Raw genomic sequence first — 56,094 nt, 5'->3', positions numbered from 1 at the left:
GTGCTGATCGCCCACGACGACGTGGTGGTGGAATCGGGCGATCACCTGATCCTGTTCGTGATCGACAAGCGCCGCATTCGCGAGGTGGAACGCCTCTTCCAGGTCGGCCTGACCTTCTTCTGATGCCAACGGGGCGCCTCTTGATATCACGCTGCAGCTTCGCGTTTATCGTCCGCACGCCTGTCGCCAGGGGAGTCGCCGCATGAGCCTGCGCATCATCCTGCGCATCCTGGGCATGCTGCTGATGATGTTCAGCCTGACCATGGTGCCGCCCATTCTGATCTCGCTGCTGTTCGGCGATGCCCAGTGGGATGCCTTCGCCATTGCCATCATCATCACCGCGGCGACGGGACTGATGATGTACCTGCCCAATCGGCTGGCGCGCAAGGAGCTTCGCACCCGCGACGGCTTCCTGATCGCCGCCCTGTTCTGGAGCGTACTGGGGCTGTTCGGTTCGCTGCCGCTGATGTTGACCGGCGACGCCGCCCTGTCGCTCACCGATGCCGTATTCGAGTCCTTCTCGGGGCTGACCACCACCGGCGCCACGGTTATCACCGGTATCGACTTCCTGCCGGAGTCGATCCTCTACTATCGCCAGCAGCTGCAGTGGCTCGGCGGGATGGGGATCGTGGTGCTAGCGGTGGCGATCCTGCCGACCCTGGGGGTCGGGGGCATGGCTCTCTATCGCACCGAGATCCCCGGTCCGCTGAAGGACTCCAAGCTCACCCCGCGCATCACCGAGACCGCCAAGGCGCTGTGGTACATCTACGCCGCCCTGACCATCACCTGCTTCCTGGCCTATATGGCCGCCGGCATGAACTGGTTCGATGCCCTGGGCCACAGTTTCTCCACCGTGGCCATCGGCGGCTTCTCCACCTACGACGCCAGCATCGGGCACTTCGACAGCGCCACCATCGAGCTGATCTGCATGCTCTTCCTGATCATTTCGGCGATGAGTTTCAGCCTCCATTTCCTGGCCTGGCGCGGCCGGCGCATCCGTCACTATTTCCAGGATCCGGAAGCCCGCTTCCTGCTGATGTTCCTGGCTTTCCTGTCCGTCATCACCGTAATCTCGCTGTGGCTCACCGGCACCTACGATACCGAGCGTGGCCTGCGTCACGGTATCTTCCAGGTGGTGTCGGTCGCTACCACCGCCGGTTTCGGCGTGGCCGACTTCTCGGCCTGGCCCGGCGCACTGCCCTTCCTGCTGTTCGTAGCGGCCTTCGTCGGCGGTTGCTCCGGCTCCACCGGCGGTGGCATGAAGGTGATTCGCATCATCCTGATCCTCAAGCAGGGCATGCGCGAAGTCATGCGCCTGATCCACCCCAATGCCGTGATCGCGGTCAAGATCGGCAAGGTAAGCGTACCCGACGGCATCGCCCAGGCGGTGTGGGGCTTCTTCTCGGTCTACGTGATGCTGTTCTTCCTGATGCTGGTGGGCGTCATGGCCACCGGCGTCGATCAGGTCACTGCCTGGTCGACGGTGGCCTCGGCGCTCAATAACCTGGGCCCTGCACTCGGGGAAGCCTCAGCGAATTACGGCGAAATGCCTACGCTCAGCAAGTGGATCCTGGTGATTGCCATGCTGCTCGGCCGACTGGAGATCTTCACGGTGCTGGTGCTGTTTACCCCGGCCTTCTGGCGCCGTTAGGGAAACACTGCACAAATGCCTACACGAGCGAGTCACTGCGTTGCGCGGTGCGCGGAATCCTCACATATACCCCATATGCTCCGGTTCCTGTGCTCCGTGCGCCTTGCGCTTCATCTCGCTCGGCAATTTGTTCAGCGTTTCCTTGGATAAGCCTGATGCTACTTCCGACAGACCGGGTTTGGAGCGCGGGCCGGCTTCGTGGATAATCGGGCATTCACTCCCTTTCAAGCCCGAGCGTTCATGACCCACTCCCAGGACACCGTGACCGACCCCCGCCAGGAAGGCGACTTCAGCGGCCCGCGCCAAGTCATCGAGCTGGGCGTGACCCGCTATACCCTGCTGGGCACTGCCCATGTCTCGGCCCAGAGCGCCGATGACGTGCGCCGCCTGATCGGCTCCGGTGAATTCGATGCCGTGGCCATCGAGCTGTGCGACTCCCGCCACCAGAACCTCAGCGACCCGGACGCCCTGGGCAAGCAGGATCTCTTCGAAATCTTTCGCCAGGGCAAGGCCGGCATGGTCGCCGCCAGCCTGGCACTGGGCGCCTTCCAGCAGCGGGTCGCCGAGCAGTCGGGTATCGAGCCGGGCGCCGAGATGCGGGCCGCCCTGGAGGAGGCGCGCCGGCACGAGCTGCCCTTGCTGCTGATCGACCGCGACGTGGGCATCACTCTCAAGCGCATCTACCACAACGTGCCCTGGTGGCAGCGCATGTCGCTGTTCACCGGGCTGCTCGGCAGCGTGCTCTCGCGTCAGGAAATCAAGCCCGAAGAGATCGAACGGCTCAAGGAGGGCGACGTGCTGGAGTCGACCTTCAACGAATTCGCCGCCGAATCCGAGTCGCTGTACATTCCGCTGATCACCGAGCGCGACAGCTACATGGTGATGCGCCTTGCCGAACAGGCCCCACCCGGACGCTATCGCAATGTGCTGGTGGTGATCGGCGCGGGGCATATGAAGGGAATGGCCGAGCGCTTCAGCGAACCCTTGCCCGCCTCGCCCCGGGAAGAACGTGAGAAGCTGGAAGTCACACCGCCACCCTCGAAGCTCTGGCGCGCCCTTCCCTGGGTGATCACTGCCTTGGTACTGACCGGTTTCGCCATCGGCTTCTCGCGCAATACCGAACTGGGCTGGCAGCTGGTCGGCGAGTGGTTCCTGATCAACGGCGTACTCTCGGGGCTTGCCACCCTGGCTGCCCTGGCTCACCCGGTCACGGTACTGGCGACCATGGTTGCTGCCCCGCTCACCTCGCTGAACCCGACCATCGGCGCCGGCTTCGTCGCCGCCGGCGTGGAGTTGTGGATGCGCAAACCAAAGGTGCGCGACTTCTCGACCCTGCGCCACGACGTTACCGAGCTGAAGGGCTGGTGGCGCAATCGGGTCTCTCGAACACTGCTGGTGTTCCTGTTCGCCACGCTGGGCTCCGCCGCCGGCACCTGGATCGCCGGCTTCCGCATTGCCGGTGCGCTGTTCGGCAATTGACGGGGCGCGTTACCTCTCTTTCGAGGCTTCGTCGCTCTCATCCGGATGCGTGCCATAGGCATGAGAGAACGCCTCGATGACCTGGGCTACCACCTTGCGCTGCGCGACCGGCAGCGCAAGGTAGTGTTGCAGCACCTGGCGTTCCTCGCCACTGATCGACGCCTCCCATCGACCCCGAGCCTCACGAATTCGCAGCCCGGCGGCTTCCCCGTAGCGCAGTGCCTGGGGCTCGATGCCCAGCCACTCTGCCAGCACCTGAAGCTTCTCCTGCTTGGGAAGGGTCTCGCCACAGAGCCAGCGACGCACCCCCTGAAGGGTGACGGGCTTGCCCCAGTAGCGCAGGTTGAATTCACGCTCCAGCACGGCGGGCCGCGGCTCGTAGCCAGCCGAGCGCATTGCGGCTGCCAGGCGTTCTGCAAAGGCGGTTTTCTCATTCATGCGGCGAATGTGCCGCGCAAGTCATGCTCGCAGTTAAACTGGAGTTGATCTATTATAGCAACCAATGGTTAACTCCATCATGTCAGTTGATCGTCGATGCCAGCCGCGGCAAGACCCGGCCGTTGGCTCAAAACACAACAGGACCCCCCCATGCCGGACTCGCTTCAAAGGGATCTCGATGCGAGCTACTGTCCGAAGGTACTGGCGAAAACCGCCGGTGCCATCCAGCCTCATGGCTGCCTGATCGTCGTCGATCAGCGGTGGCGCAGAGTTATCCTCACCAGCACCAACCTGAACCGGTTCATCGGCCAGGGACCGGCCGATGTACTCGGCCGTTCTCCCTCGGCCGTACTGGGCTCGGCTCCCATCAGTCTGCTCGTATCCCGGTTCGGCAAGGGCGAAGAGGGACACCCCAATACCGCTACCTGCCGGCTCGAAACCACCCCGCAGCCGCTGCATGTCACCGCACACGGCGCGTCAACCAGCATCGTTCTGGAGCTGGAGCCATGCGGAGACCTGACAGACAACCTGACGGAACGGGTGGCTGGCTGGGTTTCATGCATCAGCAGGTCAGACAGTCCAACCAAGGTGCTTGCGTTGCTATTGACGGCGCTGCGTGAGCTGACCGGACTCGAGACCGCGGAGGCCTATCGCATCGGCGATGATGGCCACCTGCAGTGCCTAACGGCAGAGAACGCCTCCGGACAGGCCAACAATGGTTGCTGCGCCTTTCCCGCCGGCCTTTCGCTCCCGACGGAGTGCCTCCTTTCCGGGACCACCCCTTTGCGGATGATTGCCGATACCACGGCAAGGCCGATCTCTCTGACAGGTAAGGGCGCAGCTGCCCTGGATCTCTCCCAGGCCATACTTCGCGTGGTCCCGGCACATGACCGGTGCTGGCTACGTCAGCTGCAGGCGCATGCCGTCCTTGTCATCAACCTGTACGATGGACAGCGCCGCTGGGGGCTGATCGCCTGTCATGGTCGGCAGGCCCGCTATCTGGCACCCAGGCTTCGCCAACTGCTGCAGCTGCTGGCCCATACGGCACTCCAGCGCTACGCCCTGCTGCTGGAGCGGGAGGAATCCCTGCGTCGACGCCGGTTCCTGGCAACAGCCGGCCAGCTCGGCGTTCGCCGGCCGCAACGGGTCTCCAGCGCCTCGCTGCTGACAGCCGCCAGGGCCTGCAAGCACTATTTCCGAGCCTGCGGTGTCGCCCTAGTATATCAAGGAAAGGCCCTGGGACTTGGCAAGCGTCCGCATGCCCGAACCCTACAGCAGCTGGCCCATCATCTCGACCGCTGTTCATCCGATGACCTCTGGCACAGTCATCGACTGGGCGATACCACGCTCGGCAAGACCTTGCTGCCACAAGGGAATTTCCCCGGCCTGCTGGCCGCTCCCCTGACCAGCGAGGCACAGCCAGCGGGATGGCTGCTGCTGTTCCGACAGCCCGCTGAAAGGTATCCCGTTTCGCGACAGAATGGCGACGACCAGGCCGGAGGGACACACGAAAGCCCCCCCTGGACCACGGCTGACCAGCTTGCCGCTCTCGATCTGAGCAGAATGCTATCCAATGACATCACCGTCTGGCGGGCCAGGCATCGCTGCAGGCGCCTGCATGAGCGCAATGCCAGGCTCCGTCACCTGGCCCACACCGACCCTGTCTCAGGCATTGCCAACCGGCACCGGATCGAGGAGCTGCTCAAGGCGGAACTCGCCATAGCCCAGCATGGTGGCAAGCCCTGCTCACTGCTGCTGTTCGATATCGACCATTTCAAGCGGATCAATGACCGTCATGGTCATGACGCAGGCGACAGCGTGCTGCGGCAGGTGGCCCAGGCGGTGCAGGCTCGACTGCGAACCACGGATCACCTGGGCCGCTGGGGCGGCGAGGAGTTCTTGATCATCGCCCCGGACTGTACCCTGCGCCAGGCCGCCGAGCTGGCGACTCGCCTCTGCCAGGACCGGCTAGACACGCCCTTCCCTGCTGTCGGCCCAGTATCGATCAGCATCGGCGTCACTGACTGGCAGCCGGGCGACACACCGAACCAGCTGGTGAACCGAGCCGACATGGCCATGTACCAGGCCAAGGAGGCGGGGCGCGCTTGCGTTCGAGTGGCCGAGTCAGCAGGCTGAAGGCTCACCGGGTGCGTCGGGTCTGCAGCCGCTTCATGGCGGGCGTCGGCTCCAGGAGCTTTTCGAAGCGCCGGCTGGCGGCGTAGCTGTCGTTGAAGGCGTCGAAGTAGTCATCCAGCACGTCGCCAGCCAGGGTATCACCCGATTGGCGCAGCAGCTCGGCGGCCACCTCGGCCGTGCAGAGGTGTGCCGCCGACGCCGGCTTGCGCAACTGATAGCGAGTCAGCCGCTCGGAGACCAGCGGCAACACCGGCAGGCTATCCAGGTAGGGGCTCTTGCGAAAGATCCGCCGCGCCTGGCGCCAGGTACCGTCGAGCAGGATAAAGACGGGCGTCTTCCCGTCGCCCTTGACGCTCGCGACGGCATCCAGGCCCACCACGCGGTCGGCGTAATCGGGCTGATCGTCGGGAAAGATCACGAAGGGGGCAAAGCGGTCATCCTCGAGCAGCGCGAGAAGCCGCTCGTCCGGTGCCGTTCGATACCAGGTAAACACCTCGGTGGTGGGCAGCACGTCATGGATCAAGCGGCCGGTATTGGTCGGCTTGTGGTGCTCCAGCGGGTGCGTCAACAGCCAGACACGGGCCGTACTCTCCACCGTGAGCCGATAGGGGCAGAGACAGTTGAGGCGAGGCAGATTGCAGCCGGGGCAGCGCTCGACGAAGCTTCCACGCGCCTTGAACTCACGCCGCGGTGGACGGGGATGGCCCGTGGCGGGGTCGCGGGCGGTGAAATCGCCGGAAGTCTGCTTCGACATGAAAGTCTGGGTCGACATATGAGCCTGTCGGGGTGCTGAAAGGGGCCGCATTCTATCATGCCTTTTCACGCCGGAGAGGCATGCGCAGCCAGCCCAGTTGCGTTAGGCTTCGTACGAAAAGTCGGCGAGCGATAGCCAGACAAGGCAAAAACCGACGAAAAAACGGAGTTTACGGGGGGGTAAATGAGTACTTTGAGCCGGTTTTTAACGCCGTATGGCTGAGCGCAGGCACTTTACGTGCGTAGCCTAGTCTATCAGGGTCTCCGGCATCCACAGCCGCCCCTCTCGCGTCCAGTGGCGCACCAGCTGCGGCACCCCCCTGCCGGCCGGCTGACTGAGCCGAGCCACACCGGGTGGCGACAGGGATTCAGCGTCGGGGTCCACCAGCACGCAGGGGGCCTCCAGTGGAGCGTGATCCAGCAATGAAGCGGCGGGCATGACGGCAAGCGAGGTGCCGACCACCAGCAGCAGGTCCGCCTCGCCGACGATCTCGCAGGCCTCGGCAAAGTGCGACACGCTCTCGCCGAACCACACCACGTCCGGGCGCAGCTGGCTTCCCTTGTCGCAGATATCGCCCAGTTCGATGCCGCCGCGGGGCAGGCGATACTGCATGCGCGCGTCCACCGTGGAGCGTGCCTTGAGGATTTCGCCATGCAGGTGCAGTACGTTGCGTGAACCGGCGCGTTCGTGCAGGTCGTCGATGTTCTGGGTAATGATACTGACCCGGAATCCCCGCTTTTCCAGCTCGGCCAGGGCCTTGTGGGCGGCATTGGGCCGGGCCCGGCGTACCTGGGCCCGGCGCGTATTGTAGAATTCCAGCACACGCCGGGGATCGCGACGCCAGGCTTCGGGGGTGGCCACCGCCTCGATGGGGTGGTCGGCCCACAGGCCATCGTTGGCTCGGAAAGTCTGGATACCGCTCTCGGCGCTGATGCCCGAGCCGGTAAAGACCACCAGATGGGGGCGCCTCTGCTCCGCCATACCTTGCCTCGTCATTGCTGTTGCCTGTCGGGCTCGTTGAAACGGCAAGTCTGGAAGCGGCTCGCTTCAATAGACCAGGCCATTCTCCTCGCTGCCGGCGAATCGCTGCTTGTTGCGGTAGGGATAAACGTCAATGACTCGTCCATCGAGGATGGCCTGCTGCAATCCCTTCCAGTAATCCGCATCAAGCAACTCCGGGTGCAGCTCATAAAAGAGCTTGCGTAGCCGAATGTCGGCGAACAGGAAGGGGCCGAATTCCTCGGGAAAAATATCATTCGGCCCCACCGAGTACCAGGGTTCATCGGAGAGTTCCTGCTCGGGATACATCGGCTCCGGAATATGGCGAAAATTGCACTCGGTGAGATAGCAGACCTCGTCATAGTCGTAGAAGATCACCCGGCCGTGGCGAGTGACGCCGAAGTTCTTCAGCAGCATGTCACCGGGGAAGATGTTGGCAGCCGCCATCTGCTTGATGGCATTGCCGTAGTCCTTGAGAACGGCCCGTGTCTCGGCTTCATCGCACTGCTCGAGGTAGATGTTCAGCGGTGTCATCATCCGCTCCGTGTAGCAGTGCTTGATGATGACCTTGTCGCCCTTGAGCTGGACGTTGGAGGGCGCCACCTCAAGCAGTTCCTCGAGGCACTCGGGCGAGAAGTGATCCTTGCGAGCAATGAAGTTTGAGAACTCCTGGGTATCGGCCATGCGCCCGACCCTGTCGTGGCGCTTGACCAGGCTGTATTTCTCGCGCACGTTCTCCCGGCTCATCTGCTTGGAAGGGTCGAAACGGTCCTTGATGATCTTGAAGACCGTGCGAAACGACGGCAGCACGAACACCGCCATGACCATTCCCCGTACCCCGGGCGCGATGATGAACTTGTCCTCGCGCTTGGCCACCTGCCGATTGAGTGCGCGAAAGAACTCCGTCTTGCCATGCTTGAAGAAGCCGATCGTGGCATACAGCTCCCCTTCGGGCTTGTCGGGCATCAACTCCTGCAGATAATCGACGAACTCACCGGGCACCTGTACCTCGACCTGGAAGTAGGCGCGGGTAAAGGAAAAGATGATGGACACCTCGTCGGACTCGATGAGTACCGTATCCAGGTGCAGGCCCTTCCCTTCATCGTGGAGCACCGGCAACACCAGCGGAACCTGCTCGCCGCCCCCTCGAATGCGTCCTACCAGATAGGCGCCCTTGTTGCGGTAGAAGACACTCTTGAGCAGCTCGATCTCGGTATCCGGTGCGTCAAGAATGGCGGCCGGCAGGTGATCGCTCAGGAACTCGGCGGCCAGCCGAGAATCACGCTGCAGGTTATCGAAGGGTGTCTCGAAGGGTGTATCCACCAGTGCCCAGCGGATGGCTTCCTGCCATTTATCGTCCACCGGCAGGCGACGACAGCGCTCGATACCCGAGTGGTGCGCCGCCGCATCCCGGGAGCTGTAGACGAACATCCAGTCGTTACGGATATGGCGGTGATGGAAGATCGAGCAGAACATCGAATTGAAATAGGTTTCGGCCAGCTCGTAGTCGAGACGCTGGCTGATCAGTTCGGCGTAGTGATTCCTGCCCTCGCGCCAGCACTCGCAGTGGGTAAGATCCTCGTCGACGAAGGAACGTTTGAGCCTGTCCAGGGTTTCCTCGACCTTCTCGTCGTAGAGGTTGATGCGTTCCGCCGAGGCCTGCTGTGCCTCACGCCATGCAGCATCACGGAAGCGCCGACTGGCATCCGCGGTGATCTCCTTGAAGCGTGAACGGTACTCATCGAAGCCGTGCAGGATCGTGGCAGCAAGACGATAGGCGGGGGAATGCTTCATGGCGGACTCCGGGCAGCTTGAGAGACAAGCTTCGCGGATTTGGCCGCGTTACGCGAGCCGACCATGGTGGGGCTCGCTGTAGTCGAATGACAGGCGACCATGCCGGCCTCTTCATTTAACGGACATCAAGATGACGTCTGACTGTCACATCGACTTGGCAAGGTAGATCACGATTGACTGCAACCCTGCCTGGATCAGGCAGCGGGCCATTTAAGGGAGGCAACGCCCCATGTCCTCGACTGCGCTGCGTATCGATCGCCTGCACAAGCGCTTCGGTGACACCGTGGCCCTGGACGGCATCGACCTCGCGCTGCGCCGGGGCCAGGTGCTGGCCCTGCTGGGCCCTTCCGGCTGCGGCAAGACCACCCTGCTGCGCTGTATCGCCGGCCTTGCCGAGGTCGACGGCGGCGAGGTACACCTCGAAGGACAGTGTGTCGCCGCCCCGGGCCGCCACCTGAGCCCCGATGATCGCCATCTGGGCATGGTCTTCCAGGACTACGCCCTGTGGCCGCACATGAGCGTCTACCAGAACGTCGCCTTCCCGCTGGAAATGCAGGGCGTCAAGGCCAACGCGCGACGCCCCCAGGTGGAGTGGGCGCTCTCCCTGGTCGGGCTTGGCGATTTCGCCGAGCGCTCACCCGGCGCGCTGTCCGGCGGCCAGCAGCAGCGGGTTGCCCTGGCCCGGGCCATCGTCGCCAAGCCGCGGCTACTGCTGATGGACGAGCCCCTCTCCAACCTCGACAAGGGCCTGCGCGAGAATCTGGCGCTGGAGATTCGCAACCTGATCGAGGAGCTCAACCTGACGGCGGTGTTCGTCACCCATGACCAGCACGAAGCCTTCGCCCTGGCCGATCGGGTGGCCGTGCTCCAGCACGGTCGGTTGCAGCAGATCGACTCGCCGGAGGCGCTCTTTCATACCCCGGCCACGCCGGAGATCGCCGACTTCGTCGACGCTGGCACCCTGCTCGACGGCCGGCTCGACGCCGAGGGCCTGGCACTTGCCGATGTCTATCTGCCGCTCGGCGCCGCCTGCGGTCATCGCGGCGAGGTAAGCGTGCTGCTGCCACGCCGCGCCCTGCGACTCTGTGCACCCGAGGAAGGCCTGCTGCGCGGGCGCATCACCGGCCGCCTGTTCCAGGGCGAGCACCTGTCGCTTCAGCTCACCCTGGCCGATGGCCGCACGCTCAAGCTGCATGCGCCCCATGCACCGGAGCGCGGCTGTCAGGCGGGTGTCGACATCGACGTCAGCGCCCTGCGCGCCTGGAATGCCGAGGCGCGCCTGCTCGACCTGATGCCACGCGCCGGCGTGGCCGCCAACGCCAGCGCCTGATGCGGCCTGGCCCACTTCTTTTCCTTCTTGGGAGCCTGCCATGCACGCCTTGAAACCCCTTGCCCTCAGCGCCTGCCTCGTGGCCCTGCCAGGCCTGGCCTCCGCCAGCGCCTTGACCGTCTACTCAGCGGGCCCCGGCGCGTTGATCGAGAATCTCGCCGCCGACTTTACCGAAGAGACCGGCATCGAGGTCAATGTCTTCCAGAGCACCACCGGCCAGGTGATGGCCCGCCTGGAGTCCGAGCAGGCCAACCCGCTGGCCGACGTGGTGATCTCCGCCTCCTGGGACAGCGCCGAGTCGCTGCATGAGGAGGGCCTGCTGCATGAGTACCTCTCACCCAACGCCGAAACGGTGCCCGACTTCCTCAAGACCGACCACTATGTCGCCCAGGGGGTCTCGGCCCTGGCCCTGGTGTGGAACCGCAACAGCGATGTCCCCGAACCCGGCGATTGGAGCGATCTGACCGATGCGGCCTATCGCGACCAGGTGACCATGCCCGACCCGGCGCAGTCCGGCGCCGCCTTCGAACTGATCAGCGGCCTGCTCACCGCCACGGGCGAGGAGGCCACCTGGCAGCTGCTGGAAGACCTCGCCGACAACGGCATGCTGGTGCCGGGGCCCAACGCCCGGGCCCTGAACCCGGTGCTGCAGGGGGCCAAGTCGGTGGTGTTCGGCGCGGTGGACTACATCTCCCTGGGCCAGCAGGCCGAGGGTGAAGCCATCGAAGTAATCTTCCCCGAGAGCGGCACGGTGATCGCGCCGCGGCCGATGATGATTCTGGCCTCCACCGCCATGCCCGACGAGGCCGAGCAGTTCGTCGACTTCGTGCTCTCCGAACAGGGCCAGGCGCGGGTCGCCGAGCGCTACCTGATGCCGTCACGCACCGATATCGAGGCGCTGCGCCCGACCATCGAGGAGCTGACCCTGATCGAGGTCGACAGCAACGCAATGAACGCCCAGCGTGAGGCGATTCTCGACCGCTTCCGCGAGGCCACGGGTAGCTGATGGCGGCGCGCCTCACCGTAGGCCTTCCCCAGCGCCTGCCCCGGGTCACCGGGGCAGGCGTCGTCATGCTGCTGACGGCGGCGGCCCTGCTGCTGCTGGTCGGGCTGCCGCTGCTCTACGTGCTGCTGCAGGCGATCTTTCCTGGCTGGTCGCGGGGCGAGCTGAGCGGCGCCTTCGGCCTGTTCGTGCCGCTGCTCTCCGACCCGGCGCTGCTCGGGCTGCTGGGCAATACGCTGCGACTGGGTATCGCCGTGGTGGTGGTATGTGCCCTGCTGGCCATCCCGCTGGGGGCGCTGCGCGCCCTGACCCGGGTGCCCGGCGGCGCCGCCTGGGACCTGATCTTCCTGATCCCGTTCATGATCCCGCCCTATATCGCCGCGCTGTCGTGGATGCTGACCCTGCAGCCGCGGGGCTACGCCGAACAGCTGAGCGGGCTCTCGGCCAGCGCTTTCCTGTTCTCTTTCTCGGGCATCGTCTTCGTGATGGTGCTCAACGTCTTTCCGGTGGTCTATTTCGCAGTATCGCGCACCATGATGAGCGTCGGCGGCCGCTACGCCGCCGCCGCCCGGGTCAGCGGTGCCGGCGGCTGGCGCGCCTTCTGGCGCATCACCCTGCCGCTCTCCACGCCGGGCATTGCCGCCAGCCTGCTGCTGGTGTTCGCGCTGACCATCGAGGAGTTCGGCACCCCGGCCACCCTGGGCGCCCAGGCCGGCTACAAGGTGCTGGTGACCGGGATTCACGAGCGCTTCGCCGACTGGCCCATCGACATCCCCGGCGCGGCGGTGCTGTCGCTGTTGCTGGTGATGCTGGCCATGGCGGCCTTCTACCTGCAGCACTGGCTGGTGACCCGGCGCTCCTTCGTCAGCCAGACCGGCAAGCGGACGGCGCCGGAGCGCATCGAGCTGGGGCCCTGGTGCTGGCCGGTAGTGGGCCTGTTCAGCCTGGTGGCGCTGATTGCCGTGGCCGTGCCCATTCTTGCCGTGCTGGCCACCGCCTTCACCGGCACGCTGTCCGGCGGCATTGCCTGGGACAACCTCTCGCTGCGCCACTTCGAGGCGCTATTCGCCAATCGTGGGGGCGCGATGCAGGCGCTCTCCACCAGCCTCGGGCTGGCCATCGGCACGGCCCTGCTGACCGGCGTGCTGGGTGCCCTGGTGGGCTACCTGGTGGTGCGTGCCCAGCTGCGCGGCAAGGGGCTGCTGGACCTGCTGTCGCTGCTGCCCAATACCATGCCCGGCATCGTCGTCGCGGTGGGCTTGATCCTGGCCTGGAACCAGAGCTGGTGGCCGATCCAGATCTACAACACCGGCGCCATGCTGCTGCTCGCCTATGCCTGCCTGCTGCTGCCCTACCCGGTGCGCTACGCTTCGGCGGCCTTCCGCCAGATGGGCGAGAGCCTCGAGGCCGCCGCACGGGTCTGCGGCGCCGGTTTCTTCACCGCCTTCCGGCGCATCCTGTTGCCGGCCCTGGCGCCAAGCCTGATCGTCTCGATGCTGCTGGTGTTCGCCATCGCCTCGCGTGAGCTGGTGGCCTCGCTGATGGTGGCCCCGGCCGGCATGCGCACGGTCTCGACCTTCGTGTTCGGCCAGTTCGAACAGGGCTCCCCCGGGGTCGGCATGGCCATGAGCGCCGTGGCGATCCTCACCACCACGGCGCTGCTGGTGGCGCTGACGCTATTCAGCCGTAAGCGGCTACCCATTTCAGGATGAATAGCCGCTCCTCCGTCAGGATTTAAAAGGAGAACTCATATGATCGGCAACTCAGAATCTCTGAGCGACACCCTCCAACTCGCCGCCCGGGCGGCCGGCGCGATTCTACGCGAGGGCTACCACGCCGCCGGAGCCATCGACTTCGAAAGCAAGGGCGCCTCGGACTTCGTGACCCATTACGACCGGGCGGCCGAGAACGCCATTATCGACACTATTCGCCGTGCCCATCCCGACGTGGGCTTCCTTGGCGAAGAGACCGGCGCCACCCCAGCGCGGGATGGTGAAATTACGGTGATCATCGACCCACTGGACGGCACCAACAACTTCCTGCATCGGGTGCCCCACTTCTCCGTCTCCATCGCTGTGCGCGAGGGCGACGCACTCACCCACGGGGTGGTCTACCAGCCGCTGCTGGACGAAATGCTGTGGGCAGAACGCGACCAAGGCACCTACCGTGGCGAGCAGCGCATCACGGCACCTCCCGCGCGGGCCCTGCACGAGATGCTGGTCGCCACCTGCCTGCCCTACCACGCCAAGGGCGACTGCCCGACCAGCCTGTCCCAGATGGCCGACCTGATGCCGAGGGTGGCGGGCATTCGAGCCCCCGGCTCGGCAGCACTCGAAATCGCCTATGCCGGCATTGGCCGCTTCGACGCCTTCTGGTCCCAGGGAGCCCGGCTGGAGCTCTGGGATATCGCCGCCGGCATCGTCATCGCCCGGGAGGCGGGCTGCACGGTCACCGACCTCACCGGCAACCCGGCACCTACCGAGTGGACCAGTCTGCTGGTAGCCCACCCCGAACGGCACGACGAACTGAGGGAGGCGATACGTAGCGGTGAACCTGCCAGCCCAACAGGCCAGGCCTGATCAAAAACGGTGTCGCATTGGGCAGCCGGGAGCCATTCGGGCTTCCGGTCAGCTGGGCACGGATGACCCGAAAGACGCCCGAATGAGCCACCACCAGCGGCATCTCCGCACTTGCCAGCGTGCCGTTCAGCGCCGTCAATACGCGGGCCTGAAAGCTCGCCCAGCTCTCACCACCGGGCGGGGTCGCCTCGTAGGCAGGCTGATGCGTCAGACGCCATTGGTCCAAACGCCCCCAGTCGCGCTCGTCGAGCCCGCTCAGCCGCACTGCCTCCTGGCCTGGCACAGCCAGTTCGGCGGTACGCCAGGCGCGCTGTAGCGTGCTGGTGACGACCCGACTCCAGGGCCGGTCGAGCCACGCAGCGGCCTGCCGCGCCTGGGCCTCACCCTGTGCCGTCAGCGGCACGTCACAGCGCCCGCAAATGCGATCCTCGCGATTGAGCTGCGTCTCACCATGGCGGATAAAGACGAATGACCTAGCCAACAGCATCGCTGCCCTCCTCCGAAAAAGCTGGCTCGTCTGCCATCAGCGACTCGCTCACTTCGCGCACCTCGGTGGTAAAGAGGGGGATCACCTGCCCCACTCCCAGTTGCCGTGTCAGCGCCCGCATATGGGAAAGCCGCAGGTGGACGTTCCAGCGCTGCCAGTCGACCTCCCCGGTGGCCCTCTGGCGCTGACGCCGGGGCGTGAGATAGCCCGTATGCAGCAGCCGATGCGCCGGCCACTCCTGCGGGTCGTCGTCGCGGTCTTCCACCAGCCATAGCAGGGGCGAATCCTTACGGGCAGCGTCGAGCAGCCGGCGGATGGCAGCGTCGTGCCCTTGCCGGCGAAGCGTACGGGGTAGCCTCAGCAACGCCTCGAGCCCCGCGCGGCAGGCGTCGTCCAGATTCCAGACGACACCAAGCTCGTCGAGCCACAGCGCCATCTCCAGTGCTCGGCCCGAGACCGGCACCGGCAGCACTCGAGGCTCGCTCAGCCGCTGCGCGATGGCCTCGCGACACTGCGCCTGGGGCGTATCGTAGCTGCCATAGGAGGCGTCGAGCAGCGCAACGCGAGCCGGGGGCGGCTGGTCGAAAGGAAAGAGCAGCGACTCACGGCAGGCGTCGCCGCTGTAGAATACGCCGTCACCAATGCCGAGATGCAGCCACACGCCACCGAGCGAATGCCCCGCCTGGCCGGTGGTCACCGGGATGCCCGCGATTCGGCACTGGCCACGCTCGGGTAGCGCTCGCCACTCGCGGCCACTGGGCAGCGCCGCCGCCACCTCGCCGGTGCAATAGAGCGGCAGCTCGGCGGGCAGCGCCGATACACCGCCAATGTGGTCGATGTGGTCGTGGCTGATCAGCACAGCGTCGACGTCCAGTCCTTCTGCCCAGGCCATCGACTGGCCCGGGTGCAGGGCGCCACCGGCGTCGAGCAGCAGGCGCCTGCCCTCGGCCTCGACCAGGATGGCGGCGGGTGCCTTGTCGCCCAGTCCGCTGAGCACCTCGATGCGTAGGCTCATGTCTCGGGCTCCAGGCACCAGCCCTCGCGCAGGATCAGGGCCACCTGCTGCCCTTCGCCCAGCGCCGTCTGGTGGTAGGCCAGCAGCGCTTCACCGCTTTCGAGGCGCAGGTGCAGCTCATAGCGTTCGCCGCGGAAGGTCACGCGCTCCACTCGTCCACGCAAATCCTGCGGGGAAAGGGCATCGGATAGCACCGTCACGTGCTCCGGGCGCACCAGCACCGGCTGGATCCGCTCGGCAGGAGCGGCGGCAAGTCCACGCATCAGCGTGGCCTCCTCCAGGCGTTGGCCCGGCCGCCCGGCAGCCACGTTCAACAGGCTGCCCTGGCCGATGAAGCTGGCCACCCAGGCGGTTCGCGGCTGGCGATAGAGCGTTTCCGGCGTGCCCCACTGCGCCAGCCTGCCGTCGCACATGACCGCGATGCGGTCCGCCAACGCCATGGCCTCGCTCTGGTCATGGGTGACGTAGACCAGGGTGGCCTGGGTGCGGCGGTGAAAGTCACGAAAGCTCTGCTCCATGGCCGCACGCAGGTGGCGGTCGAGGTTGGCCAGCGGCTCATCCAGCAGCACGACGTCGGGATCGGTGACCAGGCAGCGCGCCAGCGCCACGCGCTGACGCTGGCCGCCGCTGAGTTCCTGCGGCGAGCGCTCGGCATACGGCGCGAGACCCACCAGCGCCAGCGCCTGGGCCACCCGGCGCCGGTACGTCTCGCCATCCAGGCGGCGCAGCTTGAGCGGGTAACCGACGTTATCGGCCACGCTCATGTGCGGCCACAGGGCGTAGGACTGGAACACCATCGCCATGTTGCGCCGTTCCGGCGGCACGTGATGCTCGTGGCTGGCCAGGGTCCGCCCGCCCAGGCGAATCTCCCCTTCACTGAGCGACTCGAAGCCGGCCAGCATGCGCAGCATGGTGGTCTTGCCGCAGCCGCTGGGGCCGAGCAGCGCGACGAACTCTCCCGGGGCGATGTCCAGGGAGAGCGCCTCGACGGCAGGGTGCTCACCGAAGCGCTTGGTGACACTATCGATCGTCAACCCTGCCATGGCACGACCCCCTTGGGCAGGCGCGGCGCCAGCAGGCTCAGGCAGAGCATCAACGTGGCGACCATCAACACCACCAGCACGGAAACCGCGGCGGCCAGCACGCTCTCGCCGCCTTCGTCGAGGTTGAAGATCAGCACGCCCAGGGTCTCGTTCCCCGCGCTCCACAGCAGCGCCGAGACGGTCAGCTCGTTCACCGCCAGCAGGAATACCAGCAGCCCACCGGCGAACAGCGCCGGGGCCACCAGCGGCAGTACGATGCCACCCAGGCGACGCCAGGGGCCGGCGCCTGCCAGCTGCGCGGCCTCTTCCAACGAGGGGTCGAGCTGGGCGAGCCCGGCGGCCACCGGCTTGAGGCACACCACCAGGAAGCGCGCCAGGTAGGCGACGAAGATCAGCCCCAGGGTGCCGTAGAGCGCCACGTTCACAACAGGGATGGGGCGCACGAAGAGCAGGATGCAGGCCACCGCCAGCACCACGCCGGGTAGCGCATAGGGCAGCTCGATGGCACTCAGCGCCAGGTTCTGCCAGCGCTGGGGCAGGCGCTGCAGCCGGTAGGCCAGCGGCAGGCTGCAGAGCATCAGTACCACGGCGGCGCAACCCGCCAGCCACAGGCTGTTGCGCACCGCGCGCCAGGTCGCCCCCTGGCGGCCGATCACCTCGTGATAGGCGCTCAGGGTGGCGGTTTCCCAGCTCAGCGGCACGCCCATGGCGGGTACCAGCGAGCTCGCCACCAACGCCGCCAAGGGTGCGACCAGAATCGTCAGCAATACCGCCACCAGCAGGGCGGTCACCCCGCCTCGCCAACGCCCCAGCGAGAAATCGTGGGCGCGGCCACCGTGCCCCACCAGGCCAAAGCGGCTGCGCTTCATCCACGCCTGCTGCAGTGCCACCCCGGCCAGCGCCAGCACGCCGATCAGCAACGACAGCGAGGCCATCTCCGCCAGCACGCCGGTGCCGAAACTGGCCATGCGCTGGTAGATCAGGGTCGGCAACACGTAGTAGCCGGCGGGAATACCCAGCATGGCGGGTATGCCGAAGTTGCCCAGGCTCGAGATGAAGGCCATGGCGGCGCCTGCGATCATGCCGCTGCGGGTCACCGGGAGGATGATCTGCCCCCACACCTGGGCCTGGCGGGCGCCGCTGATGCGGGCCGCCTCGACCAGCTCGCGGGGGAGAGAAAGCAGCGAAGTGCGCAGCGCCAGAAACACCAGCGGTGCGCTCTGGATGCCCAGCAGCAGGGCGATGCCCTCGGCCGAGTAGAGCGGCTGGGGGCTGCCCAGGGGCGGCGCCATGCCGATGCTTTTCAGCAGCGGGCTGGCGGGGCCGAACAGCTGCAGCCAGCTCAACGCGGTGACCTGGGGCGGGATCATCATCGGCAGCATGAAGCAGAACACCAGCCAGGCCTTGCCGCGAATGTCCGTGAGAGTGATCACGAAGGCAAACAGGCTGCCCAGCACCAGCGCAATCAGCATGCCCAGTCCCGAGGTATAGAGGCTGCGCCACAGCGCCCGCCATGTACTCTCGGCCTGCAGCACCCGCCACAGCGGCGACTCGCTGCCCTGGGCCAGGTCGCCCAGCGCCTCCATCAGCAGGCGCAGGCTGGGCACGAGGCTGAGCGCCACGATGACGAGCATGAGCAGGGTAAGCAGCCAGCGATGCTGGCTGCTATCGGCGAGACCCGGTGTCATGGTCAGCTTCCGAACAGGTCGCCGAAGCGCTGCTTGAGTTCGGCTTCCCTGGTCAGGGCGCTTTCGACGTCCAGCGGCATCAGCGCGATATCGTCACGGGCGGGGAAGCCTGCTGGCGGGGCGACCTCGGGATGTGCCGGAAGATAGCCCTGCTCGCTGACCAGCTCCTGGCCTTCACGCGAGAGAACGAAGTCGACGAACTTTTGCGCCGCCTCGACGTTCCTGGCGCCCTGCATGATCGCTACCGGCTCGGTCACGGCGCTCACGCCCTCCTCGGGGAACACGAACGCCACCGGCGAGCCCTTGGCCGCTTCGCGGATCGGCAGGAAGTCCACCACGATGCCGTAGGGTTTGGTGCCCGACGCCACGGCGTTGAACACGCCGCCGTTGCCGCCCTGGGCCTCGACACGATTGGCCTGGAGTGCCGCGTAGTACTCTTCGCCGAGTTCGGGGTTGGCCTCAAGCGTCGCCATGTGAATCAGCGCGGCACCGGAATAGAGCGGGCTCGGCATGGTCACCTGCCCTTCGTACTCGGGCTGGGTGAGCTCCCGCCAGCTCTGGGGCTGCCGTTCGGCCCCGGTATTGTAGACGATGCCGGTGGTGATCAGCTTGGTGCCGTAGTAGTAGCCTTCCGGCTCGTAGAGTTCGGCGGCATAGGCCTCGCGTTCCGGGCTCAGGTAGGGCTGCAGATGCCCTTCTTGCTTGAGCGACTCCAGGGTCATGCTGTCGGCGATCAACAGCACATCTGGGTTGCTGACGCCGGCGGAGAGTTCGGAGCGCAGCCGGGTCATCAGCTGCGTGGTGCCATCCCGCACCCACTCCACCTCGATCTCGGGGTAGGTCGCCTGGAAGGCATCGACGGTTTGCTGGGCATCGCTGTTGGGCTGGCTGGTGTAGAGCACCAGCTTCTCGTTACCGAGAGCCGGAAGGGCCAGGCCGGCAAGAACCACGGCGGCGGAGAGGGCCGCTGACAGGGGGCGCTTCGACATAAGGAAAACCTCCGATGAGTGAGCCCCATCGACATTACTGTCATTGGCTTACAGCGCGATGACAGTACGCTTTCGCTCGGATGTCACGTCTTCATCATGTCGCTGTCGCCGGACCGTCATCGCTCGGTGTCAGCCTTGTCGACAGGAGCCCTACAGGGCCGGCAAACGATGAGGAGCCCATGCGTATCTGTCTGGTCAGCGAAACCTGGTCGCCCGATATCAACGGCGTGGCCAACACGCTTCATCAGTTGAGCCGGGAACTCCTGGCAAGGGATGTGGCCCTGCAGCTCGTTCGCCCCGAGCCGCATGCACCCGGCAGGCGAAAGAGCCGCACGCCCGGCATGCAGGCCGAGCTCAAGGTGCGTGGTATCCCTCTGCCCGGCTACCGCGACGTGCGTGTCGGCATGCCCGCTACACGTCGCCTGCTGCAGCTGTGGCAGAAGCAGCGCCCCGAAGTCGTCTACCTCGCGACTCAAGGGCCGCTGGGCTGGTCGGCCAGGCGTGCCGCCCAGCGCCTGTCCATTCCGGTGGTAGCAGGCTGGCATACCAACTTCGACCACTACTGTCATGACTATGGTGTGCCGTGGCTGGCACCGATCCTGCTCGGGGCCTTGCGTCGCTTTCACAACGGCTGCACCACCACCCTGGTTCCCACGCACCGCCAGGCCGAGGCGCTGGCAGAACGGGGCTTTCTCAACCTGAACGTGATGGGAAGAGGTGTCGATGGCGAGCGCTTCTCTCCCATCCACCGCGACCCCGAGCTGAGACGCGCCTGGGGTATCGATGATCACGTACCGGTTGCTCTCCATGTCGGTCGGCTCGCCTCGGAGAAGAATCTCGACCTGCTGCAGGAGAGCTTTCACACCATGCGCCTGGCCAGACCGGATATGGGACTGGTCATCGTGGGTGATGGCCCCGCCCGTCGCTCCCTGGAACAGGCGCTTCCCGAGGCCCACTTCACCGGATTCCTGCCAGAGCTTGAGCTGGCTCGCCACTATGCCAGCGCCGACCTGTTCATCTTTCCCTCTCTGTCGGAAACCTGGGGCAACGTGGTGTCCGAGGCCATGGCCAGCGGCCTGGCCGTGCTGGCCTATGACCATGCCGCCGCTGCCGAACTGATCGACGACGGCATCAACGGCGTCGTAATCGCGCCTAATGACAGCAAGCGATTCTGCGATGCCGCCGCCGCTCTCTGCCGACAGCCCGCCCGCTATGCGCGACTGGGCCGAGCCGCTCGCCAGCGCGCGCTGAGCAGCCACTGGCCGGCCATTGCCGATACCTTCCTGTCACACCTCGAACAGGCACGGGAGACCGCCTATGCGCCCACGCGCCACTGCACTATTTGACCGTCTCGACCTGCTTGAATGGCAGCTTTGTCGCCGCATTGCGCGCCTCAGCCTGCACCGCCCCTGGCTTGCCACCCTGCGGCTTGCCAGCAAGCTGGGAGACTGGCCGGTCTGGGTCGCACTGATCGCCGCCCAACCGCTGCTGCATGAGAGCCTGGGCATCCAGCGCTTGCTCCAGTACAGCATCACCGCCCTGGTCGCCATTGCTGTCTACCGACTGGTCAAGACCCGCCTGTGCCGCGAGCGCCCCTTCATCACCTTCGTCAATATCATCCAATGTGGCGAGCCGGCACGCGACCGCTACAGCTTTCCCAGCGGACACACCATGCATGCGGTGATGTTCTGCGTGATGACGTCGGTTCATGCCCCCTGGCTGATGCCGCTGCTGGTACCGCTGTCGCTGCTCATCGCCCTGTCACGGGTCGGCCTCGGGCTGCATTACATCAGCGACGTGGTGGCCGGGGCAGCCATCGGATGGGCATTCGCCCTGGCGAGCCTTCACCTGGCCGGCTAGAAGAAGCGACATCCCATCTTCATCCCATCGACACAACCCTGACCCGACACCGTCACAACCGGCCGCCAAGATGACGCCTGCCATTCATTCCCGCTCAGCAGGTGAGATCGATGCGACCCAAGACGACTGCACTTCAGAACCGGCCCCTGGCCGCCCTACCCCGCACCCTGATCGGCACGGCACTTGCCGGCGCCCTTGCCCTCACCGCCTTCCAGGCCAGTGCCGATCTGTCGTCCCGCTTCATCGATGAGGACGGCGACATGGTCGCGGACAGCCCCACCGAGGCGTCCCAGTGGGTCGACCCCGATACGCTGGTCTTCGCCTATACCCCGGTGGAGGACCCGTCCGTCTACGCCGAAGTGTGGGCCGGCTTCCTGGAGCATATGGAAGAAACGACCGGCAAGCGGGTGCAGTTCTTCCCGGTCCAGTCCAACTCAGCCCAGCTGGAGGCCATGCGCGCCGGTCGCCTGCATGTGGCCGGCTTCAATACCGGTGGCGTGCCGGTAGCGGTCAACTGCTCCGGTTTCGTGCCCTTCACCATGATGGCCGCCGAGGACGGCTCCTTCGGCTACGAGATGGAGATCATCACCTATCCCGACAGCGGCATTGATACCGTCGAGGATCTGGAGGGACGCAACCTCGCATTCACTTCAGAGACCTCGAACTCGGGATATCGCGCCCCTTCGGCACTGCTGCGCTCCGAATACGGCCTGGAGAGTGGCGAGCACTTCGAGGCCGCCTTCTCCGGCAGCCACGACAACTCGATCCTCGGCGTGGTGAACAAGGACTACGATGCCGCTGCCATCGCCAACTCTGTCGCCCGTCGCATGATCTCCCGCGGCGTGGTGAACGAGGGTGACTACGACGTCATCTACACCTCCGACACCTTCCCCACGACGGCCTACGGCCACGTCTACAACCTTCATCCGGAACTGGTCGAGAAGGTCCAGGACGCCTTCTTCAGCTACGACTGGGAAGGCAGCGCACTGCAGGCGGAGTTCGCCAACTCCGGCGAAGCGCAGTTCATCCCCATCACCTATCGGGAGAACTGGGAAGTCATCCGTACCATCGCCGAGGCGAACGGGGTCACCTACGACTGCGATTGAGCCAGGAACGGATGATCTGCACCGGCCGGGAAGCTCCTTCCCGGCCTTCGTTCATCGATAACGGAGAAGGCTCATGCTGACGCTATCCGGTGTTTGCAAGCGTTACCCCACCGGGGACCGTGCGCTGACCAATATCGACCTGACCCTGCCCCGCGGCCAGGTACTCGCCCTGATCGGCCCCTCGGGTGCCGGCAAGAGCACCCTGATTCGCTGCGTCAATCGCCTGGTGGAGCCCAGCGAGGGGAGTATCCGTCTGGGCGATACCGAACTGACCTTGCTATCCGGTCAGCAATTGCGCAAGGCCCGTCGCGCCATGGCGATGATCTTCCAGGAGTACGCCCTGGTGGACCGCCTGACGGTCATGGAAAACGTGCTCTCCGGGCGGCTCGGTTACGTGGGCTTCTGGCGCAGCTTCCTGCGTCGTTACCCCCGGGAGACCGTGGCCGAGGCGTTCCGCCTGCTCGAGCGGGTCGGCCTGGCACACGCGCTGGACAAGCGTGCCGATGCGCTCTCCGGCGGCCAGCGACAGCGGGTCGGCATCGCCCGTGCCCTGCTGCAGAGCCCCCAGTTGCTGCTGGTCGACGAGCCTACCGCGAGCCTCGACCCCAAGACCTCGCGCCAGATCATGCGACTGATCCGCGAGCTATGCGCCGAGCGCGAGCTGGCCGCGATCATCAACATTCACGATGTGGCGCTGGCGCGGCAGTTCGCCGACCGCATTGTCGGGCTACGGGCCGGCGAAATCGTCTTCGATGGCAAGCCTGCCGAGTTGACCGCCGAGATCCTCACTACCATCTATGGGGAGGAGGACTGGGATACCCAGGCCGCGGAGGAAGAGGAGCACCCTTCGGCTATCCCGCTCCAGCCTTCAGTGGCACCGATCCCCCTGGCCCCGAGCCTGGCTCCTGACCTCCTGGCCACGGGAGGCCCACGATGAGTCGCCAAGGACTCGCCAGCCAGGGCCAGTGGCGGCGACTGCCCTTCATCGCCGATCCCAAGCTGCGCTGGGGGCTCGCCATCGGAGCGGTCGTCTATCTGGTGCTGGCGCTCTCTACCGTGGACGTCAATTGGGCGCGCGTCGCCGAGGGTGCCAGCCGCGGGCTCAACTTCCTCTCGGCCTTCGCCCAGCCGGATTTCGTCAGCCGGCGCACCGATATCGTCAATGGTCTGCTGGAAAGCCTGACCATGACGCTGACCTCCACGGTGATCGGGGTGGCACTGGCCATCCCCGTGGGGCTGGGTGCGGCCCGCAACATCGCCCCCTGGCCGGTCTACCTGCTGTGCCGAGGCATCATCACGGTGTCGCGTACCTTCCAGGAAGTGATCATCGCCATCCTCTTCGTGGTGATGTTCGGCTTCGGCCCGCTGGCCGGCATGATCACCCTGGCCTTCGCCACCATCGGCTTCATGGCCAAGCTGCTGGCCGAGGACATCGAGGATCTGGACTGGCGCCAGGTGGAGGCAGTCCGCGCCACCGGGGCGAGCTGGTGGCAGACCATGAATCACGCCGTGCAGCCTCAGGTCATGCCGCGCCTGATCGGCCTCTCCATGTATCGCCTGGATATCAACTTCCGCGAGTCGGCGGTGATCGGCATCGTCGGTGCCGGTGGCATCGGCGCCACGCTCAACACCTCGATCAGCCGCTACGAGTACGACACCTCGGCGGCCATCCTGCTGATCATCATCGGTATTGTGCTGCTGTGCGAGTATAGCTCCAGTCACGTGCGCCGCTGGACTCAGTGAGCGTCCGGCCCGCCTAGAGGAATCTCATCATGCCCGTTTCGACGACACCCCAGGGCACGCCCACCTGGCGTCTACGCACCACACGAGCCCAGTGGCTGGGCTACCTGGCGTGGCTGGCTGGCGTATCGCTGTTCCTGCTGTGCTGGAAGATGATCTCGGACAACACCATGTGGGTGTTCGTCGAGGATGCCGGCCGCCAGGGCAGCGACCTGCTCAGCCGCATGCTGCCGCCGCAGTGGAGCTATGCCCACCGGCTGTGGAAACCGATGTGGGATACGATCAACATCGCGACACTGGGCACCCTGCTGGGTATCGCCATGGCCTTCCCGGTCGCCTTCCTGGCGGCGCGCAACACCTCCCCGCATCCGCTGGTTCGCAGTCTCGCCCTGGTGATTATCGTCTCGTCACGCTCGATCAACTCATTGATCTGGGCGATGCTGCTGGTGACCATCCTCGGTCCGGGCGTGCTTGCCGGGATCATCGCCATCGCGCTGCGCTCGATCGGCTTCATCGGCAAGCTGCTCTATGAAGCCATCGAGGAGATCCACCCCACCCCGGTCGAGGCGATCAGCGCCACGGGGGCCGGACGGATGCAGGTAATGAGCTATGGCGTGCTGCCCCAGGTGATGCCCGCCTTCGCCGGCATCAGCGTCTACCGCTGGGACATCAATATCCGGGAATCCACCGTGCTGGGGCTGGTGGGTGCCGGCGGTATCGGCCTGCAGCTCAATTCCGCGATCAACAGCCTGGCCTGGAATCAGGTGAGCGTGATCTTCCTGATGATATTCGTCACCGTGCTGGCCTCGGAGTGGGTTTCCGCCCGGGTACGCCACGCCATCATCTGAGGACCGTGGTGATCTCGGCGGCATGGCTGGCCCGTCGGCAGTGATGCAGACAGAGGATCGCCAACCCGCCGGTGATGGCGGGCAACAGGAAGCCCACCGAATAGCTGCCGGTTAGCCACACGATCAAACTGAACAGCGCGGGACCCACCAGCACACCCATATAGGTCAGTACCAGTACCGCCGCGGTGGCCTCGCCCACCTCGCCGGGCTGGCAGCGCCGCGCCACCTCGCCCAGATAGACCCCGTTCCAGCCCACCGCCGTGGCGCCGGCCATCACCAGCAGGACAAGGGTCATCCAACTGGGGACCACGGTACCGAGCACGGCCAGCAGGAGAAAGATCACGGCGATGACGGCGGCCAGGCCGAATAGCACCGGCAGGCTGGCCCCCAGGCGGTCGGCCAGTGCCCCCCAGGCCAGGCGCCCGCTCACCCCGCCCATGTGGACCAGTGACACCACGGCGCCCGCCATCACCAGGCTCAGCAGCAGCTCCTCGACCATGTAGGCCACCGCGAAGCTGAGCAGCGAGAGCTGCGCCGCCGAGAGACAGAAGCCGGTAGCGCCCAGCCAGCGCATGGCACGGGAGCGGCGCAGCACGCCCAGGCTGCCGGCGCGCTGCATACGCACGCTGGCATCCCGACTGACATCCCAGCGGGAGCGCCGCGGCTGCAGCAGCAACAGTGTGGCAAGGCTGGCCGCGCCCACCGCCAGGAAGGCCGCCTGCCAGTTCCAGAAGGCCGCCAGCGGCGGTGCCATCAGGCCGGCCAGCACACCGCCCAGGGGGACGCCGGTCTGCTTGATGGAATAGACGAGATTGCGTCGTTCGGGCGGCGTGAACCGGGACAGCAATTCCGCCGCCGCGGGGCTGGTGATGCCGTAGGCCAGGCCCAGCATCAAGGTGGTGGCGAGCAGCGCCAGTGGCGTGCCAAGCAGCGCCAGCGCGCAGCCCCCCATCACCAGCGCGATGGCCAGCTGGCTGGCCCGACAGCCGCCCAGGCGCCGGGCGAGCACCGCCGACTGCAGCGAGGTAAGCATCGCCACTCCATAAAGCAGGCTGACCTGCAGCCCCACCCAGCCGGTCGGCACGCCGAAAGCGGCGGCAATCTGTGGCGCCAGGGTCGGCACCAGCAGCATCCCCGCGCTGCACAGTACCTGCACCCAGGTCGCGGCCAGCAGCACCACGAGCCCCTCGCCCCATTCGGGAGAGACGGGGGGCTGGACGGTAGGAGATGGCGGCATGGGCGCGCTTCCTGGCCAAGGAAACCGTTAGCCTACACACAATCGGTCTATTCTCGCCAATTCTTGCCGACAACACGCACCCGACAGCGCCCTCTACAACGTATGCCGAGTGAGCATGGCGACTGCTTCATCGAGACGAATGAAGCGGACATATCGCTGTCACGTACCCCGCATAGCATGGCCAGACATACCTATAGCACGGTGTCCCCATGGCAAACAGGAAACGTGACCCACTCAGCGAAGAAGAAGTCGAGTACCTGGTACAGCTGGCAAATGGCAATGCCCTGGCCAGGCAGCGCAAACATGACCGGGAGAAAGCCTTGCGCCAGAAGCATCGGCATTATCGAGACGATTGAGGCCATGCTTGACATGATTTCGCTTCGGCAAACCCACTTTGGGGAAACCGGTTTCAAGCAGGCTCACGGCGTCAGCGCCAACCAGGCTGGGCCCCCGTCAGGCCTGGCCAGTGCCTGCAGCTCGGCGCGATAGATACGGGCGAGATCCTCGGGCTCCAGCACCTCCTCTGGGGGGCCTCCCGCGATACGCTGGCCCTCTTCCATCAGCCAGACCCGGTCGGCATAGGTCCCCGCCAGATTGAGTTCATGCAGCACACAGACGATGGCCATGTGCTGCTGCCGCGCCAGCTGCCGAAGACGCCGCATCAGCCGCTGCTGCTGGCCGATGTCCAGCGCACTGGTGGGCTCATCGAGCAGCAGTAGACCACCATCCGGGGCACCGTCGTGTCGACGGGCCATGAGTTGGCAAAGCCCTCTGGCGACCATCACTCGCTGTCGCTCGCCCCCGGAGAGGCGCAGTACGCTGCGATCGGCCAGGCTGACGAGCTCCAGGTCCGCTAACAGCTGCTCGACGAGTGCCGGCTCCGGGTCGCTCCCCAGGGCCACCATGTCGCGAACCGACCAGTCGAAGCCCATTGGCTCCTGCTGCGCCACCAGGGCTCGTCGACTGGCCAGCGTGGCGGGCGTCCACGCCTCGATCGTTCGTCCATCCAGGGTCACCACACCTAGCTGAGAGGTGCGAAAGCCGGAGAGCAGCGAAAGCAGCGTGCTCTTGCCGGCACCGTTGGGCCCGACGATGGCCAACAGCTCACCGGGGACGACCTTGTCCTGGATCGGTGCCAGGCAGGGCGGGTCGACGAAACCCGCCCGATGCAGGATCAGCATCTCGGGCTCCGTCGCAGCAGCAAATAGAGGAAATAGGGTCCGCCCAGCAGGCTGGTCAGCAGTCCCACCGGGATCTCTGCCGGCATGGCCAGGGTCCGCGCCAGGGTGTCGGCCACCACCAGCAACAGCGCGCCACCCAGCATCGAGGCCGGCAGCAGCAGGCGATGCCCGGGGCCCAGCCATAGCCTCAGGCAGTGCGGCACCAGTAACCCCAGGAAACCGATGATACCGGTGAGCGCCACGCACAGCCCGACACCCAACGAGGTGGCTACCACCACATGACGCTTGAGCCGCGGTGCATCCAACCCCGCGGCATGGGCGGTGGCTTCACCCAGTTGCAACAGATCCAGCCCCCGGGCACTGCGCAGCAGCAGGAACAGTGCGGGCGGCACCAACACACTGGCCGCCAGCGTGGCACGCCACAGCGCGTGGGATAGCGTGCCCATGCCCCACAGGCTGAGCTGGCGCAGCTGTTCGTCGCTGGCCATGAAGGCCAGCAAACCACCCCCGGCACCGGCCAGGGTATTGATCGCCAGGCCCGCCAGCAGCAGGGTAAATACGGCGGCACTGCCGCCATGGCGCCCGGCCAGGCCGAAGACCACCACGCAGACGCCCAGGGCACCGAGGAACCCAGCCAGGAATTGCCCGTAGAGCGCCACCGGGCCACTGCCCTGGAAGAGCACGATCCAGATGGCCACGGCCAAGCCGGCACCGCTGGCGAGGCCCAGCAGCGTCGGGTCGGCCAGCGGATTGCGGAACAGCCCCTGCATCGCGGTGCCGCTGCCGGCCAGCATGGCGCCCACCAGCACGCCGAGCAGCAGGCGCGGCAGACGCAACTGCCACCAGACCTGAAAGCCCAGCTCATCCACCTGGCCCGAGAGAAGAGCCAGTGGCGACAGTCCCAGCACGCCGGAAGCGGCACTCCACATCAGCGCCAGCAGCAGCGCGACGCCCAGCCCGAGCAATACCCTGGCACGCCCTGATGGGCGAGCGGTCAGGGTGCGGCGGCCCGGCAGAGTCACCTCCATGCCACACGCCTCCCCGGAGGCTGATACCACGACACTGACAGCGGCATGCGCTCCAGCGTCCTGCGCAGCTCCAATAATAGCCTTGGCGTGCGTGGGCCGAAGCCCAGCATGCCCTGGTCATCGATGACGATCAGTCGGCGGTCGCGGCCTGCCGGCGTCATGTCGAGCCCCGGCAGTTGCCACAGCGCCCCTTCGCCGCCCAACGCATCCAGCCCGTGTCGGGATATCAGCACCAGGTCGGGGCCATGACGCACCAGCGCCTCGCCGCTCACCGGACGATACCCCGTCATGCCATCGAAGGCGTTACGCAGCCCCACCGCCTCCATGGCAGCCGCTGCCGCTGTGCCGTCACCGGACACCAGCGGGGTCGTGCCGGTGTGATTGAGAATGAACATGGCCCCGATATCCGGCAGCGGTGGCAATGCGTCAAGCCGGTCGAGCTCCTGTTGAATCCCATCAGCCAGTGCACGCCCCTCTGGTTCCAGCCCCAATGCCGCGGCCACTTCGCTCACCTTGTCGGGTATCGCCCCCAGGCCGGTGGGCGCCTCGATCCGCACGACCGTCACGCCCACGGCGTCAAGCTGCCGCAGCACTTCTTTGGGCCCCGCGTACCGGCTGGCCAGCACCCGGCTCGGGCGCACTGACAGCACGCTTTCTGCCGACAGTCGCCGCAGATAGCCCACCGACGGCAACACCGCCAAGCTGTCGGGGTAAAGGCTGGTGTCATCGCGGGCAATCAGCTTCGCCCCTGCGCCCAGTGCCACCACCGTCTCGGCAATATCACCGCCCAACACCACCAGGCGCTCGTCGCTGGCCTTCGCCTGGCTGGAGACGATGAGAGCCAGCCAGAACAGCAGGCCAAGCACGGGATGAGCTGTCATGCCACCGCCTCCTGCGGTTGGCAGTCCTCCAGAAGGCGACGCCAGGTGGGCCGCTCCGGTCGCCCCTCCTGACGCTCGGCGTAGAGCTGCAGCACCAGCTCCCCCTCGGTATCGAAGGCTTCCAGACTGGTGACGCCGCCATCGCGATTGGGCTTGTGGACCCGCCATACATGCCCGATGGCCGCATCATCGAGGTGCAGGGTGAACTGTTCGCCGAACAGGTTGAGCCAGCCTCGACGCCGCTCGGGCGTGACCAGCTGGCCGGTACGAATCTGCACACACCCCGGGCTCGCCACGAACAGCATCATCGGCAGGCGCTGCTCCACCGCGCGCCTCAGTACATCTTCCACGGCGCCGGACGCCAGGGACTGAGTGAAGTGGCCTTCCATCAGCGCATTGGCTTCATGGCGCTTGAGCCCATGGCGCCGGATCAGGCCGAAGAACTGATGCACATCGCTCATCGCCGCCCACTCGCCGGCCAGCTCGGGAATCTGTGGCAACGGTCTCGCTCCGCTGGGCGCCAGCTGTGTAAACGCCGGTGGCACTGCGTTCCCCACCTTGACGAGTGCCTGCCAGGCAGGGGCCGGCTCCTCGTCGAGAGCGAAACACTTGTGCAAGGCTCGGCCATGGCGGTCGAATATCTGCAGGCTCCAGCGTAGCGTCGTACCCCCTTTTCCGGCGGGTAGCATGTCTCGAATCAGGCAGGTCCAGTGCCACTGGCCGAAAAGCAGGCGCAGGTCGAGGCCGCCAGGATCCAGCATCAGCCCCATATGAAGCCCGCCAGCGCTCAGCCGCGGATAGATGGCCTCTTGCTCCAGCACGGCGAGCCGCGACCGGGTCAGTGCCTTGATCCGACCCAACTGATGCATCCGGGCCGCCAGGTCGCGGGGCGTCAGCGGCAGGCTCCAGACATCACGACCGATGCGTGCCGCCTGCAACTCCCCTTCGCTGATCGAGAGGCGCTCGGCGATGCTGATGGCGTGCAGCCGGGGCTGAGCCTCACGCGCTGCATCGAAGGCTTCCAGAATGGCACGTTGACGTGAAGAGGGCGTTGTCATGGGATCCTCCTGAATTACCACTGAAGGTTGAGGGTCGCGAACAGGCTGCGCCCGTCGCCGAGGCTGCCGTCGGGGCGATACCAGACCTTGTCCGCCACGTTGCGCAGCCGCATCGAGGTATCGAGTGACGGCGTGATCTGCCAGGCCAGCTGCAGGTCATGGAGCCCATAGCCGGGCAGTGCGTCATCGCTGTCCCGCTTGTCGAAGGACTCGGCGAAGCGGGCTCGCCAGCCCAGCACCACGTCGTGGCCGGTGATCGCCAGATCGGCGCCCAGGGTGCCTTCCAGCGGGGTCAACTGTCCCAGTGGCGCGTCGTTGTCGCGATCCTTGCCGGACACTTCGGCCAAGCCGGCGAAGGCTCGCAGCGACGGCAGCGTCGACGGTTGCCATTCGAGGCGGGCATCGAAGCCCCACAGCTGGGCGCGATTGACGTTGGTGGCCTGGGTGGTGCCAGCGATGATGTCGACGGCGGTGTCGATGAAGTCATCGGCACGGGTGTCAAAATAGGCCGCTCGCAGGCCCCAGTCGCCAGCCCGCCACGAAAATCCGCTCTCATGGGTGCGGCTGGTTTCAGGCTGCAGGTCTGGATTGGGCACCCAGAAGTTGTCGGGGAAACAGAAGAACGGCGAGGGACAGAACCCGGCGAAATGACGTTCGCTGGCGTAGAGCTCGGACAGGCCGGGCGCCCGGAATGCTTCGGCGTAGCCGCTGTACAGCATCAGCCTCTCGGTGGGCCGCCAAGCCAACCGCACGCGCGGTGATACGCGGTCCTCGGTACTGCTGCGACTCTCACGGCCTTCGGCGTCATAGCGGTCGTAGCGAGCGCCGAGGCCCAGATCGAACTCCCCTGACCCTCCATCGGCAACGAAGTGACCGACCGTCAGCGTGTTGTCGAGATAGAACGCCTGGGTATCGATATCGGCGCGCGGGAAACCGTTAGCCATACCGTCCGGCACCTGCCGGGCCTGCTCCACCTCGACACCGAAGGCCAGCGTCTGCGATAGCCAGCCGTGGTCGAAAACATGGTAGCCATCGCTCTGCGCGCCCAGCCTCTCCAGGGTACGGTTGGCAGCCGGCTCGTCGATCGCCTGCCGGCTCAGCGTCAATCTCGAGGTCATGTCGGTGGCGGCGGTCGGCTGCCAGCGATGCCCCAGCTGCAGGTTGTCGCTGGTCACGCTGCGATCGCGCAGCGGGTTGCTGGCGTCGAACCCCAGCTGCTGCGGATTGGCGGGCTGTGTCGCATCTTCGTCGTAGTGCTGCCAGCTGACGAAGAGACGCTGTGTCGGTACAGGCTCCCAGCCGCCCTTGGCGAGCAGGCTGTGCAGCCGCGCATCGTCGGGTGCCTCGTCGCCGCCTGCCCGGCGAATATCGCCGGATTCGCTGCGCCCGATCGCCACCAGGCCATCCACCTCTCCGCGGGAGGTGTCACGGCGACCGAAGAGGCTGAGCGTGACACCCAGCTCGTCACTGGCCGTGGCGCCGCCGATGGAGAACCGTGCCCCTCGGGACTCACCCGGCCGCAACAGGTCCGCGGCATCCACGGTGTCGAAGCTCACCACGCCGCCCATGGCATTGCTGCCGTAGAGGCTCGACAGGGCGCCGCGGGCGACCTGCACCTCGCGCAGCAGCGCCGGGTCGACGAAGAAGTTGCCGATATGGCCGGTGGAAATGTCCTGTCGCACGCCATCGAGGCGAACCAGCACCCCGTTGCGACCGAAGCCTCGCAGGCTCAATGTCTGCCCGCTCCGTCGTCCCTGCCCGGCCACATGAAGGCCCGGCTGCTGGCTCAGCACGTCTTCCACGCGGCTAGCCGTGGAGAGCGTCGGGTCATTACGGTCAATCACGTCGACGATCATCGGCGCCCGCGACAGATCGGTGGGTACGCGGGTACCGGTGACGGTCAGGGCATCGAGTGCCGCTTCAGCGCTGGAGCTCTCGGTGCCTTGCGCCGAGAGAGGCGGCAGCATCAGGAAAGCCAGGGTAGCGATGGAGAGTGTGTGTTTCATTGGCCAGACGTTTCCCGGAAAGTGTCAGGGTGATCGGCTGGCTGGGTGCGGCGTGGCCGCGGCCTGGCTGGCGGGTGTCGAACGGTTTGTCAGGTGGTGAGAATCAGCTTGCCCAGTCGGGTGCGACGGAGCATGTAGCGCCTCCCCTCGTGATGAATGACCAACTTGTCGTCGGGGCCGAGCAGGGTGCGGCTATCGACCTCTCTGCACTGCTCGCGGTCATCGAAGCGGGCCTCATGGCCAAGAATCATGTCACGGGGCGAACCGTCAGGCGGGTGCATGCGATTCACTGCCTCTTGTTAATGATAACGATTATCACGGATAATTTAGCAGTTCGCCTCCGCAACCTCAAGCCGGGCTTATCTATCGATTGGAGGTCAAGACCGTCTATCACCCGGGCTCGTTCTGCCCGGGCGAACGCGTTAATTCTCGCGCCTGTCACGAACCCAAGGAGGCTCTATCCATCGGCGACGGCTCCTGCCTTACCAGGGCAGCGGTTCGCCGTTGCTGTGCCAGAAGGTACCCGTGGTCTCGAGTGTCAGTGCCGCGATACGCGCCGCGATGCCGGCTGCGGCCTCCTCCGGTGAAATCATGCCGCCGAAATTGACCATGCGGGTCTTCACGAAACCGGGATGGAGCTGGATGACCGAAATCCCGCGGGGGGCCAGGTCAATGGCCAGCGACTTGCCGAAGGCATTGAGTGCTGCCTTGGAGGCGCGATAGCCGTAGCGACCTCCGGAATCGTTGTCGGCGATCGATCCCATGCGGCTGGTTATGTTGGCGATCTTGCTGCCTTCCCCCAGGTTGTCGAGCAACGCCTCCACCACGGCGAGCGGCGCGTAGGCATTGATCTCCATCTGTTCCCGGATGGTGTCGAAATTCAGTTCGTCCAGGGACTCGTCGCGCAGCAGGCCGGCGTTGTTGATCAGCAGGTCGAGCCGCTGATCCTTCACCTTCTCGGCGAGTCGGGTGACATCGGCGGCACGGGTCACATCGATACCTTCCACCACCCGGCTGGCCACTGCGTCCAGCTCGGCGGATGTCTGGCGACAGACCCCGATCACCTGCCAGCCCTCGCCATGATAATGCCGGGCCAGTGCCAGGCCGACGCCGCGGTTGGCACCGGTGATCAAGACGGTTGAGGACATGATGACTCCTGTTGATGGGTAGATAAGGTTGGTAGTACGGTCGGTTGAACGTTGACGGGAGAGTTTTCCGGCTTTCACAGAGAGAGGTTGGGGGTCCCGGGGCTCACTTCAAGTGACAAGCACTCCCCACTGCCCCTCAACGAAGAAGCCCCGTATAATGGTTACGTAATGTAAACATCGCCCGGATAACCGGGTGCCTCCCCTAACCGATGCTTCGCCATCGAACAAGGATGCTTCCATGGCCAACCGTGCCTCCTCCATGACCCTGACTGCCCTTGGCGGTGTAGCCGTCGGCTTGCTGATCGGCTGGCAGTTGCCGGCCCTCGCCACCTCTTCCGAATCCGACACCGAAATTGAAACCACGGCGGATGACGATAGCGGCATGTCCACCTTCGAGCTCATTCAGCTGGGCGAGCGCCACCGTGGCGAGATCACCTCGCAGAGCGAGCTCAATGGCAAGGATGGCAGCCGCTTCACCCGCTTCACCCTGCCGCTCGAAGAGGGCGCGCTGATCGAGATCGAGCTCGGCGGCCCACTGCATGGCACCCTATCGCTGTATGACGATGAAGAGCAGATGCTTACATCGACCTACGAGCCTACTGCCTATCTCGACCCTGGCCAGACGCCGGCACTGCGCCATCGCATCGACGAGAGCGGTGATTACACCCTGATCGTGAGTGGCAACGACCTGCACAGCTATGGTCCCTTCAGCCTGACCAGCCGCAGCATGGAACTCACCACCAGCGACACCCTGAGCGTCCCTTCACGTGCCGATGGCTGGCTGCAGGACGGCTCGGATCAGTACACGCTGACAGTGGAGGAGAGCGGGCTTTACCAGATCGAGATGCGCTCCAGCGATGTGGACGCCTACCTTGTCCTGGAAGGACCCCATGGTTACCAACGCGAGGATGACGACAGCGCCGGCAACCTGGACGCTCGCATCGCCGATTTCCTCGAACCGGGCGAATACCAGCTCACCGCTCGTACCGCCTACGGCCAGGAGAGCGGCCTCTACACCCTTTCCGTGGAACCTCATGAACTCGCCGACGGTGCCTCGCTGCGCAACAGTGGCGAACTGACGATCGACGAGCCGCTTCAGGGCTGGCTCAATGGCGAACCGCTGACATACCAGCTGACCCTCGAGACTCCCGCCACCGTGACCATCGATATGCTCTCCAGCGACTTCGATGCCTTCCTCGAACTGCATGGTGAAGGCATCTCCACCAGCGACGACGACGGCGGCGAAGAGCTCAATGCGCGGATTCGCTACAACCTGGGGCCAGGCAGCTACACCGTTACCGCACGAAGCCACAGCTTCAGTGGAAGTGGGCTGTTTGAACTCAAGGCTTCCGCAGTGGAGCTCGACGAACTCCCCGCCGACGGCCAGCTGTCAATCGGACAGCCCCTCAATGCCCGACTGGAGGTGGGTGCCCGGGACGCCTATACGTTTCAACTGGACGAAGCCGGCACCTATCGGCTGGACATGATGTCCAGCGAGCTGGACGCCTACCTGGAGCTGGAGGGAGAAGGGCTGTTCCTGAACGATGACGATAGTGGCGACAACCTTGACGCGCGTATCGAGACCCACCTGGAGCCCGGCGAATATCGCGCCATCGCCCGCTCCTTCAACGGCAGCGACAGCGGCTCCTATGTGCTGAGTCTGAGCGCCGAATAACCATTTTGCGATAGCTTGGAGCACCACGGCGACCGGCTGTGGTGCTGCGTCTCGCCGACTTGCCGCACTCGCCTTGCCATTTCCGTCTTGCCACTCCGGCTCCGGGTGTTCTGAACACAGGGAGCCGGAGTGGCAAGGCCTTCTCGAATTCGGCCAGTTCCGACGGCGATCAGCAACAGTTGCATCTCGCCGCCACACCACGAGAGTGTTTTATGCGTCGGTGGGTTCACGGCGCCCCTTCCCTGATCGATCCTTGGCCTACCGCCTGCCCGGGATAGTGATTCATCCTGTAATCGACTGAAATTTTTCGTACCCGTCACCAACACGCCAATGGCCGAGGTGAGAGGGCTGCTACGCTGTTTTCTATCGACAACTATCCCGTCTCGACAATGGAGGATGACGATGTCACGGCAAAAGGATCATGCCAATCTCTTCGACGATGCCCGCTCCCGCCTGGAGGATGTCTTCGAGGCACTCGACGTCCACGACGACGTCATCGAGCGCCTGATGCAGCCAAGCCTGTCGCTACAGGTTGCCGTGTCTGTGCGCATGGATGACGGTCGGCTGCGCGTCTTTCCTGGCTGGCGCGTGCAATACGACACCACGCTGGGCCCGGCCAAGGGTGGCATTCGCTTCCACCCCGACGTCGACCAGTTGGAGGTCACCACCCTGAGCTTCTGGATGGCGGTGAAATGTGCCGTCGTCGACCTGCCCTATGGCGGCGGCAAGGGCGGAGTCAAGGTCGACCCCAAGCAGCTCTCACGCCTCGAACTGGAGCGGCTCGCGCGGGGATATATACGCGCCATTGCCGACGTCATGGGCCCCCGCCGTGATATCCCCGCACCGGACGTCAATACCAACGCCACGGTGATGGGCTGGATGGCCGATGAATACAACCATATCGTGCGCTGCAAGGAGCCTGCTGCCATAACCGGCAAGCCTCCGGCGCTGGGCGGCTCCCATGGCCGTGTAGCGGCCACCGGGCGCGGCGCCCTGCACGTGCTGGACCAGTGGGCCAAGCGTGAGCAGCGCAAGCCGGAAGACACGACGCTGGCCATCCAGGGTTTCGGCAATGCTGCCTACCATTTTGCCCGGCTCGCCCACGAGCGCGGCTATCGCATCGTCGCCCTCTCCGACTCGGGCGGCGCCATCTACAGTAGCGAGGGGCTGGACCCGGAACCGATCATGCAGCAGAAGACACAGAACCAGCGGCTGCACGATCTCGTCTACTGCGACGAATCGGTCTGTATCGCCGAGAACGTCGAGCACCTCGATCGGGACGACCTGCTGACCCTGGATGTCGACGTCCTGGTACTCGCGGCGCTCGAGGATCAGGTTCGCGGCGACAATGTGGACCAGGTGAAGGCGAAGGCCCTGCTCGAGATCGCCAACGGCCCCGTTACCAGCCAGGCCGAGGCGGCGCTCGACGAGCGCGACGTTCCGGTCCTGCCGGACGTGCTGGCCAATACCGGCGGCGTTATCGTCAGCTACTACGAGTGGGTGCAGAATCGTACCGGAGAGCGCTGGTCGGAAGAAACCGTGAACGAGCGCCTGGCCGAACGGATCGAAAGCCAGGGGCGGCGGGTGCTGGAGCGGGCCGAGGCGGAGTCGATTTCCTACCGTCAGGCCGCTTATCGCCAGGGTATCGAACGCATCGCCCACGGCATCCTTCAGCGGGGCAACTGTCAGGACAGCGAATGACGGCATGCGCAGACCCTCATGCCTGTAGGTGACAAGACAGCCATCGAGGTGACAACGCCTCGTGGGGCGGCGACAATGGCGGCCCCGTTCCACGAGCCAGGCTGACATGTCGGAAGCGTTGACGATTCTCCACCGGGACGAGCACCTGGTTGCCGTGCACAAGCCGGCTGGCCTGCTGGTACACCGCACGGCCCTGGCACGGGGTGAGCGAGAATTCCTGTTACAGCGCCTGCGCGACCAGCTCGGCCAGCGGGTCTATCCGGTGCACCGCCTGGACCGCCCCACCTCGGGGGCGATGGTCTTTGCCCTGTCAACGGCGGCGGCAGCGCGGCTGGCGGACGCCTTTACCGAGCGCCGGGTCCATAAGCGCTACCTGGCGGTGGTTCGCGGCGTTGGCCCCGAACACGACTGGCTCGACTATCCCCTGCGCGAGGAGGACGGCAGCCGCCCCAAGGCGGAAATGCCGGCCATGGAGGCGATGACCGAAGTAAAGCGGCTCGACAGCGTCGAGCTGCCGGTACGGGTGGACCGCTACCCGCAGAGCCGCTACTCGCTCATGCAGGCATGCCCCGTGACCGGGCGCCGCCACCAGATACGCCGTCACCTGTCACAGCGGGGCTATCCCATCATCGGTGACGCCAAGCACGGCAAGGGCAACCACAACCGCTTCTTCAAGGAGCGGCTGGGGTGTCCGCGGCTGTTGCTGGCCGCCGTGGGCCTGGACTTCGAGCATCCGTTCGAGGCGTATCGGCTGAGCTTGAGCTGCGCCCTTGACGCCCCCATGTCGGCCCTGTTCGAACGCTTCGGCTGGAGCGGCCACCTGCCGGTGAACCGTGCCAGCCTCAGCGCCCCCAACCCCGAACCCGCCACCTGACAGGGAGCCCTGACCAGCGATCATGACAGCCCCATTCTCAAGCCATGGCGACCCCGCCACCCAGCATGACCACGACCTTCGTTTCGGCGGCATCCGTCGGCTCTATGGTTCCCGTGCCGCCGAGCGCTTCCGCACCGCCCATGTGGTGGTGGTGGGCGTCGGCGGCGTGGGCAGCTGGGCGGTGGAAGCCCTGGCCCGCTCGGGCATCGGCAAGCTCACGCTGATCGACCTGGACGATGTCTGCGTCTCCAATGTCAATCGCCAGCTCCACGCCCTGGACGGCACCATCGGCCGACCCAAGGTGGAAGTCCTGGCCGAGCGCTGCAGGGCGATCCAGCCGGGCATCGAGGTGGTGGCGGATAGCGCCTTCGTCACCCCCACCAACCTGGCCGAGCGCATTCCCCAGGATGCCGACCACGTGGTGGATGCCATCGACAGCGTGCTGGCCAAGGCCGCGCTCATCGCCTGGTGCAAGCGGCGCAAGCTGCCGATCACGGTAACCGGGGCCGCCGGCGGCCAGACCGACCCCACACGCATCCGCATAGCGGACCTGAGCCGTACGGAACACGACCCGCTGCTGGCCAAGGTTCGTGCACGCCTGCGCCGTGATTTTGGCTTCTCGCGCAACCCCAAGCGCCGCTTCTCGGTAGAGTGCGTCTATTCCGACGAGCAGCTGGTCTATCCGGGCAACGATGGCGAGGTATGCTTCCAGAAGCCGGGAACCGGCGAGGCGACACGGCTCGATTGCGCCTCGGGCTTCGGCTCCGCCACCTTCGTCACCGGCAGCTTCGGGTTCACGGCCGTCTCGCGGGTGTTGGCCAGGCTGGCCAAGCTTGCGGCCGTACCCGGCGAGTGACCCTCCCTACCCCGCTTCACTGCATGGAGACTCCGATGACAAGTCCCTACCCCGTTCCCGGCATCTACAGCCACTACAAGGGCAACCGCTACGAGGTGCTGGGCGTCGCCCACCACAGCGAGAGCGAGGAAGCCCTGGTGGTCTATCGCGCCCTCTACGGCGAGTACGGCCTGTGGGTCCGACCGCTCGCCATGTTCACCGAGACCGTCGAGGTCCAGGGCGAACCGGTGCCGCGCTTCGACCTGGAGAAGGCGTTCTAGCGCTGCCCCCGATGGGCCCACCCCGTCATCCGCTTCTCCAGCACGGCAAACAGCTCATACATCACCATCGCCATGGCGCTGATCACGATCAGCCCGGCGAACACCAGCGCCATGCGCATCTGCGAGCCGGCACTCATCATCAGGTAGCCGATACCCTGGTTGGAGGCCACCGTTTCGGACACCACGGTGCCGACGAAGGCCAGGGTGATGGCCACCTTCAGCGAGGCGAAGAAGTAGGGCAGCGAGCGCGGTAGCCCCACCTTGAGCAGCACGTCGAGTCGCTTCGCCCCCAGCACCCGGAGTACGTCCTCCATTTCCGGCTCCAGGGTCGCAAGCCCGGTAGCCACGTTGACCACGATAGGAAAGAAGCAGATCAGGAAGGCGGTGAGGATCGCCGGCACCGAGCCGATGCCGAACCACACCACCAGGATCGGCACGAAGGCGACCTTGGGAATGGCGTTGAAGCCCACCAGCAGCGGGTAGCAGGCGTGGTAGAGAAATTTCGACGAGCCGATGATAAAACCCAGCAGCAGGCCCACCGCCACGCCGATGCCAAAGCCCACCATGGTGGTCCAGAAGGTCTGCCAGGAGTGCATGCCGATGGGACCGGCGTAGGTCACTAACGCCTGCGCCGTGGCCCAGGCCCCGGGAAAGATGAACTCCGGCACGTCGAGCAGACGCACCGTGGCTTCCCAGATCACCACCAGGATCGCCACCGCCGCCCAGGGTGCGATCCGCTGGCGGCTCTTTTCACTCAGTTGCATGTCACGTCCTCGATCAGGTGCCGCGGATCTCGCCGATCTGTTTGCGCAGGCTCTGCACCAGGCCGGTGAATGGCTCCTCGTAGGTGATCGCCAGTTCACGCGGGCGTGGCAGGTCGATGGTGCGCCGCTCGATGATGCGCCCCGGCCGCCGACTCATCACGTAGACGGTGTCGGCCAGGAAGGCCGCCTCGCGCAGGTCGTGGGTCACCAGCACCACGGTGAAGCGCTGGGCTTCCCACAGGTCGCGCAGCACGCACCACAGCTCTTCGCGGGTGAAGGCGTCGAGAGCGGCGAAAGGTTCATCGAGCATCAGCAGCCGTGGGCGATGGATCAGCGCCCGGCAGATCGACGCCCGCTGCTGCATGCCGCCGGAGAGCTGCCAGGGAAACTGGTCCTCGTAGCCCTCGAGCCCCACGGTGCGCAGCAGGTCGCGGGCCCAGCCGACAAACTCGGTCCGGCGCTTGCGGAACTGCGAGCGGTAGGGCTTGACGATCTCCAGCGGCAGCAGGACGTTGTCCAGGGTGGTACGCCAGGGCAGCAGGTTGGCATTCTGGAAGGCCATGCCCGATATCTTCAGCGGACCACCCACCGGCACGCCATCGACCCTCACCTGGCCCGCGGTGGGGCCATGCAGCCCGGTACAGAGCTTCATGAAGGTCGACTTGCCGCAGCCGCTGGGGCCGACAAAGGCGACGAATTCCCCCTCCTCGATGGAAAGCGTGATGTCCTCGATGGCGTTGCCCGAATCGTCATAGGCCAGGCTCACCTGGTCGAAGGCGACGAAAGGCGTGTCGGCGGCTCCGCCACGCCCCGACTCCACAGCCCCGCCGGCGGAAAGGTCCAGGGTGGTCTCCTGCATGCCGCTACTCCGACCGATCGGCAAAGATCATTCGTTCGTCCTGGGGCGGCAGGAAGCGCGAGGTGAAGACACGCTCGGGCTCAGGTACCGACGGTAGCTCATAGGCATCGGCCACCAGCTGAATGGCATTGCGCAGACGCTCCTCGTCCACCGCCCCGGCGCCATTGCCACGGGCATCCTCGGTGTCGATCACGCTGTCGATGGCAAGCCTGAGGCGCCGGGTCTCCATCTCCCTGTCGATCAACGAGTCGCGGTTGTAGACATAATCGATGGCGCCATCCGGGTCGGCCAGGGTCTCCTCGAGGGCACGATTGAAGGCGCGCAGGAAGCCCTTAACGGCTTCCGGGTTCTCCTCGGAGAAGGCCTCGCTGGCGATGATGGCATTGCCATAGAGCGGCACACCATACTCGGGGAACGGCATGATGGTAAGTTCCTCCTCACCCATTCCACGCCCTTCCAGATTGAGCAGGCTGGTGAAGTAGAACCCAGTGATGGCATCCACATCGCCGCGCACCAGCAGGGTCTCGCGCAGGGTCGGATCGACGTTCTGCCACTCGACGTCGTCGGCATCGAGTTCGTTGGCCGCAGCGAAGATTCCCCAGGCCCGATAACCGGTATCGAAGGCCGGTGCGGCGATGGCCTTGCCGGCAAGATCCGCGGGCGATTCGATATCGCGATCCTTACGTGCGAAAACCGAAGCCGGGCTGCCGTCATACACCACATAGACCCCCTGGATGCCTGGCCCATCGGGATTCTCGGCAAGAAACTCCACCAGGGCATTGAGGTCACCGAAACCCATCTCGTAGGCGCCGGAGGCAACCCGGTTGATGGCACCGGCCGAACCGCTGCCGGAATCGATCTGGACGTCGAGCCCCTCTTCGGCGAAGTAGCCGCGCTCCACGGCCATCAGGAAGGGCGCCGAAGGGCCCTCGAAGCGCCAGTCGAGCTGGAAACGAATGCGGGTATCGTCGGCCTGGGCGAGCGACGCGCCGATCAAGGAAAGTCCGAGTGCGCCGACCAGCAGGCCGGTGGAACGGGATAGATAACGACTCATCAAGGCTGCCTCGCAGGTTCTGGTTCTGGTTCTGGTTATGATTGTTGTATGCAGTTTTCCTGCCAATGTCCTGCACACTGGTAGTGGCCAAGAGAGGCACACACCCTCGCTGGCAGGACAGGGCGGCAAGGGCAACATACTGGTGCAGGACGCGACGACTCGCACGCCCACATGCACCAGCGTAGATCATTGGCGACGGTTTCCCAGAGGGAGGGGCGAGAACGCGAGGAAAGAAACGCCGACACCGGCGCAGTGCGCCGGTGTCGATAGTAAAAAGAGGGTGCGGCAGGGGCAGGTCTTACTCGTTGCCCGCTTCCTGCATCTGCTTGAGCATGTAGTTCTCGATACCAACCTTGTCGATCAGGCCGAGCTCGGTCTCGATGTGATCGATGTGGTCTTCTTCATCGGCAAGGATATCGCGGAAGAGGTCGCGGCTCACGTAGTCCTTGACCTTCTCGCAGTGAGTGATCGCTTTGATATAGGCATTGCGCCCTTCATGCTCGATCTTGAGATCGGACTCGAGCATTTCGCGCACGTTCTCGCCGATATGGAGCTTGCCAAGATCCTGCAGGTTGGGAATGCCCTCCAGGAAAAGAATACGCTCGATCAACTTGTCGGCGTGCTGCATCTCCTCGATGGACTCGTCATACTCCCACTTGGCCAGCGCCTTGAGGCCCCAGTCCTTGTACATCTTCGCATGCAGGAAATACTGATTGATCGCCACCAGCTCGTTCCCGAGCGCGGTGTTCAGATGCTCGATGACCTTGGCATCGCCTTTCATTGCACGTCTCCATTCTCGTCGGGGTCCGGGGTTTATCAGTATTAGTCACACTGATAAAAAAGTCCAACCACGACAAGAGCTTGGATAAAGGCCAACAAGAATGATAAAGATTGGCATCGAGGTCGGAGACGGCAGCGGCCCAGCGCTTCAGACCTAGTGCTACACGGCATATGCCAGATCGGCTACCGAAGCCTGCATTTCCGACCTGATGGCGTCACGGGTGATGGCCTTGGCCACAGGGGCGCACTTACCACACTGGGTAGCGCAGCCGGTCTCGCCCTGCACTTCACGCCAGCTGCGCGCCCCGTCTTCGACGGTCGCGCGGAGCTTGTGGTCGGATACGCCCTTGCAGAGACATACGTACATTTGCCATCACCTCTAATAATAGCCTACTAGATTTAATGTAAATGATTCGCATAGCCTATCGCAAGTGGAAATCGACTATTTTTTGATCATTGTCATGTTTCGGTCGACTGGCATGACCATGTCATCGGCTGGCCTTGGGCACCACCACCACCCGGGTGCCAGAGGCGATATCAGACCAGCTGCGCTTCTGGGCGTCGAAGAGAATCCACCAATAGCCGAGCCCCAGCGCCGCCAGCGACACCCAGGCCACCAGATAGCGCACCAGACTCTGGCTCCAGGTGATCGAACACCCGTCGTCGGTCTGAACGCGCAACCGCCAGGCCTGCATCCCCAGGGTCATGCCGCCACGGGTCCAGAAGAAGGTAAAGAAGGCGTAGGCGCTGAGCGCCAGGGCAAGACGAAGCGAGAGCACCTGGGCCATGCCGGCCCCCACCGCCTCAGGCGGCAGCTCCAGTACCAGTCTTACCCAGGCCACGTGGGCAGTGGTAATGCCAATCCAGATGGCCAGCACCAATAGCCCGTCATACACCATGGCACCCAATCGCTTGCCCAGGCCGGCCGGCCATACTTCGTCGAGTTGATCGAAACGTCGTCGCATAGACTCCTAGCCTGTTCGTCGCAGGAAATAGAACCCCAGGGCTGCACTGATCAGGGTTGGCGCCAGCACCGCCCATATCGGCGAAAAACCGAATACCGTGGACGCAGGCGCCAGCAGATCCTGCAGATACTTGAAGCAGAGCCCGGTCACGACGCCATAGAAGACCCGCGTTCCCGCTGCCACGGTGCGCAGGGGGCCGAAGACAAAGGAAGCTGCGACCAGCACCAGCGATGCCATGGTCAGCGGCATCAGCATCTTCTGCCAGAAATAGAGCAGGGGTTGCGTGGCCTGCAATCCCTGGTTTTTCAGGAATCGGGCATAGGCCCAGAGCTCGCTGGGCGCCTGACTATCGATGGAGCGCAGCAGTCGGTTGAGCTGGGCCGGCGTCAGGCTGGTCTCCCACCCCTGCTCGGCCAGATGTTCGGCTTCGGTACCCTCCTCCTCGAAGCGCGTCCTCGCCACGTTCTCGAGTACCCAGCCATCATCTCGCCAGATGGCACGCTCGGCCACGGTGGCCTCGCGCAGCTCATGGCCTTCGAAGCGGTAGCGGGTCAGGTCGATCACGGTATCGTCGGCGCGTATGGCGCCAAAGCGATAGATGCTGTCGCCCTCGCGCTGCCAACCACCGCGCTGCATTACCACCGCGCCCTCGCCCTGCATCTGCTCCATCCTCCAGGCGCTGGCAAACTGCTCGGTGCGCGGGCTGACATACTCGGCCACGATCAGTACCACCGCCACCACCAGGATGATCGGCTTCATGACGCCCCAGAGTATCCGGGTCAGTGAGCGGCCCGCAGCGCGCATCACCGTCAGTTCGTTGCTCGACGCCATGCTGCCCAGGCCGATCAGGGCTCCGATCAGCACCCCAACAGGGGCGTATTGATAGAAGCGCCAGGGCAGCCGCATGAGCAGGTAGAGCAGCACATGGAAGGCACCATAGTTGCCTTCCACATCGCCCAGGTCATTGATGTAGGTAATCACCAGATCGAGGCCCAGCAGCACCACCTGGACCACAAGGATGGCGCCCAGCACATTGCGAGCGATATAGCGGTCGAGTCGATCCGTCACCATCAGCTCATTCCCTTCTGCTGGGCACGTACCATCATGCCCACTCCTAGCGCCAGGAAGGCGGCATGAATGGGCCACATGCCGATCGCAGCAGGCAAGGAACCGCGCCCGATGGCATCCAGTGCCGCCAGCAGCAGGCTCAGATAGCAGACATGCAGGAAAATGGCCGGCAGCAGCTTGGCGAAGCGCCCCTGCCGCGGGTTGACCCGGGACAGCGGCATCGCCATCAATGTCAGGATGAACACCATGATCGGCAGTGAGAGTCGCCACTGCAGCTGTGCACTTGCCTGGCTTGAGTCATCGTTCAGCAGTTGCCTCGTGGAGGCGTAATCCGGCGACGCCAGCTCACGCCGGTCGCCACCCAGCGCAAGCCGTACGGCATAGGTGGCAAACTCGAGCCGTTCGGCCTCGAAACGCCCCGGGTCGACGCTGTAGCGCTCGCCATCGGCCAGCACCAGGAAGCGACTACCGGTCTCCGGGTCCACGGTCTGGTAACCACTTGTCGCCCGTGTCACGGCACTCTCGGGGGTGCCGTCCCGTCTGCGCTGACGCTCGCTGATAAAGACCTCCTGCATGCGGCTGCCATCGGCACTGAAGGACTCGGTATAGGCGGTACGCCCGCCGCCGAAGTCCTGAAAGCGGCCCGGTGCCAGGGCGGTGAAGTCCAGCCTACTGCGCTGGTCTTCCAGCATCACGGCATTGTGCAGCGCCCCAGCGGGGGTCAGCCAGAGACTGCACAGCCCCACCAGAATGGCAACCAGGGTAGCCGGCGCCAGGCTGACCCGCAGGAGCCGCGCGGGGCTGGTGCCGCAGGCGACCAGCACGGTGATCTCGCTGTTCAGGTAGAGCTGGCCATATGCGAGCAGGATGCCGAGAAAGAACGCCAACGGCAGAATCAGCTCGAGAAACCCCGGCAGATGGAACAGCATCAGGTTGCCAAGAATGCTGGCGGGAATATCCCCCTCCGCCGCATCGGCAAAATAGCGGATGAAGCGACTGCCCATGATGACCAGCAGCAGGACGCCGGCTACGGCGGCCATGGTCAGTAGAATCTCGCGGGTCAGGTAACGAAAAATGATCATGCAGCCGTCTTCCATGCAATGGCGCCATGCCTTGAGTACACTGGGGTGACTCGGCAATGGCCTGGAGCCGTGCCGGCATTATCCAGAATCCCCCTTCGCTTGTCTCGTGGAGTCACAATGGAATTCCCAGTTCAGACGGCTAATCCCGCAAAGGCCGAAACGGCCTGCCTCGTGGTACCGGTGTTCAAGGAGGGCGGCCTGCTGCCCACCGCCGCCAAGCTTGACGATGCCAGCGAGCGGTTGATCGGGCAGTTGATCGAGCGTGGAGACTTCGATGCCAAGGCGGGCAGCGTTCAACTGGTGCCCTTTGCCCCCGGCCTGGGCGCCGATCGCCTGATGCTGGTCGGCCTGGGCGACCAGGCCAAGTGCCACGAGCGAGTCTTCATCAAGGCACTGGATGCCGCCTTCACCGCCCTGGCCGTTCTGCCGGTGGAGGATGTGGCGGTGGCTTTCACCGACGTCCCGGTTCCCGATCGTGCCTGCGACTGGAAGGCGCGCATGGTGGCCGAGTCCGCCCACCGTGCCGTCTATCGATTCAACGAATTCAAATCGGAGCCCACACCGACCCCCAGGCTGACCCGTGTCACGCTGCTGGTGAGCGAAGGGGGCAACGCCGCAACTGCCCGGGAAGGCGCTCGCATCGGTGACGCCGTGGGCCAGGGCATCGCCCTGACCCGCACCCTGGGCAATCTGCCGGGCAACGTGTGCACGCCGCGCTACCTGGCCGAGCAGGCCGAATCGCTGGGCAAGGGCTCCGGCGGCGCGCTCACGGTCGAGATCCTGGACGAAGAGGCGCTGGAAGCGCTGGGTGCCAACAGCCTGCTCTCCGTGGGCCGCGGGAGCGAAGAGCCCACCCGCCTGATCGTGATGAAATATCAGGGCGCCGAGAACCCCGAGGAAGCCCCGCATGTACTGGTGGGCAAGGGGATCACCTTCGATACCGGCGGTATCTCGCTGAAGCCCGGCGAGTCCATGGACGAGATGAAATTCGACATGTGTGGCGCAGCCAGCGTGTTCGGCACCGCCAAGGCTGTCCTGGCGATCAAGCCCAAGCTCAACCTGGTCTTCATCGTCGCCGCCGCAGAGAACATGCCCGATGGCCGTGCCACAAAGCCGGGCGACATCATCAAGACCCTCAAGGGCCTGACGGTCGAAGTGCTCAACACCGACGCCGAGGGTCGCCTGGTACTGTGCGACGCCCTGACCTACGCCGAGCGCTTCGAACCTGCCAGCGTGGTCGACATCGCCACCCTCACCGGGGCAGCCATCATCGCCCTGGGGCACCACGCCACGGGCCTGCTCTCCAACGACGACGATCTGGCGCTGGACCTGCTGGATGCCGGCGAAGCCGCCTGGGATCGCGCCTGGCACATGCCGCTGTGGGAGGAGTACCTGGAGCAGCTGGACTCCAACTTCGCCGACCTGGCCAACATCGGCGGTCGCCCGGCCGGCACCATCACCGCCGCCTGCTTTCTCTCGCGCTTTGCCGACAAGTTTCCCTGGGCGCACCTGGACATCGCCGGTACCGCCTGGTCCTCGGGCAAGCAGAAGGGGGCCAGCGGTCGCCCGGTGGGCCTGCTGACCCAGTACCTGCTGGACCGGGAGGCGGATGCCCGCGTCGAGATCGGCGACAATTGAGCCAAGAGGGTTGCCATCGCGCTCGGCAACCTTTACATCTGAACCATTGACAACGCATCGAGCCGGCTCAGTCCGGCTCGATGTTCCTGTATCGCCCCCTGGGAGCGGCCGATGGTCGTCCCAGGGACTGCGGAGACCCTTTGCCGTGCCCACTGATAGCTTTGACCTACAACCCAACGCCACCCCCACGGCGTCGCCGATCCGTGAGGATATCCTCAAGAATCCCGGCTTCGGACGCTACTTCACCGATCACATGGCGCATGTACGCTGGACGCTGGACGCCGGCTGGCACGGCCGCGAGGTCCGTCCCTACGGCCCGCTGACGCTGGACCCCGCGGCCGCCGTACTACACTACGCCCAGGAGATCTTCGAAGGCATCAAGGCGTACCGTCACGCCGACGGCTCGGTGTGGACCTTCCGCCCCGAGAAGAACGCCGAGCGCTTCCGCCGCAGCGCCCATCGCCTGGCCCTGCCGGAGCTCTCCGACGCAGACTTCATCGGCTCGCTCAAGGCGCTGTTGGCCCAGGACCACGCCTGGGTGCCGACCCCGAAGAGCGCGGCTGACGAGTGCAGCCTCTATTTGCGCCCCTTCATGATCGCCAGCGAGAAGTTCCTCGGCGTGCGTCCGGCCCACGAGGTCGACTACTACGTTATCGCCTCGCCGGCGGCGGCCTACTTCAAGGGTGGCGTGGAGCCGGTCTCCATCTGGCTCTCCAGCCACTACAATCGTGCCGCCCCCGGCGGCACCGGCTTCGCCAAGTGCGGCGGCAACTACGCTGCCTCCCTGGCCGCCCAGAAGGAAGCGAGCGCCCACGACTGCGGCCAGGTTGCCTTCCTCGACGCCCGCGAAAACAAGTGGATCGAGGAACTGGGCGGCATGAACCTGTTCTTCGTCTTCAAGGACGGTCGCATCGCCACCCCGCGCCTCACCGATACCATCCTCGAGGGCGTGACCCGCGACTCGGTGCTGACCCTGGCCCGGGACGAAGGGCTCTCCCCCGAGGAGCGGCCGATCAGCATCGACGAGTGGCGCGAGGGCGCCGCCTCCGGTGAAATCACCGAGGTCTTCGCCTGCGGCACCGCCGCGGTGATCACCCCGGTGGGCGAACTGGTCACCGAAGAAGGCCGTATCCGGCTGACCGCCGGCAGCGACAACCCCATCGCCAAGCGTCTGCGCACCAAGCTGCTCGACCTGCAGTACGGTCGCGCCGAAGACACGCATGGTTGGTTGACCAAGCTGGTCTGAAAAAAGCAGATCCTCGCTACGCCAGGAGCCGGCCAACGCCTCGCGAGGCGGCCGGGAGCAGGTCGAAGAGGAGGTCTTTTGCCATGGATGGCAAAAGTAGCGCCCAGGGATGGGTTCACAGCGCCTCCTCGTCGGTCCGGCGCCCCGGGGCCTGCTTGCGGTATAGCCTCGCCCCGCTCGCGACGGGAACCCACGCTTCGTTAATGACATGAGACACCTAGGAAGAGGGGCGTCGGGGACAGGGTGAAGAGGAGGTCTTTTGCCAGGGAAGGCAAAAGTAGCGCCCAGGGATGGGTTCACAGCGCCTCCTCGTAACCCTGTCGACGACAGAGCCCCTCCGCCCCCAGGTCAGCGAGTTCCCATGACCCAGGTAGACTTTTACATCCTTCCCGATACCACCCTCGAGGCACGCCTCGACTTCGCCTGCCGCCTGGCCGAGACCATCGCAGGCAAGGGCTTCCGGCTGCACCTGCACGCCGAGGACGAGGCCATGGCCCGCGACCTCGACGACAGGCTGTGGACCTTCCGCCCCGACGCCTACCTGCCCCATGCCCTTGTGGACAGTTCCCCGCTCGGCAGCGAGATGGCCGACAGCGTGGCGGTCACCATCGGCTGGGAACATCCCCCCGAGCCAGTTCCCGATACACCCATGGCGATGCTCAACCTCGACCCCGGCATCCCCGAGTGGTTCTCGCGTTTCGATCGGGTCGCCGAGATCATCAACCAGCACCAGCAGGTGCTCACCGCCAAGCGCGAGTGCTGGCAGACCTACAAGCAGCGCGGCTATCCGGTGAAGGCGCATCAGCTCAAGGGATGAGCTCCCGTTTCCAGGGTTACGGAAGACTGCCTGTACCGGGGCTGATCCGAGGGCAGGCCTACGAGGAGGCGCTGTAAACCCATCCCTGGGCGCTACATTCGTCATCCCTGACGAATGACCTCCTCTTCGACCTGCCCCCGGCGCCCCTCGGAAGTGCTTGCTTACCGATCCTCGATTGACGCCTGGCTGACGCCAAGCGCCTCATCGCGCTATAATCGCACCCATTTTTCGAACACTCTTCTTACGACTTCCTGCCGCCCGGCGCCACGACCGGCGGCGATCATTTCTGGACCCGGAACGCCCCATGGACAAGACCTACCAACCCGAGCAGATCGAATCCCGCTGGTACGAGCGCTGGGAGGCCGACGGCCGCTTCGCCCCCTCGGGCGAGGGAGAGCCCTACTCCATCATGATCCCGCCGCCCAACGTCACCGGCAGCCTGCACATGGGCCACGCGTTCCAGGACACCATCATGGACACCCTGATCCGCTGGCGACGCATGCAGGGCAACAACACCCTGTGGCAGGTGGGCACCGACCACGCCGGCATCGCCACGCAGATGCTGGTGGAGCGCAAGGTCGCCGCCGAAGAGGGCAAGACGCGCCATGACCTCGGCCGCGACGCCTTCATCGACAAGGTGTGGGAGTGGAAGCACGAGTCCGGCGGGCACATCACCCGCCAGCTGCGCCGCATGGGTGCCAGCGTCGACTGGAGCCGCGAGCGCTTCACCATGGACGACGGCTTCTACAAGGCGGTGCAGGAAGTCTTCGTGCGCCTCTATGAAGAGGACCTGATCTACCGCGGCAAGCGCCTGGTCAACTGGGACCCGACCCTGCACACCGCGATCTCCGACCTCGAGGTGGAGAACCGCGACCAGCAGGGCAGCTTCTGGCACTTCCGCTATCCGCTAGCCGACGGCGTCACCACCGACACGGGGCTCGGCTACCTGGTCGTCGCCACCACCCGTCCCGAGACGATGCTGGGCGACACCGGTGTGGCGGTCAATCCCGAGGACCCGCGCTACGCCTCGCTGGTGGGCAAGTTCATCGAACTGCCCCTGGTCGGCCGCCGCATCCCCATCGTCGCCGACGAGCACGCCGACATGGAGAAGGGCTCGGGCTGCGTGAAGATCACCCCGGCCCACGACTTCAACGACTACGAGGTGGGCCGACGCCAAGGGCTGCCGCTGATCAACGTCTTCACCCAGGACGCGGCGATCCTGCCCCAGGCCGAAGCCTTCGATATCCAGGGCCGCCCGCTGCCCGACATCGACCCCAGCCTGCCCCAGGCCTACGCCGGGCTCGACCGCTTCGAGGCACGCAAGCAGATCGTTGCCGACATGGAGGCCGCCGGCCTGCTGGAGCAGGTCGAGACGGTCAACAACACCCTGCCCTACGGCGACCGCAGTGGCGACGTCATCGAGCCGCTGCTCACGGACCAGTGGTTCGTCGCCGTGGAGAGACTGGCCAAGCCCGCCATCGAGGCGGTGGAGAACGGTGACATCCAGTTCGTGCCGAAGAACTACGAGAACATGTACTTCTCGTGGATGCGCGACCTGCAGGACTGGTGCATCTCGCGCCAGCTGTGGTGGGGCCACCGCATTCCCGCCTGGTATGACATCGACGGCAACGTCTTCGTGGCGCGCAACGAGGTGGAAGCCACCCGCGAGTACCTGGTCGAACTAGGTCATTTCATCGAGCACGAGCAGGGCGACTTTGACACCGCCATGCGCCTGCGCGGCTTCAACCAGCTGCTGGGCGGCACTACCGAGATGACTGCCGACGCGCTCAAGACCATGGAGAAGCTGGGCGTGCCGCGCCTCTCCCAGGACGAGGACGTGCTCGACACCTGGTTCAGCTCGGGCCTGTGGACCTTCGGCACCCTGGGCTGGCCGGAGAAGACACCGGAGCTCAAGACATTCCACCCCTCAAGTGTGCTGGTCACGGGTTTCGACATCATCTTCTTCTGGGTCGCGCGAATGATCATGCTGACCCTGAAGTTCACCGGCGAGGTGCCGTTCAAGCAGGTCTACGTCCACGGCCTGGTGCGCGACGGTCAGGGCCAGAAGATGTCCAAGTCCAAGGGCAACGTGCTCGACCCCATCGACCTGATCGACGGCATCCAGCTCGACGAGCTACTGGAAAAGCGCACCGGCAGCCTGATGCAGCCGCAGAAGGCCAAGGCGATCGCCAAGGCCACCCGCGACGAGTTCCCCGAGGGTATCGAACCCCACGGCACCGACGCGCTGCGCTTCACCTTCCTGTCCCAGGCCACCACCGGGCGCGACATCAAGTTCGACATGGGCCGCCTGGACGGCTACCGCAACTTCTGCAACAAGCTGTGGAATGCCTCGCGCTACGTGCTGATGAACGCCGAAGGCGAGGATTGCGGAGTCTCTCTCGAAGGTCAGGGTGGCGACGTCGAGCTGTCGCTGGCCGACCGCTGGATCGTCTCGCGCCTGCAGCAGACCGAGGCTCAGGTGACCCGGGCCTTGGAGGAGTTCCGCTTCGATCACGCTTCCCAGGCCCTCTACGAATTTGTCTGGAACGAATACTGCGACTGGTACCTGGAGCTCTCCAAGCCGGTGCTGTGGGATGACAACGCCTCGCCCTCTGCCAAGCGCGGCACAAGGCGCACTCTGGTTCGCGTCTTGGAAGCGATCCTGCGCCTGGCCCATCCGATGATGCCCTACATCTCCGAGGAGATCTGGCAGCGCGTGGCGCCCCTGGCAGGCAAGGCCGCTGGCGACGGCTCCGAATCGATCATGAACCAGCCGTGGCCCGTGGCCGAGCAGGAGAAGATCGACGAGCAGGCGACCCGCGATATCGAGTGGCTCAAGGGCGTGATCGTGGCGGTGCGCAACATCCGCGCCGAGATGAACATCGCCCCGGGCAAGCCGCTCGATGTGCTGTTGACCAAGGGCGGCCCGGACGACCCGGCGCGCCTGGAGGCTAACCGCAGGGTCCTGCCTAAGCTGGCCAAGCTGGCGAGCGTCGACTGGCTGTACGATCCCCAGCAGGCGCCCCTGTCTGCCACCCAGTTGGTAGGCGAAATGGAAGTGCTGGTACCCATGGCCGACCTGATCGACAAGGATGCCGAACTGGCGCGCCTGGCCCGCGAGATCGACAAGCAGGACAAGCTGATCGGCGGCATCGAGAAGAAGCTCGGCAACGAGAGCTTCATCGCCAAGGCGCCCGATGCCGTAGTGGAGAAGGAACGCACCAAGCTGGCCGATTTTCAGGCTGCCCGTCGCCTGCTTGTGGAGCAGCACGACAAGATCGCCGCGCTCTGATCAGCGGCCCGATAACGCCGCGCTCTGATCAGCGGCCCGAAACCGCCGCGCTCTGATCAGCGGCCCGAAACCGCCGCGCTCTCTTCAGCGGCCCGAAACCGCCGCCCTAGAGGGCGGCCATATTGGAGTGTACGGATATGCCTCGGGTCGACCCTAGCGATAGCGATGCCAAGGCGACCCTACCCGGCTCGCTGGGAGAGGGGCTGACGCTCGAGGCGATCCGGCCGCTCTTTCCTCTTTTCGAGCATGCCAGCACCGGGGCCATCTCGGTGGACGCCGAGGCGCGGCTCACCTGGATCAACGACAGCTACTGCCGGCTGCTGGGTATCGAAGATCCTGCCAGTGCCATCGGCCGACCGGTCGCCGAGGTCGTTCCCCATACGCGGATGCCCGAGGTGGTGCGCAACGGCCGCCCTATCCTGCTCGATATCATGGAGTTCGAGGACCATCAGCTGGTGGTGATGCGCCTGCCGCTGCACGACAGGAAGAGCGGCAAGATCAGCGGTGCCGTGGCCTTTATCGTCTTCGATGACCTGGAACCCCTCACCCCGCTGATCGGCAAGTATCGGCGCCTGCAGAACGACCTGGCGGCGGCCCGACGAGCCCTGGCCAAGCGTGGCGCCCGCTACGACATGGGCGACTTCATCGGCGCCAGCCCGTCGGTGCTGGAGGTCAAGCGTCGCGCCCGGCTTGCCGCCGCCCGCGCCACGCCGGTGCTGCTACTGGGCGAGACGGGAACCGGCAAGGAGGTGTTGGCCCAGGCCATCCATGGCGCCTCGCCCCGCGGCGACTCGTCGTTCGTGGCCGTGAATGTGGCAGCTGTGCCCGAGAACCTGCTGGAAGCGGAATTCTTCGGTGTCGTTCCGGGGGCCTTTACCGGCGCCGACCGCCGCCCCCGTCAGGGCAAGTTCCAGCTTGCCGACGGCGGCACCCTGTTCCTCGATGAAGTGGGCGACATGCCGCTGGCCGTACAGGCCAAGCTGCTGCGAGCCCTTCAGGAGGGGGAGGTGGAGCCGCTCGGCTCCAACGAGGTCAAGCGGGTGGATGTCCGCGTGATCGCCGCCACCAGCTGTGATCTGGAGGCCATGGTGGCAGAAGGCAGCTTCCGCTCCGACCTCTACTACCGGCTCAACGTGCTGCGCATTCGCGTGCCTCCGCTACGCGAACGACTGGCGGACCTGGGCATCCTGTGTGAAACCATCCTCGGCAAACTGGCCCAGGAAAGCGGCGAGTCCCGAGCCGAGATCACCAACGAAGCCGTGATGTTGCTGCACCAGCATGACTGGCCGGGCAATATCCGTGAGTTGCGCAATACCCTGGAGCAGACGCTGGCACTCAACGAAGCGTGCCACGTGATCGACGCGCCGGAACTCCTGGCGGCCCTTCCCTATCAGCCTCTCGAACGACACTCCCGAACGACGGTCGCCCCGATCCGGGCCATGGCCGAGGTGGTGGCCGAAGCCGAGCGTACCGCGCTGCAGAACGCCCTGGCTGCGTGCCGCGGCAACAAGTCCCGAGCGGCCCGCCTGTTGGGCATCCCACGCTCGGTGCTCTACGAGAAACTCGCCAAGCTGTCCGAAAAACCGGACACCTGACCGGAAAGCAGACAGAATGCTCTGCGACCAAGGTCGAGCATTGTCCGAATGACCGGACACCCCTTCTATCCCCCTTGATAATCACTCCCCTCAAGACTTTGTTTTACAAAACATTTTCATATCTGGCATGAAGCGTGCAACAAAATGGGGCAAGCGCCGCCTGGCGTGGCGTCAACCAAGCCGCATCCTCGCATCCTGCGGCGTCGACAAGAAACCAACGCAGACCAACAACGTCGTTCCAGCAGCTGTTGCACTGACAAAGTTGCACCGACAGAGCTGCACTGAAAATAACGTACAAGGAGCTTTCATGCCGTTCATTCCGACTCTCGCCACTCGCATCCGCCCCGTCACACTCGGCGTCGCCGCCGCCGCACTGCTGGCGGGTACTGCCGGCGTCAGTACCGCCAATGCCCAGGAGAGCGTTCGCTGGCAGGTACCCATCGCCTTCCCGTCCCACCTGGTCGGCCTGAGCACCCCCGTGCGCTATCTCAGCGAGACGCTGGACGAGGTGTCCGGCGGCAATATCAACCTGCGCTACTACGAGCCGGGCGAGCTGATCCCCCCGTTCGAGATCCTCGATGCCGTCTCCGAAGGCCGCTACCCGGCCGGCTTCACCTGGGTCGGCTACGACCAGGGCAGCATCCCTTCACTGCCGCTGTTCGCCGGTGCTCCCTTCGGCATGGAACCGCCGGCCTACCTGGCCTGGCACTACTTTGGTGGTGGTGCTGAGCTGCTCGAGGAGATCTACGCGGAATACAACGTCAAGCCACTGCTGTGCAGCATGATCGGCCCCGAGGCGGCCGGCTGGTTCGCCGAGCCGCTGGAGTCCCTCGACCAGATCGACGGCCTGCGCATCCGCTTCGCCGGTATCGGCGGTCGTGTCATGGAAAACCTGGGTGCTTCGGTCACCATGATCCCCGGTGGTGAGCTCTACCAGGCCATGGAGCGTGGCACCATCGACGCCACGGAGTTCTCCGCTCCGGCGGTCGACCGTATCCTGGGCATGCAGGAGATCGTCCAGAACTACGTGCTGCCAGGCTGGCACCAGACCTTCACCACCGCCCACCTGTTGATCAACCAGGAGAGCTGGGACGCGCTGGAGCCGCAGACACGCGCCACCATCGACATGGGCTGCCGTGCCGCCACACTCTTCGGCTACTCCGAGAGCGAGATGGAAAACCCCAAGGCCCTGCGTGACTTCGAAGAGGAAGGCGTCAACGCCCAGGTGCTGTCCGACGAGATTCTCGGTGAGCTGCGCCGTGTGACCAACGAGGTCCAGGCCGAAATCGCCGCGGAGGACGAGATGTTCGGTCGCGTCCTGGAGAGCCAGCAGGCGTTCATGAAGGTCCACGGCAACTGGCACGTCAAGGGTCATCTGCCGCGCTCCTACTATGCGCCGGAAGAGATCGGCCAGCAGTAAGCTGACCGGCAACTTATTGCGGTTTACCGGCCGCCGCCACCGGGCGGCGGCCGGCTCCTGCTCTCTGCCTTTCAAGGTCTGTCTTCCAAGACCGGCTTTCTTTAACGAGTCACGGAGTCATCCATGAGTACTCACGATTCCGCGCCCGGCGCGCCGGCACGGGGGGGCCACCCAGTGCAGGATCTCCCCACCAACCGGCTGAGCCACGTTCTCGACTCCGCCATCGCGGTGATCGGCAAGACGCTCTCCTGGCTGTGGATCGCCACCCTCGCCGTCGTGCTGACCAATGTCTTCAGCCGCTTCATCCTCGGCCGCGGTTCCATCGCCCTGGAGGAGATGTCCTGGCACCTCTTCGGCGCCACCATGATTCTTACCCTGGCCTATGCCGTGGTCACCGATGATCACGTGCGCGTCGACGTGCTGCGCGAGCGGTTCTCGCTGCGCTTCCAGGCCTGGGTCGAACTGCTCGGCATCGTCCTGCTGGTGCTGCCGGTCCTTTATTTCATGATCGACGGCCTCACCGAGTACGCCTATCGCGCCTTTGCCCGAGGCGAGCGCTCCCAGGCGCCCAGCGGCCTGCCCTATCGCTTCATCATCAAGAGCACGCTGCCCATCGGCATGGCCCTCATCGCCATCGCGCTCTCGTCGCGGGCGCTGCGCTGCTGCACCT

51 protein-coding genes are annotated in these 56,094 nt (G+C 65.2%); 26 read left to right on the top strand and 25 right to left on the bottom strand.

Annotated features, from left to right (window positions below):
* Window positions 1-202: 202 nt before the first annotated feature.
* Together DU505_RS20945 and DU505_RS20940 are read left to right on the top strand one after the other, a co-directional pair.
* A complete protein-coding gene (locus DU505_RS20945) occupies window positions 203-1,651 on the top strand; it encodes a TrkH family potassium uptake protein (protein WP_114480912.1) in 1,449 nt (482 codons plus the stop codon).
* Between the two features lie 240 nt (window positions 1,652-1,891).
* Entirely contained in the window at window positions 1,892-3,130 is a 1,239-nt protein-coding gene (locus DU505_RS20940) for a TraB/GumN family protein (RefSeq protein WP_114480911.1), read from the top strand.
* A gap of 9 nt (window positions 3,131-3,139) precedes the next feature.
* Here DU505_RS20940 and DU505_RS20935 read toward each other — a convergent pair whose 3' ends face one another.
* Complete coding sequence (locus tag DU505_RS20935; protein WP_114480910.1) at window positions 3,140-3,568, bottom strand: transcriptional regulator; 429 nt, start codon at window positions 3,566-3,568, stop codon at window positions 3,140-3,142.
* 150 nt (window positions 3,569-3,718) lie between these two features.
* Between DU505_RS20935 and DU505_RS20930 the strand changes: the two genes are divergently transcribed.
* Window positions 3,719-5,704, top strand: coding sequence for a sensor domain-containing diguanylate cyclase (locus DU505_RS20930; protein WP_181872894.1), 1,986 nt, complete (start codon window positions 3,719-3,721; stop codon window positions 5,702-5,704).
* A 4-nt stretch (window positions 5,705-5,708) separates the two neighbouring features.
* Here the strand turns inward: DU505_RS20930 and DU505_RS20925 are convergent, their stop codons facing one another.
* The 3 genes from DU505_RS20925 to aceK form a co-directional block, all read right to left on the bottom strand.
* On the bottom strand, window positions 5,709-6,476 hold the full coding sequence (locus tag DU505_RS20925; protein WP_422667068.1) for a tRNA-uridine aminocarboxypropyltransferase: 768 nt from the start codon (window positions 6,474-6,476) through the stop codon (window positions 5,709-5,711).
* Between the two features lie 228 nt (window positions 6,477-6,704).
* Complete coding sequence (locus DU505_RS20920; RefSeq protein ID WP_114480908.1) at window positions 6,705-7,439, bottom strand: SIR2 family NAD-dependent protein deacylase; 735 nt, start codon at window positions 7,437-7,439, stop codon at window positions 6,705-6,707.
* A 66-nt stretch (window positions 7,440-7,505) separates the two neighbouring features.
* Window positions 7,506-9,251, bottom strand: a complete 1,746-nt coding sequence (aceK, locus tag DU505_RS20915) for a bifunctional isocitrate dehydrogenase kinase/phosphatase (RefSeq protein WP_114480907.1) — start codon at window positions 9,249-9,251, stop codon at window positions 7,506-7,508.
* A 229-nt stretch (window positions 9,252-9,480) separates the two neighbouring features.
* Between aceK and DU505_RS20910 the strand changes: the two genes are divergently transcribed.
* From DU505_RS20910 to DU505_RS20895, 4 genes are read left to right on the top strand one after another with little or no spacing between them, the layout of a single operon-like run.
* Window positions 9,481-10,581 carry an ABC transporter ATP-binding protein gene (locus DU505_RS20910; RefSeq protein WP_114480906.1) on the top strand — a complete coding sequence of 367 codons (1,101 nt, stop codon included), beginning with the start codon at window positions 9,481-9,483 and terminating at the stop codon, window positions 10,579-10,581.
* 40 nt (window positions 10,582-10,621) lie between these two features.
* Entirely contained in the window at window positions 10,622-11,587 is a 966-nt protein-coding gene (locus DU505_RS20905; protein WP_114480905.1) for an ABC transporter substrate-binding protein, read from the top strand.
* A complete protein-coding gene (locus DU505_RS20900) occupies window positions 11,587-13,296 on the top strand; it encodes an ABC transporter permease (protein ID WP_220250977.1) in 1,710 nt (569 codons plus the stop codon). The genes DU505_RS20905 and DU505_RS20900 overlap by 1 nt, the downstream gene beginning before the upstream one ends.
* A gap of 39 nt (window positions 13,297-13,335) precedes the next feature.
* Window positions 13,336-14,163, top strand: a complete 828-nt coding sequence (locus DU505_RS20895) for an inositol monophosphatase family protein (protein WP_114480904.1) — start codon at window positions 13,336-13,338, stop codon at window positions 14,161-14,163.
* Here the strand turns inward: DU505_RS20895 and DU505_RS20890 are convergent.
* The 5 genes from DU505_RS20890 to DU505_RS20870 are packed head-to-tail and all read right to left on the bottom strand — an operon-like array spanning window position 14,060 to window position 19,385.
* Window positions 14,060-14,650, bottom strand: a complete 591-nt coding sequence (locus DU505_RS20890; protein WP_114480903.1) for a histidine phosphatase family protein — start codon at window positions 14,648-14,650, stop codon at window positions 14,060-14,062. The genes DU505_RS20895 and DU505_RS20890 overlap by 104 nt on opposite strands.
* A complete protein-coding gene (locus DU505_RS20885) occupies window positions 14,637-15,665 on the bottom strand; it encodes an MBL fold metallo-hydrolase (protein ID WP_114480902.1) in 1,029 nt (342 codons plus the stop codon). Before DU505_RS20885 ends, DU505_RS20890 begins: the two co-directional genes overlap by 14 nt.
* Window positions 15,662-16,708 carry an ABC transporter ATP-binding protein gene (locus DU505_RS20880; protein WP_114480901.1) on the bottom strand — a complete coding sequence of 349 codons (1,047 nt, stop codon included), beginning with the start codon at window positions 16,706-16,708 and terminating at the stop codon, window positions 15,662-15,664. Before DU505_RS20880 ends, DU505_RS20885 begins: the two co-directional genes overlap by 4 nt.
* Complete coding sequence (locus tag DU505_RS20875) at window positions 16,696-18,396, bottom strand: ABC transporter permease (protein ID WP_114480900.1); 1,701 nt, start codon at window positions 18,394-18,396, stop codon at window positions 16,696-16,698. Before DU505_RS20875 ends, DU505_RS20880 begins: the two co-directional genes overlap by 13 nt.
* Window positions 18,397-18,398: 2 nt before the next feature.
* Window positions 18,399-19,385, bottom strand: a complete 987-nt coding sequence (locus DU505_RS20870) for an ABC transporter substrate-binding protein (RefSeq protein ID WP_114480899.1) — start codon at window positions 19,383-19,385, stop codon at window positions 18,399-18,401.
* Window positions 19,386-19,564: 179 nt separating this feature from the next.
* Between DU505_RS20870 and DU505_RS20865 the strand changes: the two genes are divergently transcribed.
* From DU505_RS20865 to phnE (DU505_RS20840), 6 genes are all read left to right on the top strand, one after another.
* Window positions 19,565-20,731, top strand: a complete 1,167-nt coding sequence (locus tag DU505_RS20865) for a glycosyltransferase family 4 protein (protein WP_114480898.1) — start codon at window positions 19,565-19,567, stop codon at window positions 20,729-20,731.
* The gene (locus tag DU505_RS20860) at window positions 20,703-21,245 is read left to right on the top strand and encodes a phosphatase PAP2 family protein (RefSeq protein WP_114480897.1); all 543 of its coding nucleotides are present in this window, start codon (window positions 20,703-20,705) and stop codon (window positions 21,243-21,245) included. Before DU505_RS20865 ends, DU505_RS20860 begins: the two co-directional genes overlap by 29 nt.
* A 110-nt stretch (window positions 21,246-21,355) precedes the next feature.
* The gene (phnD, locus tag DU505_RS20855) at window positions 21,356-22,351 is read left to right on the top strand and encodes a phosphate/phosphite/phosphonate ABC transporter substrate-binding protein (RefSeq protein WP_114480896.1); all 996 of its coding nucleotides are present in this window, start codon (window positions 21,356-21,358) and stop codon (window positions 22,349-22,351) included.
* A 73-nt stretch (window positions 22,352-22,424) separates the two neighbouring features.
* The gene (gene phnC, locus DU505_RS20850) at window positions 22,425-23,288 is read left to right on the top strand and encodes a phosphonate ABC transporter ATP-binding protein (RefSeq protein ID WP_114480895.1); all 864 of its coding nucleotides are present in this window, start codon (window positions 22,425-22,427) and stop codon (window positions 23,286-23,288) included.
* Window positions 23,285-24,094 (top strand): phosphonate ABC transporter, permease protein PhnE, encoded by an 810-nt coding sequence (gene phnE / locus DU505_RS20845; protein WP_114480894.1) that lies wholly within the window; start codon window positions 23,285-23,287, stop codon window positions 24,092-24,094. Before phnC ends, phnE (DU505_RS20845) begins: the two co-directional genes overlap by 4 nt.
* A gap of 29 nt (window positions 24,095-24,123) precedes the next feature.
* Window positions 24,124-24,939, top strand: a complete 816-nt coding sequence (gene phnE / locus DU505_RS20840) for a phosphonate ABC transporter, permease protein PhnE (protein WP_114480893.1) — start codon at window positions 24,124-24,126, stop codon at window positions 24,937-24,939.
* Here phnE (DU505_RS20840) and DU505_RS20835 read toward each other — a convergent pair.
* Window positions 24,932-26,176, bottom strand: coding sequence for an MFS transporter (locus DU505_RS20835; RefSeq protein WP_114480892.1), 1,245 nt, complete (start codon window positions 26,174-26,176; stop codon window positions 24,932-24,934). The two genes, phnE (DU505_RS20840) and DU505_RS20835, sit on opposite strands and share 8 nt — an antisense overlap.
* Window positions 26,177-26,385: 209 nt before the next feature.
* Here DU505_RS20835 and DU505_RS22650 point away from each other — a divergent pair, with 209 nt between their 5' ends.
* A complete protein-coding gene (locus DU505_RS22650) occupies window positions 26,386-26,532 on the top strand; it encodes a hypothetical protein (protein WP_181872893.1) in 147 nt (48 codons plus the stop codon).
* 63 nt (window positions 26,533-26,595) lie between these two features.
* Here DU505_RS22650 and DU505_RS20825 read toward each other — a convergent pair whose 3' ends face one another.
* The 7 genes from DU505_RS20825 to DU505_RS20795 all read right to left on the bottom strand — a co-directional run bounded on the left by DU505_RS20825 (window position 26,596) and on the right by DU505_RS20795 (window position 33,478).
* The gene (locus DU505_RS20825; protein WP_114480890.1) at window positions 26,596-27,357 is read right to left on the bottom strand and encodes an ATP-binding cassette domain-containing protein; all 762 of its coding nucleotides are present in this window, start codon (window positions 27,355-27,357) and stop codon (window positions 26,596-26,598) included.
* Window positions 27,351-28,385 (bottom strand): FecCD family ABC transporter permease, encoded by a 1,035-nt coding sequence (locus DU505_RS20820; protein ID WP_114480889.1) that lies wholly within the window; start codon window positions 28,383-28,385, stop codon window positions 27,351-27,353. The genes DU505_RS20825 and DU505_RS20820 overlap by 7 nt, the downstream gene beginning before the upstream one ends.
* Window positions 28,376-29,266 (bottom strand): heme/hemin ABC transporter substrate-binding protein, encoded by an 891-nt coding sequence (locus tag DU505_RS20815; RefSeq protein WP_114480888.1) that lies wholly within the window; start codon window positions 29,264-29,266, stop codon window positions 28,376-28,378. Before DU505_RS20815 ends, DU505_RS20820 begins: the two co-directional genes overlap by 10 nt.
* Entirely contained in the window at window positions 29,263-30,324 is a 1,062-nt protein-coding gene (locus DU505_RS20810) for a ChuX/HutX family heme-like substrate-binding protein (protein ID WP_114480887.1), read from the bottom strand. The genes DU505_RS20815 and DU505_RS20810 overlap by 4 nt, the downstream gene beginning before the upstream one ends.
* 14 nt (window positions 30,325-30,338) lie before the next feature.
* Window positions 30,339-32,330, bottom strand: coding sequence for a TonB-dependent receptor domain-containing protein (locus DU505_RS20805; protein WP_114480886.1), 1,992 nt, complete (start codon window positions 32,328-32,330; stop codon window positions 30,339-30,341).
* 89 nt (window positions 32,331-32,419) lie between these two features.
* A complete protein-coding gene (hemP, locus tag DU505_RS20800) occupies window positions 32,420-32,611 on the bottom strand; it encodes a hemin uptake protein HemP (RefSeq protein WP_245948110.1) in 192 nt (63 codons plus the stop codon).
* Window positions 32,612-32,812: 201 nt separating this feature from the next.
* Window positions 32,813-33,478 (bottom strand): SDR family oxidoreductase, encoded by a 666-nt coding sequence (locus DU505_RS20795; protein WP_114480885.1) that lies wholly within the window; start codon window positions 33,476-33,478, stop codon window positions 32,813-32,815.
* A gap of 238 nt (window positions 33,479-33,716) precedes the next feature.
* Between DU505_RS20795 and DU505_RS20790 the strand changes: the two genes are divergently transcribed.
* The 5 genes from DU505_RS20790 (at window position 33,717) to DU505_RS20770 (ending at window position 38,844) form a co-directional block, all read left to right on the top strand.
* A complete protein-coding gene (locus DU505_RS20790) occupies window positions 33,717-35,153 on the top strand; it encodes a hypothetical protein (RefSeq protein ID WP_114480884.1) in 1,437 nt (478 codons plus the stop codon).
* A gap of 402 nt (window positions 35,154-35,555) precedes the next feature.
* A complete protein-coding gene (locus tag DU505_RS20785; protein ID WP_114480883.1) occupies window positions 35,556-36,854 on the top strand; it encodes a Glu/Leu/Phe/Val family dehydrogenase in 1,299 nt (432 codons plus the stop codon).
* Window positions 36,855-36,960: 106 nt separating this feature from the next.
* Entirely contained in the window at window positions 36,961-37,728 is a 768-nt protein-coding gene (locus DU505_RS20780; protein WP_114480882.1) for a pseudouridine synthase, read from the top strand.
* 22 nt (window positions 37,729-37,750) lie between these two features.
* Complete coding sequence (gene tcdA / locus DU505_RS20775; RefSeq protein ID WP_114480881.1) at window positions 37,751-38,584, top strand: tRNA cyclic N6-threonylcarbamoyladenosine(37) synthase TcdA; 834 nt, start codon at window positions 37,751-37,753, stop codon at window positions 38,582-38,584.
* A 35-nt stretch (window positions 38,585-38,619) separates the two neighbouring features.
* A complete protein-coding gene (locus DU505_RS20770) occupies window positions 38,620-38,844 on the top strand; it encodes a DUF1653 domain-containing protein (protein ID WP_114480880.1) in 225 nt (74 codons plus the stop codon).
* Here DU505_RS20770 and DU505_RS20765 read toward each other — a convergent pair.
* The 8 genes from DU505_RS20765 to lptF all read right to left on the bottom strand — a co-directional run bounded on the left by DU505_RS20765 (window position 38,841) and on the right by lptF (window position 45,416).
* Window positions 38,841-39,608 carry an ABC transporter permease gene (locus DU505_RS20765; protein ID WP_114480879.1) on the bottom strand — a complete coding sequence of 256 codons (768 nt, stop codon included), beginning with the start codon at window positions 39,606-39,608 and terminating at the stop codon, window positions 38,841-38,843. The genes DU505_RS20770 and DU505_RS20765 overlap by 4 nt on opposite strands.
* Window positions 39,609-39,621: 13 nt before the next feature.
* The gene (locus DU505_RS20760) at window positions 39,622-40,467 is read right to left on the bottom strand and encodes an ABC transporter ATP-binding protein (protein WP_114480878.1); all 846 of its coding nucleotides are present in this window, start codon (window positions 40,465-40,467) and stop codon (window positions 39,622-39,624) included.
* A gap of 4 nt (window positions 40,468-40,471) precedes the next feature.
* Window positions 40,472-41,521, bottom strand: a complete 1,050-nt coding sequence (locus DU505_RS20755) for an ABC transporter substrate-binding protein (protein ID WP_114480877.1) — start codon at window positions 41,519-41,521, stop codon at window positions 40,472-40,474.
* Window positions 41,522-41,819: 298 nt separating this feature from the next.
* Window positions 41,820-42,302 carry a bacterioferritin gene (gene bfr / locus DU505_RS20750; protein ID WP_114480876.1) on the bottom strand — a complete coding sequence of 161 codons (483 nt, stop codon included), beginning with the start codon at window positions 42,300-42,302 and terminating at the stop codon, window positions 41,820-41,822.
* Window positions 42,303-42,461: 159 nt separating this feature from the next.
* Window positions 42,462-42,668, bottom strand: coding sequence for a (2Fe-2S)-binding protein (locus DU505_RS20745; RefSeq protein WP_114480875.1), 207 nt, complete (start codon window positions 42,666-42,668; stop codon window positions 42,462-42,464).
* A 121-nt stretch (window positions 42,669-42,789) separates the two neighbouring features.
* Window positions 42,790-43,266 (bottom strand): RDD family protein, encoded by a 477-nt coding sequence (locus DU505_RS20740; RefSeq protein ID WP_114480874.1) that lies wholly within the window; start codon window positions 43,264-43,266, stop codon window positions 42,790-42,792.
* A gap of 6 nt (window positions 43,267-43,272) precedes the next feature.
* Window positions 43,273-44,337, bottom strand: a complete 1,065-nt coding sequence (lptG, locus tag DU505_RS20735; RefSeq protein WP_114480873.1) for an LPS export ABC transporter permease LptG — start codon at window positions 44,335-44,337, stop codon at window positions 43,273-43,275.
* Complete coding sequence (gene lptF, locus DU505_RS20730; protein WP_114480872.1) at window positions 44,337-45,416, bottom strand: LPS export ABC transporter permease LptF; 1,080 nt, start codon at window positions 45,414-45,416, stop codon at window positions 44,337-44,339. The genes lptG and lptF overlap by 1 nt, the downstream gene beginning before the upstream one ends.
* A gap of 117 nt (window positions 45,417-45,533) precedes the next feature.
* On the opposite strand from lptF, the gene DU505_RS20725 reads away from it, so the two are divergent.
* The 7 genes from DU505_RS20725 to DU505_RS20695 form a co-directional block, all read left to right on the top strand.
* Window positions 45,534-47,054: a leucyl aminopeptidase gene (locus tag DU505_RS20725; RefSeq protein WP_114480871.1), complete on the top strand. Its 1,521-nt coding sequence runs from the start codon at window positions 45,534-45,536 to the stop codon at window positions 47,052-47,054.
* Between the two features lie 145 nt (window positions 47,055-47,199).
* The gene (locus DU505_RS20720; protein WP_114480870.1) at window positions 47,200-48,300 is read left to right on the top strand and encodes a branched-chain amino acid aminotransferase; all 1,101 of its coding nucleotides are present in this window, start codon (window positions 47,200-47,202) and stop codon (window positions 48,298-48,300) included.
* Window positions 48,301-48,661: 361 nt separating this feature from the next.
* Window positions 48,662-49,117 (top strand): DNA polymerase III subunit chi, encoded by a 456-nt coding sequence (locus DU505_RS20715; RefSeq protein ID WP_114480869.1) that lies wholly within the window; start codon window positions 48,662-48,664, stop codon window positions 49,115-49,117.
* Between the two features lie 304 nt (window positions 49,118-49,421).
* Window positions 49,422-52,409, top strand: coding sequence for a valine--tRNA ligase (locus DU505_RS20710; protein WP_114480868.1), 2,988 nt, complete (start codon window positions 49,422-49,424; stop codon window positions 52,407-52,409).
* A gap of 137 nt (window positions 52,410-52,546) precedes the next feature.
* The gene (locus tag DU505_RS20705) at window positions 52,547-54,004 is read left to right on the top strand and encodes a sigma-54 interaction domain-containing protein (protein WP_114480867.1); all 1,458 of its coding nucleotides are present in this window, start codon (window positions 52,547-52,549) and stop codon (window positions 54,002-54,004) included.
* Between the two features lie 307 nt (window positions 54,005-54,311).
* Window positions 54,312-55,424, top strand: coding sequence for a TRAP transporter substrate-binding protein (locus DU505_RS20700; RefSeq protein ID WP_114480866.1), 1,113 nt, complete (start codon window positions 54,312-54,314; stop codon window positions 55,422-55,424).
* A gap of 123 nt (window positions 55,425-55,547) precedes the next feature.
* Window positions 55,548-56,094 (top strand): TRAP transporter small permease subunit (locus DU505_RS20695; RefSeq protein ID WP_114480865.1); only part of this gene is annotated, 547 nt, incomplete at its 3' end.

This window comes from Billgrantia montanilacus (genome assembly GCF_003336675.1).
GTDB classification, from domain to species: domain Bacteria; phylum Pseudomonadota; class Gammaproteobacteria; order Pseudomonadales; family Halomonadaceae; genus Halomonas; species Halomonas montanilacus.
Note: the sequence above shows the minus strand (reverse complement) of the source record. Positions and strands in the feature narration are given on the sequence as shown.

Coding starts and splice junctions, on each gene's coding strand:
- DU505_RS20945 (WP_114480912.1), top strand. CDS start 203: ATGAGCCTGCGCATCATCCTGCGCATCCTGGGCATGCTGCTGATGATG.
- DU505_RS20940 (WP_114480911.1), top strand. CDS start 1,892: ATGACCCACTCCCAGGACACCGTGACCGACCCCCGCCAGGAAGGCGAC.
- DU505_RS20935 (WP_114480910.1), bottom strand. CDS start 3,568: ATGAATGAGAAAACCGCCTTTGCAGAACGCCTGGCAGCCGCAATGCGC.
- DU505_RS20930 (WP_181872894.1), top strand. CDS start 3,719: ATGCCGGACTCGCTTCAAAGGGATCTCGATGCGAGCTACTGTCCGAAG.
- DU505_RS20925 (WP_422667068.1), bottom strand. CDS start 6,476: ATGTCGACCCAGACTTTCATGTCGAAGCAGACTTCCGGCGATTTCACC.
- DU505_RS20920 (WP_114480908.1), bottom strand. CDS start 7,439: ATGGCGGAGCAGAGGCGCCCCCATCTGGTGGTCTTTACCGGCTCGGGC.
- aceK (WP_114480907.1), bottom strand. CDS start 9,251: ATGAAGCATTCCCCCGCCTATCGTCTTGCTGCCACGATCCTGCACGGC.
- DU505_RS20910 (WP_114480906.1), top strand. CDS start 9,481: ATGTCCTCGACTGCGCTGCGTATCGATCGCCTGCACAAGCGCTTCGGT.
- DU505_RS20905 (WP_114480905.1), top strand. CDS start 10,622: ATGCACGCCTTGAAACCCCTTGCCCTCAGCGCCTGCCTCGTGGCCCTG.
- DU505_RS20900 (WP_220250977.1), top strand. CDS start 11,587: ATGGCGGCGCGCCTCACCGTAGGCCTTCCCCAGCGCCTGCCCCGGGTC.
- DU505_RS20895 (WP_114480904.1), top strand. CDS start 13,336: ATGATCGGCAACTCAGAATCTCTGAGCGACACCCTCCAACTCGCCGCC.
- DU505_RS20890 (WP_114480903.1), bottom strand. CDS start 14,650: ATGCTGTTGGCTAGGTCATTCGTCTTTATCCGCCATGGTGAGACGCAG.
- DU505_RS20885 (WP_114480902.1), bottom strand. CDS start 15,665: ATGAGCCTACGCATCGAGGTGCTCAGCGGACTGGGCGACAAGGCACCC.
- DU505_RS20880 (WP_114480901.1), bottom strand. CDS start 16,708: ATGGCAGGGTTGACGATCGATAGTGTCACCAAGCGCTTCGGTGAGCAC.
- DU505_RS20875 (WP_114480900.1), bottom strand. CDS start 18,396: ATGACACCGGGTCTCGCCGATAGCAGCCAGCATCGCTGGCTGCTTACC.
- DU505_RS20870 (WP_114480899.1), bottom strand. CDS start 19,385: ATGTCGAAGCGCCCCCTGTCAGCGGCCCTCTCCGCCGCCGTGGTTCTT.
- DU505_RS20865 (WP_114480898.1), top strand. CDS start 19,565: ATGCGTATCTGTCTGGTCAGCGAAACCTGGTCGCCCGATATCAACGGC.
- DU505_RS20860 (WP_114480897.1), top strand. CDS start 20,703: ATGCGCCCACGCGCCACTGCACTATTTGACCGTCTCGACCTGCTTGAA.
- phnD (WP_114480896.1), top strand. CDS start 21,356: ATGCGACCCAAGACGACTGCACTTCAGAACCGGCCCCTGGCCGCCCTA.
- phnC (WP_114480895.1), top strand. CDS start 22,425: ATGCTGACGCTATCCGGTGTTTGCAAGCGTTACCCCACCGGGGACCGT.
- phnE (WP_114480894.1), top strand. CDS start 23,285: ATGAGTCGCCAAGGACTCGCCAGCCAGGGCCAGTGGCGGCGACTGCCC.
- phnE (WP_114480893.1), top strand. CDS start 24,124: ATGCCCGTTTCGACGACACCCCAGGGCACGCCCACCTGGCGTCTACGC.
- DU505_RS20835 (WP_114480892.1), bottom strand. CDS start 26,176: ATGCCGCCATCTCCTACCGTCCAGCCCCCCGTCTCTCCCGAATGGGGC.
- DU505_RS22650 (WP_181872893.1), top strand. CDS start 26,386: ATGGCAAACAGGAAACGTGACCCACTCAGCGAAGAAGAAGTCGAGTAC.
- DU505_RS20825 (WP_114480890.1), bottom strand. CDS start 27,357: ATGCTGATCCTGCATCGGGCGGGTTTCGTCGACCCGCCCTGCCTGGCA.
- DU505_RS20820 (WP_114480889.1), bottom strand. CDS start 28,385: ATGGAGGTGACTCTGCCGGGCCGCCGCACCCTGACCGCTCGCCCATCA.
- DU505_RS20815 (WP_114480888.1), bottom strand. CDS start 29,266: ATGACAGCTCATCCCGTGCTTGGCCTGCTGTTCTGGCTGGCTCTCATC.
- DU505_RS20810 (WP_114480887.1), bottom strand. CDS start 30,324: ATGACAACGCCCTCTTCACGTCAACGTGCCATTCTGGAAGCCTTCGAT.
- DU505_RS20805 (WP_114480886.1), bottom strand. CDS start 32,330: ATGAAACACACACTCTCCATCGCTACCCTGGCTTTCCTGATGCTGCCG.
- hemP (WP_245948110.1), bottom strand. CDS start 32,611: ATGCACCCGCCTGACGGTTCGCCCCGTGACATGATTCTTGGCCATGAG.
- DU505_RS20795 (WP_114480885.1), bottom strand. CDS start 33,478: ATGTCCTCAACCGTCTTGATCACCGGTGCCAACCGCGGCGTCGGCCTG.
- DU505_RS20790 (WP_114480884.1), top strand. CDS start 33,717: ATGGCCAACCGTGCCTCCTCCATGACCCTGACTGCCCTTGGCGGTGTA.
- DU505_RS20785 (WP_114480883.1), top strand. CDS start 35,556: ATGTCACGGCAAAAGGATCATGCCAATCTCTTCGACGATGCCCGCTCC.
- DU505_RS20780 (WP_114480882.1), top strand. CDS start 36,961: ATGTCGGAAGCGTTGACGATTCTCCACCGGGACGAGCACCTGGTTGCC.
- tcdA (WP_114480881.1), top strand. CDS start 37,751: ATGACAGCCCCATTCTCAAGCCATGGCGACCCCGCCACCCAGCATGAC.
- DU505_RS20770 (WP_114480880.1), top strand. CDS start 38,620: ATGACAAGTCCCTACCCCGTTCCCGGCATCTACAGCCACTACAAGGGC.
- DU505_RS20765 (WP_114480879.1), bottom strand. CDS start 39,608: ATGCAACTGAGTGAAAAGAGCCGCCAGCGGATCGCACCCTGGGCGGCG.
- DU505_RS20760 (WP_114480878.1), bottom strand. CDS start 40,467: ATGCAGGAGACCACCCTGGACCTTTCCGCCGGCGGGGCTGTGGAGTCG.
- DU505_RS20755 (WP_114480877.1), bottom strand. CDS start 41,521: ATGAGTCGTTATCTATCCCGTTCCACCGGCCTGCTGGTCGGCGCACTC.
- bfr (WP_114480876.1), bottom strand. CDS start 42,302: ATGAAAGGCGATGCCAAGGTCATCGAGCATCTGAACACCGCGCTCGGG.
- DU505_RS20745 (WP_114480875.1), bottom strand. CDS start 42,668: ATGTACGTATGTCTCTGCAAGGGCGTATCCGACCACAAGCTCCGCGCG.
- DU505_RS20740 (WP_114480874.1), bottom strand. CDS start 43,266: ATGCGACGACGTTTCGATCAACTCGACGAAGTATGGCCGGCCGGCCTG.
- lptG (WP_114480873.1), bottom strand. CDS start 44,337: ATGGTGACGGATCGACTCGACCGCTATATCGCTCGCAATGTGCTGGGC.
- lptF (WP_114480872.1), bottom strand. CDS start 45,416: ATGATCATTTTTCGTTACCTGACCCGCGAGATTCTACTGACCATGGCC.
- DU505_RS20725 (WP_114480871.1), top strand. CDS start 45,534: ATGGAATTCCCAGTTCAGACGGCTAATCCCGCAAAGGCCGAAACGGCC.
- DU505_RS20715 (WP_114480869.1), top strand. CDS start 48,662: ATGACCCAGGTAGACTTTTACATCCTTCCCGATACCACCCTCGAGGCA.
- DU505_RS20710 (WP_114480868.1), top strand. CDS start 49,422: ATGGACAAGACCTACCAACCCGAGCAGATCGAATCCCGCTGGTACGAG.
- DU505_RS20705 (WP_114480867.1), top strand. CDS start 52,547: ATGCCTCGGGTCGACCCTAGCGATAGCGATGCCAAGGCGACCCTACCC.
- DU505_RS20700 (WP_114480866.1), top strand. CDS start 54,312: ATGCCGTTCATTCCGACTCTCGCCACTCGCATCCGCCCCGTCACACTC.